This window comes from Streptomyces sp. NPDC002911 (genome assembly GCF_053591835.1).
In genome coordinates this window covers 1-46,564 of sequence record NZ_JBSFUO010000037.1, presented here as the reverse complement: position 1 = coordinate 46,564, position 46,564 = coordinate 1, and the positions used below count along the sequence as shown (strand labels likewise).

Below are 46,564 nucleotides of genomic sequence, written 5' to 3'. Positions count from 1 at the left end.
TCGGCTGGCAGGACATGCAGACCCTGCTCCGCGTCGTTCTGGAGTCAGCCGAGGAGCGGTTCCGCGTCTCCTCGACCGGGCGTGCCCGCGGGCTTCCCTCTGCGGACCGAGGCTAGTATGGTCGGACCATAAATCGGAGGAGGCCCCATGCGTATCGGACTCTTCGCCACCTGTCTGGGAGACACACTCTTCCCGGAGGCGGTGAAATCCACCGCGGTGCTGCTCGCCCGCCTTGGCCACGAGGTGGTCTTCCCGCCGGATCAGACCTGCTGCGGCCAAATGCACGTCAACACCGGCTACCAGCGCGAACCCGTCCCGCTGGTGCGCAACTTCGCCGAGCAGTTCGGGGACACGTCGATCGAAGCGGTCGTCATGCCGTCCGGGTCCTGCGCCGGTTCGGTGCGCCACCAGCACGAAATCGTCGCCGAGCGGTACGGGGACGCCGCGCTGCGCGCCGGGGTCGCCACGGTCAAGGCCAAGACGTACGAGCTCTCCGAGCTCCTCGTCGACGTCCTCGGTGTCACCCAGGTCGGCGCTTACTTCCCGCACCGGGTCACCTACCACCCCACCTGCCACTCCCTGCGCATGCTCCGGGTCGGTGAGAAGCCGCTGAAGCTCCTGCGCGCCGTCGAGGAGATCGACCTGGTCGAGCTTCCCGAGGCCGACTCCTGTTGCGGCTTCGGCGGCACCTTCGCCGTCAAGAACGCCGAGACCTCCACCGCGATGCTCGAGGACAAGATGCGCAACATCTGCGACACGAAGGCTGATGTGTGCTCCGCCGGGGATTCCTCCTGTCTCATGCACATCGGCGGCGGACTCTCCCGCGTCAAGTCCGGTACACGCACCCTGCATCTCGCGCAGATCCTCGGTTCCACCCGTACAGCGCCGTACGCCCTGATGGAGGCCGCCCGATGAGCACGTTCCTCGGAATGCCCGCCGCCCCGCCCCGTTCCCCGTACGGGACGGGGAACCTGCGTGGCGACCGGAAGTTTCCCGAGGCGGCCCACGACGAACTGCGCAACGACCAGCTACGCCGCAACCTCGGCAGGGCCACCCGCACCATCCGGACCAAGCGCCTCGACGTCACCGGCGAACTCCCGGACTGGGAGCAGCTGCGCGACGCCGGAGCGGCCATCAAGACCGACACCATGAACCGGCTTCCCGAACTCCTGGAACAGCTGGAGCAGAAGGTCACCGAGCGCGGCGGTACCGTCCACTGGGCGCGCGACGGCGTCGAGGCCAACGAGATCGTCACCCGGCTGATCAGGGCGACCGGCAGCAGTGACGTCATCAAGGTCAAGTCGATGGCCACTCAGGAGATCGGCCTCAACGAGCACCTCGAAGCGGCAGGCATCACGCCCTACGAGACCGATCTGGCCGAGCTCATCGTGCAGCTCGCCGACGACAAGCCCTCGCACATCCTGGTTCCCGCGATCCACCGCAACCGCGACGAGATCCGGCAGATCTTCCTCGACGAGATCCCCGGCGTCGACCCGGATCTCGACAACGTGCCCGCGCACCTCGCCGCCGCTGCCCGCGCCTATCTGCGCGAGAAGTTCATGACGACCAAGGTGGCCGTCTCCGGCGCCAACTTCGGTATCGCCGAGACCGGCACACTCACCGTGGTCGAGTCGGAGGGCAACGGCCGGATGTGCCTGACTCTGCCCGACACCCTCATCACCGTGATGGGCATCGAGAAGGTCCTGCCGCGCTATCAGGACCTGGAAGTCTTCCTCCAACTGCTGCCCCGCTCCTCGACAGGCGAGCGCATGAACCCGTACACCTCGATGTGGACCGGCGTGACGCCGGGCGACGGGCCGCAGGACTTCCACCTGATCCTCCTCGACAACGGCCGCACCGCGGCGCTCGCCGACACGATCGGCCGCGAGGCGCTCAACTGCATCCGCTGCTCGGCCTGCCTCAACGTCTGTCCCGTGTACGAACGCGCCGGCGGCCATGCCTACGGATCGACGTACCCTGGTCCGATCGGCGCGGTCCTCACCCCGCAGCTCGCCGGGATGCACGCGGCGAAGAACGACCCCAACAGCTCGCTGCCGTACGCCTCCAGCCTCTGCGGCGCCTGCTTCGACGCCTGCCCCGTGAAGATCGACATCCCCTCGATGCTCGTCGAACTGCGCCACCAGCACACCGAACAGGCCGGAACCACGGCGGAGAAGCTCGCCATGAAGGCCGCCGCCGGTGTGATGAACAAGCCGAAGCTCTTCACCGCGGCGCAGAAGGCCGCCTCCCTCGCCAGGGTCGTCGGCGGACGGGACGGCACGATCTCGCGTCTGCCCGCCCCCCTCAGCGGCTGGAGCGACAGCCGCGACACCGCCGCCCCGCCCAGGCAGTCCTTCCGCTCCTGGCTGGCTTCGGCCGAAGGCGCGGAGGCGATGCGGGCAGCGGCCGACGAGGGCGCCCGGAGCGCGACCGAGGCCCCCGAGGAGGACCAGTGACCACCACTCCCACCGCACGCGAGACGGTGCTCGGCCGGATCAGGGACGCTCTGGCCCTCGCACCCACCCCCGACACCGCGATCCCCCGTGCCTACCGCACCGGCCGCGCACTCCCGGACGGCGACCGTCTCGCGCTCCTGACCGACCGGCTCGTCGACTACAAGGCGCAGGTCCATCCCTGCACGGGGGACCGCACGGCCGAGGTGATCGCGGAGATCCTGCACGAGCGCGGCGCCCGGCGCATCGGTGTCCCGGACGGGCTCGACGAGCGGTGGCTCGGTGCGTACGAAGGTGAGGTCCAGCGGGACTCCGCGGACATTCCCGCACCGAGCCTCGACGCGCTGGACGGCGTGGTGACGGCCTCCGCCGTCAGCTGCGCCGAGACCGGCACGATCTTCCTGGACGGATCACCCGACCAGGGCCGGCGTGCCCTGTCCCTCGTTCCCGACCTCCATGTCTGCGTCGTCGACCTGTCGTCGGTCGTGGCAGGCGTCCCGGAGGCGGTGGCCCGGCTGGTACGGGAAAGGCCGACGACCCTGATCAGCGGTCCGTCGGCGACGTCCGACATCGAACTGGAGCGGGTGGAAGGCGTCCACGGCCCCCGCACCCTCGCGGTGGTGATCCGCACCGACGCCTGAAGCGCGCCGCAGGAGAGACGCGGCCCACCGAGCACCCAGCCCTGGCCGGAACCGAAGCGCTCCTCGAGAGCCTCTCCTCCCTGGCCGCAGCGGGTGCGGCCGAGGCACTCAGGGCAGACTCGCGCGGCCGGCAACCGTTCTCGAGGCGCACTTCGATGACGAGGAACAGCACTCCCTTCCCGCCCTCAGCGGGCATCAGAGCTCATGGACGACCTCCAGCGGCGCGAAGCCGATACGGGTCGTCGCACCGTCATCGGCCCAGCGCACCGCGACCGTCTCCCCGTTCACATCCACCCCGCTCACCGCCGCGGCGAGCGGGCCGGCTTCAAGCTCCCCGCTCAGCGAAGCCAGCGCTACCAGCACCTCGGTCCCCTCCACGTCGGCACCCAGACGGGGCAGCACCGCCCACCGTGTGAACGCCGTGCCGTGCGGGGCCCGTACCTCCTCCGGCTCCTCCCAGCCGTGCAGCCCGTGCAACGCGGAACGCAGAGTGCCACCGGGGTCCGTCGCCCAGCCCGTCTGCTCCGCCCGCGCACCGGCCGGGGCGCCCAGGATCCGGTGCACCCGCAGCTCGTGACGCCCTCGGACGACGGTCACGCTCTCCACACGCAGGCCCGGCCAGGTCGGTGGGCCCTCCGGGAAGACCGGTGTGTGCCAGGACGCCGCCCAGCCCCAGCCGTCGCCGTGACCCGTACCCAGGGGGTGGATGCGGACCCGGCTGCTGCGCGAGCCCGACACCCGTACCGAGAGGTGGTTGTCAGCGGCGTTCGTGGACGCCGTCGGGCCGGTGGCCGTCGAATATGCGAGGCGTGCGTAGAGCGGGTCCGACAGGCCCGCCGTCTCGCCCTCGTGCGGCCGGACATGGTCGCTGCCGTGATTGTGCAGCCGCACGACGCCGTCCGCCCGCGTCGACTGCACCAGCAGCCCCGGCGACGGCAGCGACAGCACCCGGTCCGGGCCCTCGCTCGGGGCGGCCTCCTCGTCCGCCGTCCACAGCGGGTGCTCCGCCGGGGCGAGCAGCGCGACGAAGGCCTTCGACGCCCAGTACGGCGACGACGGCCCGGAGTACACCTGGAGTGTCGCGTCGTGCGGACCGTGCCAGCCGAGGCTCAGCAGACCGTCGTCCCCGGCCGCCCCGCGCTCCAGGAAGTACCGCAGCGACCCGCTGATCAGCCGCCGCGAGACGCCCGGCGCAAGTGGGGTGTAACTGGACACCGCGCCCATCCCGACCGCCGCGCCCGCGGCGAAGCGGTAGGTGAGGGAGCGCCCGAAGTGCAGCGGAGCGCCGTCCCCACCGAACATCAGCGAGAAGCTCTCCAGATGCTCGCTCAGCCGTGCGCCGTAGTGTGCGGAAAGCTCCGCGTCGCCCGACAGATACGCGTCCAGCACGGGATACAGGTGCAAGGCCCAGCCGTTGTAGTGGTCGAAGGCGCGCCCGTCCCCGTCGGCGTACCAGCCCTCGCCGCGGTACCAGACCTCCAGCAGGTCGAGTGCCCGCTGCCGGGCCCGGGCCGTCTCCGCGTCGCCCCGCCCCACCGACTCCAGGAAACCCGCTACGGAGAAAGGGAAGAGATACCAGTTGTTGGGTGCCGGGGAGTGCCGCAGGGCGCCGCGCAGCCACTCCTCGGCGCGGTCCTGAGCCGCCGCGTCCAGCCGGTCCCACAGCCAGGGGCGGGTCAGTCGCAGCCCGATCGCCACCGAGGCCGACTCCACCATCGGCTGGCCGAACACGGTGTGGTCCAGGATCAGCGGCCAGGACTCGGCGTCGTCCCGCCCGGCCGTGCGGGTACCGGTGGTGAGCCCGTCGGCATACCGCTCCAGCCAGTTGTGAGGGTCCTTCCCCTCCGCGCCGGCGACCCGGAACGCGGCGGTGAGGAACGTACGGGCATATCCCTCCAGGCCGTCGGACCGGACCCCGGAGCGGGAGGGCCGGCCCGGCAGGTCGAGGAAGGCACGGCCGGGGGTCGCCCACTTCCAGGCGGCGCCCAGCAGGCCGTCCGCCGTGGCTTCCCAGTGGGCCCGGGTGTAGCCGGTGTACGGGCTCGATGTGTGGTCGTCAGGGGGGAGTTGAAAGGGAGTGGAGGTCATGCGAGGAAGGCCAGCCTTTCGCGTCGTACGGGATGGGCGAAACCGCCGCCGGCGGCCCAGCGGGCGACCTCGCCGACCGCCAGATCGGCCAGCCGCCGCAGCTCGTTGCCCTGGGACCCCGCGAGATGGGGGGTGATGGTCGCGTTGTCGCACCCCCACAGGGGGTGGTCCGCCGGCAGCGGATCGGGATCGGTGACGTCGAGCACCGCCCGGATCCGGTCCGCCCGGAGTGCGTCGGTGAGGGCGTCCTGGTCGACGACCGCCCCCCGGGCGGTGTTGATGAGGACGGCGTCGGGCCGCATCGAGGCGAGGAGCCCGCGGCTGACCAGCCCCGTGGTGGCGGGCAGCAGCGGTGTGTGGACGCTGACCACGTCGCTCTCCGCGAAGAGTCCCGCCAGGGTGACGGGGACGGCACCGAGGGCGGCGGCCTCCTCGTCCGTGACGTACGGGTCGTGGAGCAGCACGCGCAGGTCGTAGGGCCGCAGCAGCTCGATCACCCGGCGGCCGACCAGGGAGGCGGACAGAATGCCCACCGTGCGGCGGTAGTTGCCGACATCGTCCGGTGCGGCGAGCCAGGCGTCGCGCGTGCGGGAGGCCCGGAAGTCCCGGGCCCGTTCCAGGACCCGTTTGCCGGACAGCAGGATCATAGCGACGGTGTACTCCGCGACCGGCAGGGCGTTGGCCGCCGCGGCCGACGACACCTCGATGCCCCTGTCCCAGCAGGCCTCGGTGACATGGCCGCGCACGCTGCCCGCCGTGTGCACGACGGCCCGCAGCGCGGGTGCGGCGGCCAGGACACCCGCGTGGAGCGGCGGGCAGCCCCAGCCGGTGATCAGGACCTCGGTGTCCGCGAGTACGGTCCGGGCCGCCTCGGTCGTGAAGTCGTCGATCGCGGGCCCGGGCGCGAGGGTGCACACGTCGGCCAGCGCTGCCAGGGAGCCGGGGGTGAGCACCGCGGCTGCGGCGTCCGCTCCCATGGCATGCGCGGCGCGCGGACGGCGGTGTGCGGGGGGAGTGCTGGGCATGGTTCTCCTGGTCGGTGGTCCGGCGGAGTGGCGGCTACTTGACGGCGCCCGCCGTCAGCCCCGACCGCCAGAAGCGCTGGAGCAGGGCGAAGGCGAGGATCAGGGGCAGCACCGCGAGCAGCGAGCCCATGATGACGACGGGGTAGTACTCGGGCGATACGGACGAGGAACTGTTCCAGGAGTACAGGCCGAGGCTGACCGGATACAGGTCATGGTCGGAGAGCATCACCATGGGCAGGAAGAAGTTGTTCCAGATGGCTGTGAGCTGGAAGAGGAAGACGGTGACCAGCCCCGGGCCCAGCATGCGCAGCGCCACCCGGAAGTAGGCGGCCAGTTCGCCCGCGCCGTCCATCCGCGCGGCCTCGAGCACTTCGTCGGGCACGTACCCCTGGCTGAAGATCCGGCCGAGGTACACCCCGAACGGGTTGAACAGGACGGGGATGAAAACCGCCCAGAAGGTGTTCACCAGGCCGGTGCCGGAGGCCATCAGGTAGAGCGGCAGGGCGAGCACCGTCTGCGGCACCATGACGGCGGCCAGCACCAGGCCGAACAGCTTCTCCTTGTGGGCGAAGCGGTACTTGTCGAAGGCGTAGCCGCACGCGATGCTGATCAGCGCCCCGAGGGCCGCGCCGAGTACCGCGTACAGCAGGCTGTTGCCGTACCAGCGCCCGTACAGCCCGCCGTCCATGGCGAAGAGGTCCTTCATGTTCTGGACGAAGGAGAAGTCGCTCAGCGACAGGATGTTGCTGCTGAACAGGGCGTCCCTGTCCTTCGTCGCGGCGAGCACCAGCCACAGCACCGGCAGCAGGGTGTACAGCACCGAGATGAAGACCACCAGATTGACGACGGAGCGCCCGAGGAGCCGGGGGCGCAGGGGTGAGGCGGGGCGGGATGCGGTCGACGTACTCATCGGGAGCCCTCCTCGGCAGCGTTGGCGCGGTTGGTCCAGCGGGTGACACCGTAGGAGAGGGCGATCGTGCACAGGAGCAGAACCACCGAGGCGGCTGCCGCAAGACCGTAGTTGTTGCGGGTGAAGGCGGCGTCGTAGATGTACATGCTGGGGGAGAAGCGCGAGTTGATCATCGGGGTCGACTGGCTGAGCAGCATCGGCTCGGTGAAGAGCTGCAGCGCGAAGATGAGGGTGAACATCGCCACCATCACGATCGACGAGCGCACCAGCGGTGCCTTGACCTGCAGCGCCGTCCGGACGGGGCCCGCGCCGTCGACGACCGACGCCTCGATCACCTCGCGGGGGACCGCCTGCAGGGCGGCGTAGAACACGACCATGTTGTAGCCGAGGTTGCTCCACAGTGCGATGTTCACGATGGACGGGAGCACCGTGTGCACCCCGAGGAAGTCGATGGTGATGTCGGCCCTGCCGAGCAGGTCGATGACAGGGCTGATGCCGGGGGTGTAGAGATACAGCCAGATCAGGGCCGCGATGATGCCCGGCACGGCGTGCGGCAGGAACAGGGCGAGCTGGACGGTGCCCCGCAGGCGGACCACGCCGGAGTCGAGCAGCAGCGCCAGTGCGAGGGCACCGATCACCATCAGCGGGATGTAGACCAGGCAGTAAAGGGCGACGACGCCGAGACCGCCGAGGAAGGTCGGGTCCGTCAGTACGGCGGTGTAGTTGCGGAGCCCCGCGAAGACCGTGCGCTCCGGGCCGAAACCGAGTCCGGGCTGGTCGTCGCTGAAGAAGCTCAGATGGACGGCGGTGGCGACCGGGATCAGGAAGACGGTCGCCAGGAGGACGAAGAACGGCGTCATCAGGACGCCGCAGGCGCCGAGTTCACGCCGTCGGGTGGTCCTGCGGGCCGTGGGCGCGGGGGCGGCGTCGGCCTGGTTTCTGGGTGACGGCCGCGCGGGGGCGTCCGCCGGGACGGATACGGGGGTGGCGCTGGTCATGGGTGTCACCTGCCTCTCTGCTGCTGGGAACGGCGGTCGCCGGTCAGGTGGAGTGCTGAGTGGTGGAGAGGCCGAGCGCCTTGAGGTCGGGCATCGTGCCCTCCTGTGCCGCCCGGACCGCGCCGAGGATGGAGCCCCGGCCTCCGCTCGCCCGTGCCAGCCCGTCCTTCATGAGCTTGCCGGTGGCCGTCATCCGCGGGCCCCAGACCCAGCCGGGCCGGATCTTCAGGGCCTCCTGCTCGAAGAGGCTGTAGATGTCCTGGCCGCCGTAGTAGGCGCGGTCGAAGGCCTTGCGGCCCACCTCGACCAGCCCGGGTGCGGCGGGGTACTGGCTGCTCGCGCCGCTGGAGAGCCGGGCCCGCAGGGCGTCCGGGTGCGAGACCTGCCACTCGATGAACTCCATCGCGGCCTCCGGGTGCGCACTGTCCTTGGTGACCGCGAAGGTCGAACCTCCATGGGTCCCGACACCGGGGTCGGCCGGGTCCCACTGGGGGAGCGGCGCGAGCGCCCACCGGCCTTTCTGGCCCGGACGGGCTTTCATCTGGGCACCGGCGTCCCACGCACCGCTGAGCCGGCTGAGGACCAGGCCGTTCTCGATCTGCATGTCGCTGTGCCGGCTCTCCACCGCGTTCATGAAGACCAGGTCCTCGTCGGTCAGCCGCTGCCAGAAAGCGGACACGCGACGGGTCGGTGCGTCGGCCAGCGAGACGTTCCAGGCGCCGCCCGCCGTGCCGAACCACTGAGCGCCCGCCTGCCAGGCGAACGCGGCGAGATGCGTGTCGCCGTCCGTCGGGAAGAGCGCCATCCGGCGGTCATCGCTCTTGCGTCGTACGGTCCTTGCCGCGTCCTCGAAGTCCGACCAGGTACGCGGAACGGTCAGGCCGTACCGCTCGAAGAGGTCGGCGCGGTAGTGCAGCGTCATCGGCTCTATGTCGAGCGGGACGCTGAAAACCCGCTTCTCGAAAGTCGTCAGCCCCAGCGCCTGTGGCAGCAGTTTGGCACGCAGGCCGTCGCTCACCAGGCCCGTGATGTCGCGGCAGACTCCGTCGATGGCGAAGCCCGGGACCTGGGGATACTCGAGGGTCGCGACGTCAGGGGCGTTGCCGGCCCGTGCCGCGTTGCTGAGCTTGGCGTAACCGCCCTGAGTCCCCGAAGGAACCTGCTGGTAATCGACCTGAATGGTGGCGTGCCCGCGGTTGAACGCATCCACGACCTCCTGACTGCCCCGGAGGGCGGACCAGAAGGTGATGCGTGTCTTCCCGCTGTTCACGGTTTTGCCGGTACTGCTCGTACCGCCCGATCGTGTGTCTCCGCCACCGCCTCCGCAGGCGCTGAGCGCGCCTGTCAGAGGCAGTGCGGCGATCGTGGCGAGCACGGATCGACGGCTCTGTCGACCAGGCATGTGCGCCTCCCGCGGCTCCTGATTCGAGACACGGGGAATACTGATCGCCTGATCGATATCGGTCAATAGACCGATCAAAAGAAGCTAGAAGTGTTCAAACGATCAGTCAGCCGGACGGGGTACCACCTGGGTCGATCCGCGCACTTCGATGCGGGGCAGAAGCTCCACCCTGCGCACCGGACCGGTGGCACCGGCCGGTTGCGCCAGCCGGTGCAGAAGGAGCTCGGCCGCCGCCCGTCCGATCTCGGCCCTGGGTGGGGCGACCGCGGTGAGAGAGGTGCTGCCCAGGGCCGCCAGGAGATCGTCGTACGCCACCACCGAGCAGTCCCGCGGTACCCGGATCCCCTTCTCCGTCAGCCGCTGGACCAGCATCAGGGCCTCCTCGTCGCCGTGCAGGACGGCACCGGTCGTACCGCGTTCCCGCAGCAGCGCCGCCAGATCCGGGACCGTCTCGAGCCTGCCGGGCCCCTCGGGCCCCGCGCTGGGGGAGCTGAGCACCACCGACCAGTCCTCCACCTCGGGCCGGGCGGCGGCTATCTCGCTGAAGGCGGCCCGGATGGAACGCGCGGTCGGGCTGTCGTTCCTGGCCGCCAGCACGAGCCGGCGGTGGCCCAGCGAGACCAGGTGGTCCACCGCCAGGTGGATCCCGTACCAGTGGTCGGAGCACACCGTGTCCATGGCGTGCAGCGCACTGCCGGGCCGGGGCCGCCGCTCCATCAGGACGGTCGGCACCTCCACCTCGGCCAGCCAGCCGTAGTCCGCCTCCTCCCCGGCGACGCTGCGCCACCGCGGGGCGATCAGCAGACCGCGCACGCCGGCGGCCAGAGCCCGTTCCACCTGCGGCCGTTCGGCTCCTGCCAGCTGCGGCGCGATGTGCAGGGTGATCCGGACCCCGGCCTCCTCCAGGGCGGTCCTGGCGCCGTGCAGGGTCTCGTAGAGGTATGAATGCCGTTCCGGGACGACCAGGGCGATCGCGGCCCCGTCCCCGTCCCCGGCCGGATCGCCGCCCCGGGCGGCCGGCACGGCAGTCCGCGCGGTGTCGCCCATCGCGCGGACCACCCCGTGCCCGCGCCGCAGCATCCCCGTTCTGGCCAGCTCCTCCACGTCCCGCCTGAGCGTGACCGCCGAGACGTCCAGTTCGGCGGCGAGCGAGCTCACCTTGACGGCTCCCCGCGCCTGCACCACCGCGAGAATGCGCTTCCGCCTCAGCTCAACCGGCTCCCGCATGCTGGCCCCCTTGCCTACCGCTGTGCGATGTTCGTTTGAACGTTTTCATGAGCGATCGCAGCATAGCGACGGACCCGTACTCCGCATGGCCAGGACGTCGATCCGCCGAAAGGGAGATGTGTCTACCATCTGAACGGAATGGACACCATCACACTCTGGCAACTGGCCGCGCTCGCGGCGGCATCCACGCTCGTCGGCATCTCGAAGACGGCGGTCAGCGGTGCCAATACGATCAGCCTCGCGGTCTTCGCGGCCGTCCTCCCGGCCCGCGAATCGACCGGTGTGCTGCTCCCGATCCTGATCGCCGGCGACATCATCGCCGTCCTGGTCTATCGCCGCCACGCCCACTGGCCGACCCTGCTACGGCTCTTCCCCGCCGTCGCCGTGGGTGTGATGGCAGGCACCTTCTTCATGATGTGGGCCGACGACGACGCCGTACGAACCTCGATCGGCGCGATTCTGCTCTTCATGGCCGGCGTCACCCTCTGGCGCCGAAGGGAACGGCCCCAGTCGGCTCCGAAAGGGGAGGGCGCGGACGGCCCCTCGCGGGGCGGGCGCCTGAAGGCCCGTTGGTACGGGGCACTCGGCGGGTTCACCACCATGGTCGCCAACGCGGGCGGCCCCGTGATGTCGCTCTATCTGCTGTCGGCGGGATTCCGCAAGCTGGGCTTCCTCGGGACGTCGGCGTGGTTCTTCCTGATCGTCAACACCTCCAAGGTGCCCTTCAGCGTAGGACTCGGCCTCATCGACGCGCAGTCGCTGCTGCTGGACGCCGCCCTGGTTCTGTTCGTCATCCCGGGCGCCTACCTGGGCCGCGCCTGCGTCGGCCGGATCAACCAGAAGCTCTTCGACCGGATTGTGATCGGAGCCACCGTCCTGGGCGGTCTCCAGCTGTTGCTGCACTGAAGACCGCCCGGGGGAGGTGCCGTCAGACGATGCCCTCGGCGATCTCCGCCTCCTCGCGGGCGTTCCCGTACGCGGACGGAGTGCTGTACGTACGGCGCGCGACGAACCACCACACCGTGGCAAGGACCAGAACGGCGACCAGTGCGATCGACGCGTAGTTCATCGAGTCGATCGTCACCGGAGACGACTGGGGCAGCAGGAAGAGCACGGTCACGATGACGACCCAGACCACGGCGATCCAGCCGATCGGCTTCGACCAGCGGCCCAGATGCCAGGGGCCGCGCTCGAAACGGTCACCGGCGCGCAGCTTCAAGTAGATCGGGATGGCGTACGCCGGAGTGATCCCGATGACGTTGATCGCCGTCACCGCGCCGTACGCGGTCGCGGAGTAGAGCGACGGCACGGCGAGCAGGGCGGCGACACAGACCGCCAGCCACACGGCGGGCACCGGGGTCTGGGTGCGCGCGCTCACCTTGCGCCACAGTGCGGAGCCCGGCAGCGCGTTGTCGCGGCTGAAGGCGAAGACCATCCGGCTCGCGGCGGCGACCTCGGCGTTGCCGCAGAACAGCTGCGCCGCGATGACGATCAGCAGCATGGCGGTGGCACCCGCCGTGCCCAGCGCGTCGATCAGGATCTGGGCGGGCGGGACCCCGGTGGCGCTGTTCTGCGTACCCGCGTAGTCCTGGATGGCGAAGGTCAGTCCGGCCAGCAGGACGAAACCCGCGATCCAGGAAACCCAGATCGCCCGGACGATGCCCTTGGCAGCCGTCACCGACGCGTTGGACGTCTCCTCGGACAGATGGGCGGAGGCGTCGTAGCCGCTGAAGGTGTACTGCGCCAGGAGCAGTCCGATCGCCGCCACATAGAGTGGATTCTCCCAGCCCGTGTCGTTGACGAACTCAGTGAAGACGAACGACGGCGACTGGTGGTTCGCGGGCACGATGGCCAGCACCGTGACGATCACGGCGACACCGGCCAGATGCCACCAGACACTGATCGAGTTGAGCACACTGACCAGGCGCACGCCGAAGAGGTTCAGCACGGCGTGCAGCAGCAGAATGCAGAGAAAGATCACCATGGTGGATCCGGGAGTGGGATCGAACCCCCACTGCAGATTGAGCAGGGCGCCCGTGAACAGCGCAGCGCCGTAGTCGATGCCGGCGATCGCGCCCAGTAGGCCGAGGAGATTCAACCACCCTGTGTACCAGCCCCATTTACGGCCGCCGAGCCGGTCGGCCATGTAGTAGAGGGCCCCCGACGTCGGATACGCGCTGGTGACTTCGGCCAGGGCCATTCCCACGCAGAGCACGAACAGGCCGACACCGGCCCAGCCCCAGAGCATCACGGACGGGCCGCCGGTCGACATGCCGAAGCCGTACAGCGTCATGCACCCGGAGAGGATCGAGATGACGGAGAAACTGATCGCGAAGTTACCGAAGCCGCCCATGCGGCGGGCGAGCACCGGCTGATAGCCGAGCTCGCGCAGCCGCTGCTCTTCGTCCTTCTGCGGCGCGGGCTCCGTGCCCGACGGGGTCGACGCGGATATGGGCATGGAGATGACCTCCAGGTGGGGGAGGGGCGGGAGGGTAGTACGCGGGGACGCGGAGCGGGGGCCGGCCGGTCAGCCGTGCGGTGGTTCCCTGCCGGGCTCGTGCTCGGCGGTCAGGCAGCGGCTCCGGGCCCGCAGGAACACGTCCTTGGCGCCGGCCGGACCCCGCCCGGTACGGGTGCGGTGGGCCCAGGGGAGCGACGTGTAGTACGGGCCCATCGCCCGGAACACCGGTGCGGCGTCGGCGAACCGGAGCGAGCCCCACAACGCGTGGGCCAGATGGTTGAGATCGAGCAGGGACCGGGCCGCCGGGGCCGCCGCGGTGAACCAGACGCGCAGGGCGCGCAGGGCGTCGCGCTCACCGTCCTCGGTGACCCAGTGCAGTTCCAGTGCCTGCTCGTTGCCGTGCTCGCGGCGGTAGCGCTCCACCCGGACGTACAGCGGCAGCACATGGAGCGCGGAGCCCTCCGGAGCGGAAGAAGCCGCCCACTGGACGAAGTTGACCACCTCGGAGAGCGTGCCGTTCGCCTGCCTCGCATAGACGAACTGCAGCATCCGGTGATAGGCCTCGCGGTTGAACGGGTCGCGCTTGTCCGCCTCCGCCAGCAGCCCCCACGGCCCGGGGAACAGCATCGGGCCGGGCGGCGGCAGACGGTGCTCCTCAAGACGCTGTCCCTCGTCGAGCTGGGAGAGCGCGAGGAGACAGACCCAGGGCACCGGGTCGGCGGGCGAGGCGTGCGCGGCCGAGCGGCACCCCTCCCACGCCTCCTGCCACAGCTTCTGGGCGCCCGGGTGGCTCTCCCGGTGGGCACGGACGGCCCGTTCCACGGTCACCCGGGCGCGCATCACCGTGGCCGCCACACTCCGCGGCTCCTCGGAGAGCCAGGCGTCCACCGTGTCGGAGCCCGCCGCCACGGCAGCGAGGACCTGGGTCCGCTGGGTCCACAGCGCCCAGTCCGGTGTGCTCTCCAGCAGATCCCGCATGGCGAGCCAACGGCCGGTACGCAGATCCTGCAGCGCCACACGTAACGCGTGATCGTGTCCCGCGGGGTGGTAGACCGGCCGGAACTCACCGGTGGCCATGTACGCGCCCCGCCCCTGAACACGCGTGAAGGGCGGGGCGGAAAGCCGGGCACAGTTGCACGGCGCAGGTTTTTCTCGACATGAATCCTCAAGGAGTGTGGGGGGTTCGGCCGTTCGGTCGTGAACCACCGGTGGTCATCGTCCGGTTGTCCACTGGGCGGTGAGTGTAGAGCGCCGCACGCCCACATTCCGGCTACTTTGCGGATCTTATTCAAGTAGCTCTTTACAACGGATGTCGACCTCTTCCGAGCGCTCCGGACGGGATGTCCTGAAGAGGGTTGACGCGGGGCACGGTCTGCACGACTGTGGGCCCAGGGGCCAGATGATCACGATTCCGCCCGGGTCCGGGCGGTCCGCACGGCTGGAGCGTCGATTGACAGGACCAGTACTCGCCATCGACCAGGGGACGTCCGGGACCAAGGCGCTGGTGATCTGTCCCGACCGGGGGGTGATCGGTTCGGGCTCGGCGCCCGTGCGCCCGCGGTACGGCGCCGGAGGCCTCGTGGAGGCCGATCCCGCCGAGCTGATCGGGTCGGTCCTCGACGCCGGCCGGGAGGCGGTGGCGGACGCCGCCGAACCCGTGGCGGCCGTCGGCCTGGCCAACCAGGGCGAGACGGTGCTGGCCTGGGACCCCGCGACCGGCCGGCCACTGACCGACGCCGTGGTCTGGCAGGACCGGCGCGCGGAAGGGATCTGTGACGGTCTCGCCGCGCACGGGGAAGAGCTGAAGCGGCTCACCGGGCTGCCCCTCGATCCGTACTTCGCGGCCCCCAAGATGGCGTGGATGCGCCGTGAGCTGACCCGGGACGGGGTCGTGACCACCAGTGACTCCTGGCTGGTCCACCAGCTGACCGGAGCCTTCGTCACAGACGCCGCCACCGCGGGACGCACCCAGCTGCTCGACCTCCACGACGTCGGCTGGTCGCCCGCCGCACTGGAGATCTTCGGCCTGTCCGACGAGCGGCTGCCCACCGTCGTCGACTGCGCCGGACCGGTCGGCACCACCACCGGGTTCGGCGGCGAAGTCCCCCTGACCGGCCTCCTCGTCGACCAGCAGGCAGCCTTGCTGGCGCAGGGCGCTCTGGAACCGGGCCAGGCCAAATGCACCTACGGCACCGGCGCGTTCCTCCTCGCCCAGACCGGCCGCCGGCCCAGCACCGGCTCCACCGGCCTGGTCAGCTGTGTCGCCTGGCGCCTCGGCGGGCAGACGGACTACTGCCTCGACGGCCAGGTCTACACAGCCGCCTCGGCCGTACGCTGGCTCACCGACCTCGGGGTGATCTCCGGGGCGGCCGACCTCGACGCGGTGGGCGCCTCGGTCCACGGCACCGGCGGAGTCACCTTCGTGCCCGCGCTCGCCGGCCTCGCCGCTCCCTGGTGGCGCAGCGACCTGCGCGGCTCCCTGACCGGCCTCGGCCTCGACACCACCGCGGGCCACCTGGTCCGTGCCCTCTGCGAGGGCATCGCCGCGCAGGTCGTCGCCCTGGCCGACGCCGTCGCGTCCGACCAGGGCGCCCCGCTGACCGCTCTGCGGGTCGACGGCGGTCTGACCCGCTCCTCCCTGCTCATGCAGACCCAGGCGGACCTGCTGCAACGGCCGGTCGAAGTGTCGGCGTTGACCGATGTGACCGCGCTCGGTGCCGGCATGGTGGCCAGGCTCGGCCTCGAACCGCAGCTGCCGCCGAGCGGGGCGGCCCCTGAGTGGCGGCCCTCCGCCGTGTACGAACCACGGATCGGCCCCGAGGAGGCGTCGGAGCGCCTCGCGCGCTTCCGTGCGGCGGTGGACAGCCTGCTCGAGCACGCGTGACCGTCACCACGACCGGCCCCCTGTTCTCGGAGAAGGGCGCGGACGGCACGTAGGGCGTCACCGTCGTCGGCGCCGGCGGCGTGGGCACGGCCATCGCCCGCGAACCGGCCCGCTACCACCTGCGCACCGCGCTGATCGACGCCGTCGACGACATCGGCGACGGCACGTCGAAGGCCGACTCCGCGATTCTGCACACCGGATTCGACGCCGTCCCCGGTTCGCTGGAGGCCAGCCTCGTACGCGGGGCAGGAACTCCTCCTTGCCTACGCCGCCGAGACCGGCGACCCGGTCGAGAGGGCCGGCGGGACCGGCTCAGGGGATGAGCAGCCAGTCCGCGCCGACGGCCGCCACCAGTCCGGCGCCCAGCAGCCAGCTGCCGAGCCGGGTGCGGCCGTTCCTGCTGAGCTCGATCACCACACCGCAGAGGATGAGCGCGAGTCCGTAGACCCCGACGACCAGGACCGACGAGCGGCTCGCTATCCGCAGGGCCAGGACGACGGCCATCGCCGCCATGCCCAGCGAGGAGAGCACGATCCGCAGCTGTCGCGCCTGACGTGGCGTGAGTCTCCGCTCCCGCACTGCGGAATCGGGTAGCGCCGGTACCGCCGCAGGGCCGTCGCCGGGTTCCTGCTCCTGCTCCTGGTGCCGATCCTGGTCTGAAGTGCTCATGACGCCGGATCGTAACGGCTGCGCACCGCGACGCTCACCGGACCGGGGGATCACCCGGCGGTCAGGGATCAGGCGATGGACGCCGACACGATGGCGGACACCGCCAGGTTGCATGCCGCCGTCACCCACACCGCCGGGTGCGGCTCCCGCTCCACCAGCGTGGCCCCCAGCTTGCCGGGCGTGACCAGGTCCACGACGAGGAAGGCCACAGCCATCATGATCAGACCGAGCAGCCCGAACGCGGCCGTCGAGGCGAGTCCCTTGCCGAAGTCCTCGTACGTCGTCCAGATCGACGTGAACACGATGCCGCCGATGCCCAGCAGCGCCGAACTCAGGACCAGCGCGGCGTTGCGATTGCGCTCCTCCCATATCTGGCGCCCGAGCTTGCCCGGCGTCAGGGCGTCGATGAGGAATATGCCGAGAACGAGCAGTACGACGCCGAGGGCCCCGTATGCGGTGGCACGGCCGAGGCCGTTGATGATGTCGGTCATCGGGGCGTCCGTCTCCTGAGCGAGTTGTCGAAGAATTGGAGCGTGAGCGTGACGGGCGCGATCAACACGCCATCAAGAAGGAGCAAAACCTATCGCACGTACGTGCCTACTTCCCGGGCCGGTCCCCTCGCAGCAACCACGGTGCCTCGGCCGCCGCGTCCACGACGCCGGCGCCTTCGTTCCCGGCCCCCGCTCCCTCGCGTCCCGCAGGCTCCACGCGACCGGCCAACTCCGTTGCCCAGCTGATCAGTCCGCCCACCCCGATCCCGTGCGGATCCGATGCCAGGAACCCCTCGACGGCGGCGGCGCCCCGCCTCAACAGTCGTGCCCCGCCTGCGGTGTTGCCCCGGGCGGCATGGGTCAGTCCCACCGCCATCTGGGCGAGGCCCCGCCAGAGCTCGCGCTCCGCGTCCGGTCCCGACTTCCAGGCGTCCTCGAACACCTCATGGGCATGGAACGGCATGCCCGCGTCCAGCAGACGCTGGGCCTCGCGCACCGTCCCGTCGGGGGAGCGGACCACCCCCTCGGGCTGCCGCTCCACTCCCGGAGTCCCGTACGGCAGGGGGCGCCCCAGCCCGTCCCGGGGGCGCGCATTGCGCGCCCGCCCTTCCTCGTCACGGTCCCTGCGCGATTCGTCCACCCTCCGATTGTGCCTCGCACCTGCGGAGAACCGCGGTAACCCTGTCCTTGGGCACCCGCGCGCGGATAGGCTCGGTGCTCTCCGCAACCACCCTGGGAAGGGGAGGCATGAAGCCGTCCCGGCCGTTGTACGAGCGAGAAACGGAACTCGCAGCCGCACGAAAGGCGTTGGACGCCTTGTGCGGCGGGCAAGCGGCGGGCGGGCTGCTGGTCTTCAGCGGCGAAGCCGGCATCGGCAAGACCGCCCTGCTCGCAGAGATCCAGGCCATGGCCGCCGACCGCTGCACCATCTGGTCCGCACGCGGCGGCGAGACGGTCACCTCGGTGCCGTTCCACGTCGTACGCCAGCTGCTCCAGCCCGCGCTGGACCGGTTACCCGCCGACGAGGCCCGTGCCCTGTTCGGCGACTGGTTCGAGATCGCCGCACCCGCTCTGGGCCTCACGAGCCCCGTCGGCCCGCAGGCCGACCCGCAAGGTGTCAGGGACGGCCTCGACTACGTCGTGTCCCGGCTCGCTTCCCGCCTCAGCCACCGGCCGCTGCTCCTGATAGTGGACGACGCACACTGGGCGGACGGTGAATCCCTCGCCTGGCTCGCCGGTTTCACCGCGCGGCTGTCCGAACTGCCCCTGCTGGTCGTCCAGGCGCACCGCCCCCAGGAGCTCGCCGACCGTAACGCCGACTGGGCCGTCGCCCGCGCCCCGGATCGCGGCGCCACCGCGGTCCACCCGGCGCTGATCAGGGTGGCACTGCGCGCACTCACCCCCGACGCCACGGCAGACCTGGTGCGCGCCGGCCTGGGCGACCACGCGGACGATCCCTTCTGCCGCGAGGTCTGGGCCGTCACCGGAGGCAATCCGTACGAAGCGGTCGAACTCGTCGCCAAGGCGCAGGACCGTGAACTGGCACCGGTCGAGGAATCCGCCGGTCTGCTGCGCGAGCTCGGCGCGTCGGCCCGGGGCAGCGGGCTCGTCGCCCGCCTCGAACGCCTGGGCACCAATGCCAACCGCTTCGCCTGGGCGGCAGCCGTGCTGGGCACCGAGATCTCCCAGGATCTCGCCGCGACGCTGGCCGGCATGAGCTCGGCGGAGGCCGCCGACTGCACGGCCCGGCTGCGGGACGCCCGTATCGTCAGCGGCTTCGACCCGCTGGAATTCGTCCATCCGCTCATCGCCACCGCCGTCTACCGCTCCATCCCGCCGGCGACCCGCACCGCCATGCACGGCCGTGCGGCCTGGGCGATCACCCAGGCCGGACTCGGGGTCGCGGCGGCCTCCCGCCATCTGCTCGAAGTCCACCCGGACGACGACCAGGAGCTGGTCGCGCAGCTGCGCGAGGCAGCACGGCAACACCTCGCGGTCGGTGCGCCGGAGGCCGCCAGACGTTGCCTCGAACGCGCCCTGGAGGAGCCGCCGCGGCCCCGCCACCGAGCGGTTCTGCTGTACGAGCTGGGCTGCGCCACGCTGCTCTCCTCACCGGCCACCACGGTGCAGCACCTGCGCGCCGCGCTCGACACGCCGGGGCTCGCCGAGACACTCCGGATCGACGCCACCTTCCGGCTCGCCGCCGCCCTGTCCCACAACAACCAGCTCAAGGACGCGGCGCTCTCGCTCGCGGCCGAGGCCTCCCGCACGGCACCCGGACCCGGCCTGATGCGTCTCCAGGCCGCGCACTTCCTGTGGGAGGGCATGCAGGCCACGGAGGACGACGGCCCCGCACGGTCGGCCCGCCTCGCCCGCAACGCAAATCACCTCAAGGGCCGCGACAACGCCGAGCGCGCCCTCCTCACCCTGCGGGCCTTCGACGCCATGCTCCGTGGCGAGAACGCCCAACTCGTCACCGGCTTCTGCGAACGCGCACTCGTCGACGGAAGGCCGGCGCGTGGGCTGGGCTGGACCGACTCCGAATGGGGCTTCGAACTCCCCGCGATGGTAGGCATCACCTACGCGTTCACCGACCAGCTCGACCGGGCCGAGGCACTCTTCGGTGAGGCTGTGCGCGCCTTCGAGATCTCCGGCTGGAGCGGCGCGCACCTCGCGTTCTCCCACACCCTCCTGGGCCTCGTGCACCGCAGGCGCGGCCGTCTCGCCGAGGCGGAGGGCTTCCTGCGCGAAGGGCTGCGCCTCGCCGACCGGGCCGGCAGCGGACTGCCCGTCCACTGGGACGCCACCTGCCTCCTCGTCGACACCCTCCTCGCCCGAGGCCGGACGGCGGAGGCCCGGCTGGTCGCCGACCGCTACGGCTTCGGCCCGCCCTACCCCAGCGCGATGGTCCTGCCGGACGCCCCGTGCGTACGCGGACGTCTGCTGCTGGCCGAAGGGCGCACCAAGGAGGCCGTGGCCGAACTGGAATCCGCGGGGGCGGCTCTGGAGCCACGAGGCCGGTTCAACGGCGTCTGGGCGCCCTGGGCCGGGGACCTCGCCCGCGCTCTCGCCGACACCGACCCGGTCCGCGCCGCCGGGCTGGCCGCCCGGGCGCGCGTCCACGCGGAACGCTTCGGCACGGACACGGCGATCGGTGAGGCCCTGCGCTGCGTAGCCCTCTTCGCACCCGAGGAGGAGGCCACCCACCTGCTGGCCGAGGCCGTGCGCCACCTCGAAGCATCCTCGTCCGCTTACGAGCACGCCATGGCCCGCTTCGAGTACGGCACCGCGATCCGTTCCCAGCAGGAGGTCGCCCGCGCCCAGAAGCTGGCCACCGCCTGCGGCGCGGAGGGACTGGTGACCCGCGCCCAGCAGGAACGGGCGTCGATCCGGTCCTCGGAGTGAGGTAATGTTTGTTCTGCGCAGCCCCCCGGGAACACCGGGGAGGAACGCATCGGGACGTGGCGCAGCTTGGTAGCGCACTTGACTGGGGGTCAAGGGGTCGCAGGTTCAAATCCTGTCGTCCCGACTGGAGACAGTCGCAGGTCAGGGCCGGTTTCGGAGCAATCCGAAACCGGCCCTTGGCCATTCTTGGGTACCGGCGCCCTTGACCGTCATCAGCGGGTGGGGACGATCGGGCTCGGCGGTAGGCGGGCGCTTCGGCGGCCGGTGCGCCGCGGTGACCTGGACCCACTGCATGCCGACACAGTGAAGCTGCGTATGCCGGCTCGCGCCATACACGTCCACCCTGGGCACCGTCACGGGCCTGCACATACACGTACAGGTACCAGGGCGTCAGGATGATGCCGTCGTTCCAGTTGATCTCCTCGCCGAAGTGGTCGGTGTATCCCCAGTCGTACACAGGCGCCTTGAGGGCACGTCGCCGATGTTGTCGCCCTCCTTCGACTGGCCCTCTGTCAGGTGCCGTGCAGGGTGCGCGGGAAGGCGCCGTATCGGGCGGAGTCAGCGAACAGCTCCCGGCGCGCCCTCGGTGGCGGCCAGGGAGGCGAGCAGGCGAAGTCCTTCTTCGCTGGGCGAGCCGGGTTCGGCGGTGTAGATGGTCATGCTGAGTCCGGGTTCTGCGGCCATCTCCAGCACCTCGTAGGCGAGAGTGAGGTCACCGACCGCTGGGTGGTGGAACCGCTTGGTGCCGGTCCCGTGGCGGCGGACGTTGTGGGCGCCCCAGCGGGTGCGGAAGGCCTCGCTGCGGGTGGACAGCTCCCCGACAAGGTCGTGCAGATCCTTGTCGTGGGGGTCGCGGCCGGCCTCACGGCGCAGGATGGCCACCGCCATGTCCCCGAACAGCTCCCAGTCGGGGTAGACACGGCGGGAGGCCGGGTCGAGGAAGTTGAAGCGGGCCAGATTGCCCTGGTTGCGGGAGTCGGCGAAGAGGTCGGTGTAGAAGGCACGGGCGAGCGGGTTGGCGGCGAGGATGTCCGTCCGGCCGTTGCACACGACCGCGGGCCCCGCTGTGATCGCGTCCAGCGTCCACTGCAGGCTCCGGTGGGGGCTCCACTGCCTGGCGGTCCGGCGCGGGGGACGTGCGAGGGTGCTGGAGCCGTCGGCCGCCTGAGCCAGGTGGAGAAGGTGGGCGCGCTCCGCGTCGTCCAGCTGCAGGGCGCGGGCGACGGATTCGAGCACGGCAGGGGAGACGCCGGCGAGGCTGCCCCGCTCCAGCTTCGCGTAGTACTCCACGCTCACGTCGGCCAGTGCCGCGACCTCGCTCCGGCGCAGCCCGGGCACACGCCGCCGGGACCCGGCGGGCAGCCCGGCCTGCTCCGGGGAGATCTTCGCTCGCCGCGAGGTCAGGAACTCGCGGACCTCCTCGTGGTTGTCCATATTCCCGACCGTACGGCCTGTGTGACGCGGGAGGGATGTACTGCTGGTACACCCCTCGCTGGTAACTCGCTCACCCCACGGAAACGCGGTTCCCTGGAGAACGTGGCATTTCCCGGCTGCGGCGCCTCGGCGTGGCCCCCGGCAACTGCCCGCCCGGGACTCGGCCCGGTGGCCGCGATGCCGCCCCCGTGCGCCCGGTACGCGACCGTACGGGCACCAGCGGCCCGCCCCTCCAGTACGTAAGGAACCCCTCATGCGCGGCGCAGTGATCCATGCCCCCGGCGATGTTCGCTTCGGGACCCTGGACGACCCGAAGATCCTCCACCCGACCGACGCGATCATCCGTACCGCCGTCTCCTGTGTGTGCGGCTCCGACCTGTGGCCCTACCGTGGCCTGGAGCCGATCGGTGATCCGCACCCCATGGGGCACGAGTACGTCGGCTTCGTCGAGGAAGTCGGCAGCGAGGTCACCTCGGTCAAGCCGGGCCAGTTCGTGGTCGGCTCGTTCGCGACCTCGGACAACACCTGCGCGAACTGCCGAAACGGCTTCCAGTCCAACTGCCTGCACCGGGAGTTCATGAGCACCTGCCAGGCCGACTACATACGCATCCCCAACGCCCAGGGCACGCTGGTCGCCACCGACGAGGTGCCGGACGAGGAGCTGTGGCCCAGCCTGCTGGCCGTCTCCGACGTCATGGGTACCGGCTGGTGGGCAGCCGACGCCGCCGAGGTGAAGCCCGGCTCGACCGCCGTGGTGGTCGGCGACGGCGCGGTCGGCCTGTCCGCCGTGATCGCGGCCAAGGAGATGGGCGCGGAGCGGATCATCGCCATGAGCCGCCACGAGTCCCGCCGGAAGCTGGCCCGCGAGTTCGGCGCCACCGACATCGTCACCGAGCGCGGCGACGAGGGCATCGCCCGGATCAAGGACCTCACCGACGGGATCGGCGCCGATGCGGTGCTGGAGTGCGTCGGCACCGCACAGGCGATGCAGCAGGCCCTGTACTCGGCGCGGCCCGGCGGCAACGTCGGATTCGTCGGCGTCCCCCACGAGGTCGCCATCGATGGCCAGGAACTCTTCTTCTCCCACGTGGGCCTGCGCGGCGGCCCCGCCCCCGTGCGCCGCTACCTTCCCGATCTCATCGACCGTGTCCTGTCGGGCCGGATCAACCCGGGCCAGGTCTTCGACCTCACCCTCCCCCTGGACCAGGTCGCCGAAGGCTACAAGGCCATGGACGAGCGCCGCGCCATCAAGGCACTCCTCAGGCCCTGACCGCGCGCCTCCCGCCCGGTGCAGAGCGCCACCACCCCGCGACAATCACAGACGAGGAACAACCGTGCAGATCACCCGAAGCTCGATCAACACCGTCAAGGGCCCGGCCGACTGGTTCACCGGCGACGTCTACATCGATCCCGTCGCCGCCGCACCAGCGCCGTCCCGGGTCACCGCCGCCCTGGTGCACTTCATGCCCGGCGCGCGCACCCACTGGCACCGCCACCCGCTGGGCCAGACCGTCTTCGTCACCGAAGGGGTCGGCCTGTGCCAGCGCCGGGGCGGGCCTGTCGAGGTCATCCGCCCCGGCGACCGCGTCCTGTTCGAGGCCGACGAGGAGCACTGGCACGGCGCCGCGCCCAACCGGCTGATGGTCCACCTGGCGATCAACGAAGGTGATGACGACCACGATGTCGTCCACTGGCTGACTCCCGTCACCGACGAGGAGTACACCGCCGCCCCGCCCGTCAACTGACCCCGATCCCCGATCCGACTGTCTCCGCTGAGCAAGAAACGCTGTCCGACGTGGTACGCATCACCGCCGTGAAACCGTCAAGTGGCAGCAACGAGGCTGCGGCTTCCTGCACGGAGGCCACCGCCTCGCGGCAGGTCAGGCACCGCCGCGAAGGGGGCCTGGCAGTACCCGGAACGAGCGCGCCTCCCCCACCGGCCTGACCTGCGGTTTCCTCGCGGAGCGGACGGGCGGCTTCTGCCACACGGAGACGTGTGATCTGCTGGAGGCGGTGAAAGGCGTTTCGTTCCAGTCGGCCCAGCGCTCGGACAGTTCCAGGCCGGCGAGCTTGGCCATCAGGTCGAGCTCGGACGGCCAGACATACCGATGAGGTGAAAGGAACGTGGAACCTCGGCCGTCCGCGACGGTGTAGTGGTGCGAGACCAGATGTTGGTTGACCAGGTCATACGTGTCGAATCCGACGTGCTGGTCGCCGATGTGGAACGGTCGGGCGGTCTCGCCGGGCGGCAGACGCTGCAGTTCGGGGACGAACACCTCGATCACAAAACGGCCGTCCGGCTCGAGGTGTCTCGCGGCGTTACGGAAGCACGCGACCTGTTCGTCCTGGGAGAGCAGGCAGGTGATGGCGTTGTAGACGAGGTAGACCAGGCTGAACGTCCCCGATGCCTGAGAGGCCGTCATGTCTCCGACGGTCACGGCCACATCATCGCCCCGGGGCTTCTTACCGAGCTCCCGGGCCATAGGCTCCGACTTCTCGATTCCGGCCACTCGCACGCCTCGCGCGCTCAGCGGAAGTGCGACGCGGCCGGTTCCCACCGCGAACTCCAGGGCTTGGCCACGCCCCGCACGGCGCTCGAGGAAGTCAACCGTGGGATCCAGGACTTCGGACACGTACATGTGCTCCGACGACTCGTCGTAGCTCTGTGCTACCTGCTCGTTCCACACGTCAGCATCCATGGTGCCGAAGAATGACACGCTGCCAGGCACACCAGCCACTGAGTTTCCGCTGTCGCGAACGCCTCCCCGGTCTCACGGGGAACCGGCTGTAGCTGCATCGGAAGCCCCGGTCGCATGCATCGGAGTTCGGGGCCGTCCGGAGGATTCCGAAACGGCCCCGATGGTTACCGGGATCCGGCGCGCCCCCCTATTCCTGGCCGCGCAGTCGTGCTTCCGCGCGGCCGTCGATGACCCGGGTCTCGAAGGCCGGCTGTGCCGCGGTCGCCGGCCCCCGGACGTTCCAGCCGTCGGACAGACGGAAGACACTGCCGTGCCACGGGCAGCGCACGCAGCCGTCGGTGACCTCACCCCCGGACAGCGGGCCGCCCAGGTGACTGCACATGTCGGCGAGCGCGTGCACCTGCTCGCCGCTCTCGCGTACGACCACGACGGGCACGTCGTCGATGTACCGGCGGACGGCCTCGCCGATGGGAAGTTCGACGACGGCGCCGATCTCGTGCCACCCGGGCTTCACCAGGTCCTGCACCGCTTCGGCGTGGTTGGCTCCCGAGGCCTGCCGGTACGCCAGGTGACCGCCGATGGCCCCGCCGATTCCCACGACCGAGAGCCCCGCGAACCCCAGTGTCTTACCGAGACAGGTACGCCCGCGCGCGCGGGCCGTGAACGACCCGGCGTACAACGCCACGGCGGTGATGTTCGCCGCCGCGTGTACGAAGCCGACGCGACGGTGGCGGTGCTGCAGCTCGGCCCAGTCGACCCAGCCCGCCACGGCGGCCGGGCCGGCGGTGCCGAGGCCGACGCCGATGAGGACGCAGGACGCCCGGCGCTGCCCGGGCAGGAAGTCGAGTACCGCCGCGGAGAGCCAGCTGCCGATCGGGACCTGCACCAGCAGGGGATGCACGGGATGGCCCAGCCAGCGGCCGTGCAGCAGGTCGCGCAAGGGTCCCAGCGGGGCGGCCTGGACCGTGTCCCGGACCCGGTCGATGACACCGTCGAGCGCGGTGGTGTGCTCCAGACGGTGCATGGCCCGGAGGATCCTGCCAGGGCCCAGAGGCGACGGCAGCAGGCGCTTCGCCGCTTGCGAGGCCGTGCCGCCGTCGGAGGTGTGACTACCTACTTCAGACATTTCGCTCATATGGGGCGGGTATCCATTGTGGGCGCCGGGAAACAGCTGCACGCCGTTGTCATTCGATTGCCCACCCGACGCCCCCCGGCGAGTGCAGTGCACGACCGCCCGCCGTCCCGCCCGCCACTGCTCCGGTCAGGGTTGTACCGCGAGGGTCTTGTCGATCTCCCGTACGAACGGCTCCAGGTCGCCGGGGTTGCGTGAGGTGATCAGTGTCCAGCCACCGGAACCGTCCGTCACGACCGCTTCGTCGGTCCACTCGCCTCCCGCGTTGCGGATGTCGGTCCGCAACGACGCGTAGGAGGTCAGCCGCTTGTCCGTGACCACGCCCGCTTCGACCAGCGCCCACGGGCCGTGGCAGATGGCTGCGACAGGCCGGCCGGAGTCCGTGAACGCTCGGATGATGCCGGTGGTCGCGTCCTGGAGGCGGAGCGTGTCGGCGTTCAGGGTGCCGCCCGGGATGAGCAGCAGGTCGTAGTTTCCGGGGTCGGCGTCGGTCAGGGTGAGGTCGGGCCGGACCGTCTTTCCCGGATCCTTGTCACCGACCAGCGTCACGATGTCGTCCATCGACACAGCCGCGACGTCGACCTGTGCGCCCGCACCACGAAGGTGGTCGAGTGGCACCACGAGCTCGTCCTGCTCCACGCCGTAGTTGGTGACCACGGCCAGTACCTTCCGCTGCTTCATGTTGGTGTCGGTCATCGCTTGTCACCTTTCCTCCGAGCGGTCCACCGGACTGTGGCCCGCGATCGTGACGTCCCTCCCCGTTGACGGACGGGGGACCGGGATCAGGGCGTTCAGGCTTCGTCGTCCTCCTGGATGTGCACCGCTGCCTCTTCGGCGGAGGCCGCGCCTGCGTCGATGCCGACGTCACGGCCCAGCACCCTGTTGTTGCGCTCGGGCCCGGTCGCTTCGTCAGCAGTGGCGACGCGGCCGGCCCGCTCGTCCCCGGCGTCGCCCTCCTCGGGACCGTTGTCCTCCGGCCCGTCATCGGCCCTGTCCGCCACCAGGCGAGGGTCGTCCTCGGGCACCTCCTGAGCGAGACGCCGGTCGAGGGACTCGCCCTCTTTCTGCTCCTCGCCGGTCGTGCCGTACTTCGACACGCCCAGGGGTTTCTCCGGCGGGGAGTACCCCGTGTCCAGCATGTCGTCGAGGTCGGGCTCGTCGATCACGTTCTCCGGGTCGAGGTCGCCCGCGGGCCGGTTGCCCGCGTCCGAACCGTCCGGCTGGTAGACGTCGTCACCGCGTCCTTCTTCCGGCATCGGGCCGCTCCTTCCCTTGAGGTCTTCCTGGTACGCCGCATCCGCCATCGCCGGTACGAGGGGCATGCGGCGTCGCCGCTCTCCTGCCCGCGCGTGCTCATCTCAGTGATGCGGCTTTCCCGGGTGGCTGCTCCGCCCGGTCCCCCGGGTGCGCGCGGTTCGACTGCCAGGCGGGTCGGAAGGGCTGGCCGGAGCTCTGGCAGGCACACCCCGTCGGCCCTGGCAGCTTATGACCGATTCCCCGCCGCGGCGACCGGGACGAGCCAGGGGTGGGAACGTCTGTTCTAATAGCGCGTTACGCTTTTCCCATGTCCATTCATCTCCAGGGTTCGCTCTTCGACCAGGCCGACGGTCCGCGCCTCGGCCGCCTCACCGGGCTGCGACGGACGGTCCTCGGTGCAGGGGCGTGGATCGACCTGCTGCCCGGTTGGCTGAGCGGCGGCGACGAGCTGTTCACCGAGCTCGCGGCCGGGGTTCCCTGGCGGGCCGAGCGACGGCAGATGTACGACCGGACGGTCGACGTGCCCCGGCTGCTCGCCTTCTACCGCTCGGCCGACCCCCTGCCGGGCCCTGTGCTCGACGAGGCCCGCGACGCGCTGTCCACGCATTACGCAGACGAACTCGGCGAGCCCTTCACCACGGCCGGGCTCTGCTACTACCGCGACGGACGCGACAGCGTCGCTTGGCACGGCGACCTGAACGGCCGCAGCTCGCACGAGGACACGATGGTGGCGATCCTCTCCCTCGGCGCCCCCCGCGATCTGCTCCTGCGCCCATGCGGGGGCGGCGACACTGTGCGCCACCCGCTGGGCCACGGCGACCTCATCGTCATGGGCGGCTCCTGCCAGCGCACCTGGCAGCACGCGATTCCCAAGACGGCCCACGCCCGCGGACCGCGGATCAGCATCCAGTTCCGCCCCCGCGGAGTGCGCTGAAACGAGCGCGAGCGAGGCGGGAGCCGTCCTCGAGGAAGCGCCTCGCATGCAGGACGCGGGCCCGGGCAGGCGCTGTGGTGTCCAGGAACACTTCCTACCGGAGGGACACCCCCATGCGGGACACCCCCATGCCCCGAGGGCAGCGCAAGAACATCTTCGTCGTCGGCCTCGACGACGCGAACCTGCCGATGCTGGAGGCGGTACCCGACGCCGGTTCCTACCGGTTCCACCGCCTGCTGACCGTCGAGGAACTGCAGGAGGGCGAGGTGTCCGTGCCCGCTTTGATGGACCGTGCCCGCGCCGTACTCGACGCCCACGACGGCAGCATCGACGCGATCGTCGGTTACTGGGACTTCCCGGTGAGCACCTTGGTCTCCATGCTCGGCAAGGAGTACGGCGTCCGCACGACCGGCCTCGAATCCGTCGTCAAGTGCGAACACAAGTACTGGAGCCGGCTCGAACAGCAGAAGGCCATCGACGCGTACCCGCGCTTCGGCCGGGTCGACCTGGACGCGGACGACCCGAAGCCCCCCGAGGGCGTGAGCTTCCCCATGTGGCTCAAGCCGGCCCTCGCCTACTCCTCCGAGCTGGCCTACGGCGTCTCGGACATGACGGAGTTCCGGGCGGCCGTCGACGAGATCCGGGCCGGCATCGGCCGGGTCGGCAGGCCCTTCGAGTCCGTACTCGGTCTGCTGGAACTCCCCCCGGAGATGCAGGGCGTAGGAGGCCAGGTCTGCCTGGCGGAGGAGGCGATGACGGGCATCCAGGTGGCCGTCGAGGGGTACGTCCACCAGGGCAAGGCCCAGGTCTACGGCGTGCTGGACTCGATCAACTACCCGTCGTCGCCCTGCTTTCTGCGCCATCAGTACCCCAGCACCCTTCCGGCCCCGGTGATCCGCAAGCTGCACGAGGTCAGTGAGAGGACCATGCGGCAGATCGGCATGGAATCGGCGACCTTCAGCATCGAGTATTTCTACGACCCGAAGACGGGTGACATCAGCCTCCTGGAGATCAACCCCCGGCATTCGCAGTCCCACGCCGAGCTCTTCGACTACGTCGACGGCGCGCCCAACCACCACCGGATGATCAGTCTCGCCCTGGGCCACGACCCGGCGATGCCCGGCGGGCTGGGGCCGTACGCGATGGCCGCCAAGTGGTACTACCGCTGGTTCGGCGACGGGAAGGTGCACGAGGTCCCCACTCCGGAGCGGATCGCCGCCATCGAACGCGAGATACCCGGCGTACGGATCGATGTCGTGCCCGAGGAGGGACAGAAGCTCTCCTCGGTCTCCGGCCAGGACAGCTACAGCTACGAGGTGGCGCACATATTCACCGGAGGCGACGACGAGGAGGATCTGCGCCGCAAGTTCGACCGGTGCGTGGCCGCTCTCGGACTCACCTTCGATGAGACGGAGCCGGGAGGCCACGGCACGAAAACCGGGTGACCCGTCAGGCCCAGCACCACGAAAGGAGGTTGCTCAGGCATGCGCTACGTCGACCGACTGCCCTGCGCGATCCAGGAAGAGAAGCACGTCACCATCCCCATGACGGACGGGGTCAGGCTCTCCGCACGAATCTGGCGTCCCACCGCCTCGGACGTGGAGCCCGTGCCCGCGGTACTGGAGTACATCCCGTACCGCAAGAACGACCTCACCTCCACCCGCGACGCCATCTCCCACCCCTACGTCGCCGGACACGGCTATGCGTGTGTACGCGTCGACCTGCGGGGGACCGGTGAGTCGGAAGGCGTACTGCAGGACGAGTACCTCGAACAGGAGCAGAGCGACGCCGAGGCCGTACTGGCCTGGATCGCCGAGCAGCCCTGGTGCGACGGGAACACCGGGATGACGGGCATCTCGTGGGGAGCCTTCGCCGCCCTCCAGACAGCCGCCCGCAGGCCGCAGAGCCTGCGCGCCATCTGCATCGCCTCGTTCACCGACGACAGGTACGCCGACGACATGCACTACCTCGGCGGCGCGATGCTGTCCGACAACCTGGCCGAGGCCGGGACCATGTTCGCCTACGCCACCTGTCCGCCCGACCCGGCCGTGGTCGGTGAGCGCTGGCGTGAGATGTGGCGGGAACGGCTGGACGCGGCAAAACCCTGGGTCCTGGAGTGGCTGCGCCACCAGCAGCGCGACGACTACTGGCGCCACGCCAGCCTGAGCGAGGACTACGCGGCCCTGCGCTGCCCCGTACTCGCCTCCAGCGGCTGGGCGGACGGGTACTCCAACGCGGTCACCCGGCTGCTGAGCCATGTCGACGTGCCCCGCAAGGGACTGATCGGCCCGTGGTCGCACAAGCTTCCGCACCTCGGCGAGCCGGGGCCGGCCATCGGATACCTCCAGGAAGTGGTGCGCTGGTGGGACCACTGGCTGAAGGGCATCGACAACGGCGTCATGGACGGCCCGATGCTCCGGGCCTGGATGCAGGAGAGCGTTCCGCCCTCCACCTCGTACGAGGAACGGCCCGGCCGCTGGGTCGGCGCACCGTCCTGGCCGTCCCCGGACGTCGACGAAACCGTCCACGTCCTGCGCGGCGGAACCCTCGCGGCACCGGACGGCCACCGCACGGCACAGGAGGACCGGGTCCACACGGTGCAGTCCCCGCTGTCCGTCGGCCAGTTCGCCGGTAAGTGGGCCTCGTACAACGCCCCGCCTGACCTGCCCTACGACCAGCGTGAGGAGGACGGAGGCTCGCTCGTCTTCCAGACCGAGCCGCTGCCCCAGCGCGTCGAGATCCTCGGTGCTCCCGTCGTCGATGTCGAAGTGGCAGCGGACGCGCCGGTGGCCCAGCTGAACGTCAGGCTGTCCGACGTGGCGCCGGACGGTCGCTCCACCCGGGTGACCTACGGCGTACTCAACCTCACCCACCGTGACAGCGAGGAGTCTCCGCAGGCCTTGGAACCGGGCAGGCGGTACCAGGTGCGCGTACCGCTCCACAGCGTCGCGCAGGCGTTCCCTCCCGGACACCGCATCCGGCTGTCGCTGTCCACCTCGTACTGGCCGCTCGTCTGGCCGGCCCCGGAACCGGCGCTGCTCAGCGTGTACGAGAACGGCAGCTCCCTCACCCTGCCGGCCCGCCCCACCGACGTACCGGAGGACAAGGCTCTGCGCCCCTTCGGTGAGCCCGAGGGCTGCGCACCGCCGGTGGTCACACGCTTGGGCGAGCCGGAACAGGCGTGGACCGTGACCAGGGACCTGGTGGACTACCGGTCGGTGCTCGACATCGTGAAGGACCGCGGACGCCAGCGGTATGAGGACACCGGCATCGAGGCCGGGCTCCGCGCCTGCGAGAAGTACAGCTGGACCGGCGAGGACTTCGGGTCGGTACGCGGCGAGTCCGCCTGGGAGATGGGCTTCAGCCGACCCGACTGGGACGTCCGGGTCGAGACGCGCACCGTGCTGAGCTCGGACAAGGACACCTTCCACGTGGACGCCACGCTCGACGGATACGAGGACGGCCGCCGGGTCTTCTCCCGTACCTGGAACGAACAGATCCCCAGGAAGAACGTCTGACCCGACCCACCCGCGGACGCTGCCGAAGGAGTGACGGCGCTGCGCTTGCCGTGGCAGGGAGACCCTGCCACGGCAAGTATGCACGTGTGCCCGGGCGGCTCGCCGCGCCGAACCCACCGGCACGTCGGTCCGGCGATGAGCCACATCTCAGGAGGACAGGTAGTGACGGAGAACCAGGAGAACGAGCCGATTCCAGGTGCGCCCGGCACCATGCCCCCGTCGGTGGAGGAGCCGACCGCCCCCCGTGAGCCGCTGCCCCCCAAGGACGACCAGGCCGGCCCCGAGACGGTGAGCCCGACCGGTCAGCCCACCGGAGCGGACCAGGCACGCAATGCTCAGAGCGGTGCCTACCTGACCACGGCACAGGGCGCCCGGCTGTACGACACCGACCACTCCCTGAAGGCCGGCCCCCGTGGCCCGGTCCTGCTCCAGGACCACCACCTGCGGGAGAAGATCACCCACTTCGACCACGAGCGCATCCCGGAGCGTGTCGTGCACGCCCGTGGCGCCGCCGCCCATGGGGTGTTCCGCGGATACGGGAGCGCGGCGAAGATCTCCAAGGCCGCTTTCCTGGCCAAGGACGTGGAGACCCCCGTCTTCGTCCGGTTTTCCACCGTGCTCGGCTCACGCGGATCGGCCGACACCGTGCGCGACACCCGCGGCTTCGCCACCAAGTTCTACACCGAGGAAGGCGTCTTCGACCTCGTCGGGAACAACATCCCGGTCTTCTTCATCCAGGACGCCATCAAGTTCCCCGATGTCATCCACGCCGGCAAGCCGCACCCGGACCGGGAGATTCCGCAGGCACAGAGCGCCCACGACACATTCTGGGACTTCGTGACCCTGCACTCCGAGGCGACGCACCACACGCTGTGGAACATGTCCGACCGCGGTATCCCGCGCTCCTTCCGCACGATGGAGGGCTTCGGCGTCCACACCTTCCGGCTCGTCGACGCCGAAGGCGCCTCGACCCTGGTCAAGTTCCACTGGAAGCCCAAGCTGGGCGTCCACTCCCAGGTCTGGGAGGAAGCCCAGATCGCGGGCGGCGTGGACCCGGACTTCCATCGCAGGGACCTCGCCGACGCCATCGAGGCCAGCGCGTTCCCCCAGTGGGAGCTTGGTGTGCAGACGTTTCCGGACACCCCCGAGCAGATGTTCCAGGGCATCGACCTGCTGGACCCCACGAAGATCGTTCCGGAGGAGCTCGCGCCGGTGCAGCCGATCGGTCTGATGACGCTCGACGCCAATCCGTCGAACTTCTTCGCCGAGACGGAACAGGTCGCCTTCCACGTCGGCAACATGGTGCCGGGTATCGACCTCACCAACGACCCGCTGCTCCAGGGTCGGCTGTTCAGTTACGTCGACACCCAGCTCACTCGGCTCGGCGGTCCCAACTTCCCGCAGCTGCCCATCAACCGGACGCACGCCCCGGTCAACGACATGCTGCGGGACGGCATGCACCAGACCGCGGTCCACCGAGGCGTCGCGCCGTACCGGCCCAACTCCCTCGACGGCGGCTGCCCGTTCCTCGCGGGCGCCGACACCGGTGCGTTCGTCGAGGTGCCCGCCGAGATCGCCGCGAGCCGCAAGGTTCGCGAGGCCCCCGAGTCGTTCGACGACCACTTCAGCCAGCCCCGCCTCTTCTGGCTCAGCATGACTCCCGTGGAGCGCGAGCACATCATCGCCGCCTACACCTTCGAGCTGGCCAAATGCTACGAGCAGGCGATCAAGGAGCGTGCCCTCAAGGTGCTCGCCAGGATCGATGCGCAGCTGTGCGAGCAGGTCGCCGCCGGCCTGGGTCTGCCCGCCCCTGAGCCCGACGGACCGCTCGCGAACCCGGACCCGAGCCCGGCCCTGTCCCAGGTCGGCGGTGTCTGGCCGCTGGACGGCCGAGTCATCGGCATCGTGGCCGACGAGGACGGCGACCTCGACGGTGTCCGGGCGGTACGCGACGCCGTGCAGGGCGCCGGCATGGTGCCGCTGGTCGTCGCTCCCGCCGGGGGTGTCCTCGACGCGGACGGCGACCCGGTCACCGTCCAGCGGACCTACGCCACCGCCCGATCCATCGAGTTCGACGCAGTTCTGCTCGCCGGTCCCCCCGGCGCGGGCGCCGACGCGCTCGGTGCGCGGGACGCCAAGGCGGGCGCGGCCGGAACCGCCACCGACCCCCGTGTGCTTCTGCTGCTGAACGAGACGTACCGGCATGCCAAGGCGATCGGGACGTGGGCTGGCGGTGGCGGTGTCCTCGCCTCCGCGGGCGTGCCCCAGGACGCGCCGGGCGTGGTGAATGCGGGCACGGGCAGCGAGGCGCTGGAAGAGGTCAAGCAGCTCCTGGGTAAGCACCGGGTCTGGGACCGCTTCCCGTCCACGGTGTGACACCACGCACCACGAGACGGCCGGAAGACGGCGCCCGGGGAACGGGCGCCGCCTTCCGCGGTGTCAGGGAACCGGGGGCGCCCGTCCGCCGGGCACTGCGGATGACCAGGGGCCTTCCGCATACGGGCATCCTTGGCCGCCGCCGGGAATACACAGTTGACCCCTGATCGAGCCCAGCACGGCGTGGCGGAAGCCTGTGGGCGACATGGGCTGACAGCCCGTACGACGACGCCCGGCGCACGACCCGGCGGAGCGGGACGGGTCGTGCGCCGGGCGGAGCGGAACACCTGCGCCGGTTGCGGCACCTGGAAGCATCCCAGTTCTCCGGTCGTATCTCCCCACCCGCGGGATGGGCTCAGCTCGCAGGGTGTCTCCAACTCCCGCAGATGTTTTCAGCTCCCGGCGTGTGCCCGCCCACCCACTCTGCGGGAATCCGGCCCTCACGGCTCAGCATCTGTGTCGCCAGTGCCCGCAGGGCCGCCGCGAAGATCGCCGGATTGCGCAGGAACTCCATGTGGATGCCGGGGAACTCCACCCACGGCACACCGATCCGGCGGGCGATCTCGGCGGAGGGCCGCGCGTAGTACGCACCCCGGTCGGCGGCGCCTGCGCCCAGCACGATCGGGAAGGGCGCGGTCCTGAGCGCGGCCCCGTCGGGACGGAAGTCGGCGAAGCCGGGCCACTCCGTGCCGAACAGGTGGTCCTGGTTCCCCAGGAAACGCTTCCAGAGGTCGTCGGGCCAGCGGTACGTCCCCTCGCCGCGCGTTGTCTCCGCAAACCGGCGACCCGCCACCGGGGCGCCGCCCTCGACGTACAGTGCGGCCACGTCGCCGAAGAAACCGCGGTCGGGGTCGCCGTCGGGCAGGACGTTCACGGCCGGCGGCTCGTGCGCGATCAGGCCGGTCAGCACCTGGGGGTGCAGCGCGGCCAGCGTGAGGCCAATGATCGCGCCTCCGCTGTTGCCGAACACGAGAGCATGTCCGCGCGCCACCGAATCGATCAGTCGGCGAGCGTCGGCTGCCTGCTGAGCGAGGTCCATCGGCTCGGCGGACCGGCCGGTACTGCGGGAGTTGCCTCGCCGGTCGTAGGTGATCACGGTGAACGCGTCGGCCAGCTGCTCGGCGACGCCGGAGTAGTACCCGGCGTCCCCCCCGGCCCCGCTGATCATCAGCAGGGCGGGACCGCTGCCGCGCACTTCGTGGTAGAGGCGCGCTCCGTCGGCCTCGAACACGTCACTGTGCATGGCAGGACACCGTCCCAAGGTAGAGCGTCGTTCGCGTTGTGGGAGGCTGCCAGGTCATCGAACAGCCTGGACCTCATGCGGCAGTGACCCGCCCCGCCGTGTCATGACCGGGCAAGCCGAGGGATGAGGAGTTCGGCGTTGCCACGGTTGACGGCATGGAGCTGCTCCGGTTCCCAGTGAGGGTATTCGTCCAGCCCGGTGTCGAAGCCGACGCCCCATTGCTCGGGAAGCATGGGGAAGTCGCTGCCGTACAGGACGTGTCCGGGCGCGGCGAAGGCGAGCAGTGAGGGCAGGGCGGCCGGGCCGGCGGTGACGGCGGTGTCGAAGTAGAAGCGTCGAAGGTCGTGCAGCAGGCCCTCGGGGGTGGAGCCGGGGTGGAGCCGGGCTGCGACTGCGAAGCGGTGGGCGGCATACGGCAGGAAGCCGCCGGCGTGGGGGAGAATCATCCTGATCCGGGGGTACCGCCCGGGCACACCCTTCAGAGCCATGTGGAGGGCCGTGCGGGCCGTGTCGTACGGGAAGTCCACCAGAGGGCCGGGCAGGCCGGGGATCGGCGCGACGGGTGGCGCAGTGGGGTGGACGAGGACGACAGCGGCACGGGCGTCCAGCTCCGCCCACAACGGCTCGAACGCCGGGTCGCCGAGGTAACGGCCGTGCACGTTGGACAGGACCATCAGTCCGTCGGCGTGCAACTCGTCCAGTGCGTGGGCGGCCTCGGCGAGCGCGGCGTCGACGTCGGGCAGGGGGAGGACGGCGAGGTGACCGAAACGATCGGGCCGTTCCTTGACGACTTCGGCGGTGTATTCGTTCAAGCTCCGGGCTCCGGCGCGGGCTCCGGCGGGGTCGTCCGGTGCCGCGACCGGGGCGGGAAACGACAGGAGGCCAGTGGCGATCGACCTGCGGTCCATCATCGCGATCGCGCTCTGAACGTCCCACGCGGGAGCGGGCCAGCCGAGGGCCACAGCTCGCTCGGCCATCGCACGGCTGAAGTCCGGTGGGATCAGGTGTTGATGCACGTCGATGCGCGTGGGGTCCGACATGTCTGTCCGAGCCTCCTCGGGTACGGGGGAGCGAGGCTGCGGCGGGACAGCCCGTATCCATGAGGTACCCCCTGGGGAAGGGCGGCGGGGGAGGACGGATCGGGCCGGCCCCGAACAGCGGGTGCGGCCGACCGGAAATCACCCGAGCGGGCGAGCCCGGGTTTGCCGTGGCGACCCGTTCGGTCACGGAATCGACCGACGCGTGCAGTCGGCCTCACCACCTCGGCAAGGCGGCCGCATGACACCTGAGCGCGAGGTGATTCCGAGGCTGGATGCTCCGGCCGGGGGCTCCTCACCGAGGGCGTCGGCGACATCGTGGCGGGTCAGTTCACGGGTGAGCGCCACGGTGTGCAGATCTCCTTCAGAAGCGCGTCCGCCGAGAGGACGACCGCGCAGCGGCCCGCCGCCCAGCGCAGCGCCATGTCATGGTCCTCGCGCGAGAAGTCCGCCACGGCGTCGGCGACCACGAAGGCCTGGAGGTCGCGCATCCACGCGTCACAGGCACTCATGAGCACCCCGATGTGCGCGTACACACCGGTGATCACCAGTTGGTCGCGGCCGGACTCACGGAGCAGAGGCTCGAGTTCGGTGCGCACGAAAGCGCTGTACTTCCATTTGGTCAGGACGGTGTCGCCCTCCGCGGGCGCGACGGCGCCGGGAATCGCCAGCGCCTCGGGGTCGTCGGCAGCGCCGGGCCCCCAGAAGTCGAGCTGAAGACCGCGTTCCTGGGCCGTCTGACCGCCGCGCTGCACCGAGTAGACGACCGGCACACCGAGGCGGCGGCACTTCTCGGTGAGGCGGGCCGTGTTGTCGAGCATGCCGGTGAGCGGCTGCTCACCGGGCGGGAACGCGCCGAGGAAGTGGTTCTGCAGGTCGTGGACCAGAAGGACGGCCCGCGCGGGGTCGACGGTCCAGCCCACCCGGTTCGCGGGCAGTTCGGCTTCGGTCGGCAGGGCGTAGGAAGCGATGGCGGGAAGAGCCATGGGGTGGGACCTTTCAGTGCCGCTGTGGGCGGAACTCGGTGCTGATCTCAGTGCTGTGCGGTTTCGGCTCGGCCGGGGACCGCGTCGGAGCGCAGTCCCTTCTTGCTGACCTTGCCGATTCCGGTCTGCGGGAAAGCTTCGACGAATTCGACGAGGTCGGGAATCTTGTACGCGGCGACACCGCGTTCACGCACAAGGCGCTTGATCGCCACCGGTTTCAACGGCTCGGCGTCCTCGCGCAGGATGACGTAGGCCAGAGTGCGTTCCCCCAGGTACTCGTCGGCCACACCCACGACGGACACGTCGTGCACCGACGGATGGCCGAGGATGATGTTCTCGATCTCCTCCGGGGCGACCTTCTCGCCACCCCGGTTGATCTGGTCCTTGGCGCGCCCCTCGACGATCAAATGGCCCGTCGGGGTGCGGCGCACGATGTCACCGGTGCGGTAGAAGCCGTCCTCGGTGAAGGCCCTCTTGTTGTGCTCGGGTGCGCGCCAGTAGCCGCGGATCGTGTACGGGCCACGGGTCAGCAGATGCCCGAAGCTTCCCTCGGGTACGTCCTCGTCCGCGTCGTCGACGACCCGGACCTCGTCGTCCTCGGAGATCGGCCGGCCCTGGGTGGTGACCACGGTCTCGTGGTCGTCGTCCAGACGCGTGTAGTTGACGAGTCCCTCGGCCATGCCGAAGACCTGCATGAGCCGGCACCCCAGCGCGGGTTCCAGCCGGCGGGCCGCCACCTCGCTGTACTTGGCGCCGCCGACGAGGATCAGATCCAGGCTCGACAGATCGTGCTCGGTGCCGGGGGCGGCCTGCGTCCACACCAGCGCGAGGGGCGGCACCAATCCGGTCATCGTGACGCGTTCCCGTTCCACGAGCGGGAAGGCCGTCGCCGGGTCGGGCGTGGGGCACAACACCACGGTCCCCCCGGCGTACAGAGCTCCGAGCCAGCCCGGCGAGCTCATCGGGAAGTTGTGCGCGGCGGGGAGCACGACGAGGAAGCGGCTGTCACCGTCGACCCCGCAGATCTCGTTGGAGCCGCGCAGCGAGTAGATGTAGTCGTCGTGCGTACGTGGGATGAGCTTGGGAACACCCGTCGTGCCACCCGACAGCTGGAGGAACGCCAGATCGTGCGGCTCCGGCTCGTATCCGGACCCGGTGGGTGTGCGCGGAACTCCGGAGAGAGCGGTGTGTTCGCCCGGAGAGCCGACGACGAAGACGTGCTTCAGGGTCGGCGTGCGCTCCTTGACCTTGGACGCGAGCGCGAGGTGGTCGAAGCCGGCGTGCCGGTCCGGGATCACGTAGGCGACGGCCTCGGCGAACGAGCAGAAGTACTCGATCTCCGTGTCCCGGTGAGCGGGCAGCGCGTAGACGGGCAGCGCGCCGATACGGAAGAGCGCGAAGACGACTTCGATGAACTCGGCGATGTTCGGGAGCTGTACGACGACCCGGTCGCCCGGGGAGATCCCACGGGCCGCGAACCCCGCGGCCAGGCGGGAGGCCCGCTCGTCCAGTTCTCGGTACGTCCACGCGCGGCGTTCGGGGGCCGGATCGACGACGGCGACGCGGTCAGGGTGTGCGGCGGCGCGCTCGCGCAGCACACCGCCGAACGTCTCCCCGCGCCAGTGGCCCGCCGCGCGGTAGCGTGCGGCGAACTCGGCCGGCCAGGTGGGGGCTTCGGATGCCTGAAGGATGGTCACAGGGAGGCTCCTACAGCGCTCAGGAAGGTCCGGAACTTGGCCCCGGTCTCCGCCGTCTCGGCGGCCGGCGTGGACTCCGCGACCACGCCGGCACCGGCAAACAGCCGCAGGGTGCGGCCCTCGGCCTCGGCGCAGCGGATGGTCACGACCCAGTCGCCGTCGCCGTCCGCGTTCTGCCAGCCGACCATGCCGGTGTACGCGCCGCGTTCGAAGGGCTCGCACTCCGCGATGACCTGGCGGGCCACATCGGTCGGCGTGCCGCAGACCGCCGGAGTGGGATGCAGGACGGACGCCAGGTCAAGGGCGGTGGAGGAGGGGTCGCGCAGTTCCCCGGTGAGCGTCGTCGACAGGTGCCACATGGCTGCGGTCCTCACGAGGGTGGGACGTTCGGGCACGTCCAGGCGCACACAGAACGGCGCGAGCGACTGACGGATCGCGTCGACCACGACCGCGTGCTCGTGGAGGTCCTTCGGTGAATCCAGGAGCGCGGCGGCCCTGCGGACGTCCTCCGCCAGGTCGCTGCTGCGCGGTGCGGAGCCCGCCAGCGGATTGGCGACCAGCCGGGTGCCCCGGCGGGCCACGAGGAGCTCGGGGCTCGCTCCCACGAGCGTGCGGCCCGGGCCGCTGGGCACGGCGAAGGTGTAGCCGTCCGGGTCGCGGCGTGCCAGTCGGCTCAGCATGGCGGGCAGATCGAGGTCACGCGCCGAGGTCAGTTCGAGTGTGCGGGCGAGGACGACCTTGTCGAACTCACCGGCTCGCATCCGCTCGACGGCGGCGGCGACAGCCGCCGAGTACGCGGCAGCGGCAGGCACCTCACGTATCTGCCAGTCCTCGCCCTGACCGGCGTCCCGGCCGTGCACTGCGATCAGCGGGTCCGCGCGCAGGGCGGTCGCCCACCGGACGGTCTCCGGGACGGCCAGGACCGCCACGCCGTCAGGCGCGAACGGCACGGTGCCCATCACGACCGGGGCAGGGCTCTCCGTGCGCCGGGCGACGTCCAGGGCCTCCTGCACCCGCTCGGTCAGCGGCCGTGAGCCGTGCGGCACCTCGGCCGTGGTCCCGGAGCCGAGCAGAGTGTGCCGGGGTGTGGCGAGAAAGCGGTCCGTGCCGGGCCGGTACGCCTCCAGGAGGGCGGTCGCCGCGCCGGGTGAGTTGCGTGGGGGAGGGGCGGTAGGGACGCGCAGAGATGCAGACATGGGTGGTCTCCAGTGGGGAAGGCTCGAGCGTCGGCAGCATGTCGGGCGGGGCGATGAGGCGGAGCGAAACGCCGGGCGGGCCGGCTCTCAGGCCCGCAGGGTGGCTCCGCCGTCGACGTACAGGTCGTGCATGGTGATGTGCCGGGCGCGGTCGGACACCAGGAAGGCCACCGCGTCGGCGATGTCGGAGGGGTCCGCTATCCGGCCGAGCGGGATACCGGTGCGGTACGTCGTCGAGTCGCCCTCGATGACGCGGCGGGCGGCGGCCTCCTCGTCCCCCGCCGTCCACATGCCCCGCTGCATGTCCGTCAGGGTCGAGCCGGGGGAGACGGTGTTGCACCGCACCCCCTGGGGCGCCACCTCGAGGCCGAGGCACTTGGTGAACATCACGGACGCGGCCTTGGAAGCGGCATACGCCGCCATGTTCGTACGGGGGATGCCCGCGGCGTTGGAGGCCACGGTGACGATGCTGCCCGAGCCCCGCTCGGTCATCCGGCGGGAGACGGACCGTGACACATGGAACACCCCATGGGTATTGACGGCGAACGTGGCCTGCCACTCCTCGTCCGACAGCTCGGCGACGGTCGAACCACGAAGGATGCCCGCCACGTTGACCGCGATGTCCAGCGGGCCGAGCGTGCCCTCGGCGTCGGCGACGAGGTCTTCGACGGCCTCGGGGTCCGTGACGTCGAGCGTGTGCGCGGTGACCTGACCGTCGTACGTCTTCTCCAGTGCGGCGATGCCCTCCGCGGCCAGATCGGTGGCGAGGACGCGGGCACCGCGGCCGACGAGGGCGTGTACGACCGCCTCACCTATGCCGCGGCCCGCGCCGGTCACCAGGGCGATCCGGCCGCCGAGTTCCTGCTCGGAGCTCACTTGACCATCGCCTTGCGGAAGTCGTCGAGCACCTGAACGGCTGCCTGTGCGCCACTGAGGCCGGTCCGCTCGGTCCCGGCGATGACCGTCGCGTGTTCGTCACGCACGGCGCCCACCACGGGGATGCTCTTCGCCTGGTCCGCCAGGTACCGGGGGGCGCCCTGCCGGCCGCGGCCCACGGCCGGGCCCACCGGCTCGACGCCTGGCGCGAGGGATGCGTCCAGGTCCATCGCGCCGCGCTTCGGGCCGGCGGGAATCTCCACCTCCGTCCCGGCCGCGTCCGTCACCAGGGCCGTCGTCGCGGCGCCCGCATCAGCGGATTCGGCTTCGTCCTCGGATCCGCAGGCGCTCAGAGCGAGAGCGCACAGGGTGAGCAGGGTTGCCGACACGACAGGACGTGCGATTCTGCCGGACGAGGAGGGCGAGTACGGCGCCATGGCCAGGGATCTCCGTTTGCATTCGGACGAATCCCGTTCGGGCAGAGCGCTCTTCGAAGCTTGCAACGAAGAGAAGTGGTGCACATGGCGCCACTTCAGGGCATAAGGGTGCCCGGGCCCGCCAGAACCGGACGAGTTCACTTAGGTTAGGCTACCCTTATGACGATGGCGCAAGGGGGTCGGTCGAGATCAGCCGGATCCCGCCCATCCGAAAGCCCCCGTCCCGAGGGTGCTCAACCCTTCGAGTTTTCGCGGGACTTCTGGTTCTCCTTGTCACTCTTGAGCCGCTCTCCCTTGTCGTCGGCACCGGTGAAGCCCTGTGGGGGGCGCCTGGGGCTTCCTCCTCGGCGATCCCGCCGAGCTGGACGCGGCGGGGGTGCGCGGGGGCGAGCTCGCCGAAAAAAAGAATCCGTCCTCGCACTCGGTGGTGGACGCCGCCACGGCTGTTCATGCCACGTCACCGTCGATTAAATTGTTGACAATATGCCTGACGAGAAAGTTTCGGGCATCATCACTGTTGTCGCGGCGTGTGTTCACGCGGCGGTGGGATGTCTCGACGATGTACGGAAGGCGGAGGGGTGGCGTCGAATCAGGTCACTGGCCGGACGGGCCGGAGCACGGTCTCCAGTGGTATCCGGGAGGCGCTCGCGGCGGGCGACATGGTGCCCGGACAGCGCTTGGTCGAGCAGGAGCTCTCCGAGGTCTTCCGGGCGACGCGGAGCTCGGTGCGCGAGGCGTTGCAGGATCTGGCCGCCGAGGGCCTGGTGGAGCTGATTCCCCGGCGCGGGGCGCGGGTACGGGTGATCTCCGTCGAGGAGGCGATCCAGATCACCGAGTGCCGGGCCCTGCTGGAGGGCCTGTGCGCGAGGCGGGCGGCGGAGCACGCCTCGGACGAGGTGCGCCAGGAGCTGAAGGGCATCGGCTCGGCCATGAGCCGGGCCGTGGCGGACGGCGACCCGGACGCGTATTCGGTGCTGAACCGCAGGCTGCACGAGTGCATCGGTGAGGTCAGCGACCAGAAGGTGGCACAGGCGCTGCTCGAGCGGATGAACGGCCAGATGGTGCGCTATCAGTTCCGCCTCGCGCTGCGCCCGGGGCGTCCGGCGCAGTCGCTGCCGCAGCACCTGGCGATCATCGACGCGGTGGTCGCGGGCGACCCGGACGCGGCGGAGGCTGCCGCGCGGGCGCACGTCGAGAGCGTCATCACGGCGCTGAGGGAGACCCCCGCGCCGGTGAGGCTCCGCTGACGGGCGCGGCTGAGCCCGCGTCGGCCCGGCGGTACAGGGCGTGCGTCCCCATGATGAACGTCCAGGTGCGCCGCGCGTGGGCGCGCATGCGTCTCCCGCCCGTTTCCGATCCCGGGCGGTAGGGTGTTCCGGTCAGGCGAGGAGCTTGGCCTTGGCCTTCTCGTACTCCTCCTGGCTGAGGTGACCGCTCTCCTTGAGGCCGGCCAGTTTCGCCAGGTCGGACACGTGGCCGCCGCCGGATCCCGAATCTCCTTCGGATCGTGCGGCCTGCTGTACGTACGTGCGGAAGGCCGCTTCCCGGTCCTCGGCCTGTTCCGTCTCGCGTCGCCCCATGCTCCGGCCGCGGGCGATCAGGTAGACGAACACGCCCACGTAGGGCAGCACGATGACGAAGACCATCCAGGCCGCCTTGGTCCAGCCACTCAGTGAATGGTCCCGGAGGATGTCCGTGATCACTTTGAAGAGCAGGAAGAACCACAACACCCACAGGAACACGTACATCATGGTCAGGAAGAGGTTCAGGAGCGGATAGTCATCCATGGGCCTACTCCGATCGCGCGGATGGTCCCCTATTCATACGTCCGTCCCAGTCACTCCGCATTTCTGGCGGGTTCACGCGGTGAGCAGGTCCAGAAACGCCGCGAGCTTGCCCCTGGTCCGCTCGATCTGCTGCTCGACGGTCAGCGACTCCTCGAAGCGCCCGCCGGGGGCGGGGGTCTTCTTGCCGCGTACGTACAGCGAGCAGTCGAGGTCGGTACACAGATAGATACCCACCGAATTGCCGTCCCTGCCCGCCTGCCCCCGCTTCCGGGCGGTCATCAGCGACACCCCGCCGCCCGGGTGCGTGGTCAGGCAGGCCGAGCACATACTGCGGTGCAGGAAGCCCCGCTGCTGGGAGGGGAAGCGGAGTGTGATGCCGATGACCTCGCCATGCAGCTCCGTGACGATGTAGCTGCGGTCCGGAGCCGAGAGGTCGCGCCAGCCCAGGAAGTCCAGATCGTCCCAGCGGCGTTCCTCCAGGTCGTGGGGCAGCGGCAGGCGCTTCGCCTCCCCCTTGGAACAGTTGACGAACGACGCGCGGATGTCCTGCTCATTGACGGTTCTCATGATGCCGACGCTAACTCTGCCTATGAGGCCTAGGCAAATGGTTAATGGAGCTAGGTCAAATTCTGGGGCGGGGCGATCCGCAGGCGGTGGGCCGCCGGGTGTTCGATGCCGAGATCCGGGCGCCAGGCGGCCAGGATCTGGGCCGACGGGTCGAACAGGGGGCTCGGCAGCTCCTCGGGAGCGATCCACCGCCACGCGCTGATGAGATGTGGTTCGGTGACCTCGGGGACCGCGGACTCCACCGTGACCAGCGCGGCCATGCTGATCCGGTTGATGCCGCCCACCACGTCGTGGACCATCGCGAAGACGGTCACGGCGTCAACGGGCACCTGTAGCCCCGTCTCCTCGTGCAGCTCGCGGGCGGCGGCCGCCGCGACCGACTCGTGCGTCGGGTCGACCTTCCCGCCGGGCAGCTCCCAGGTGCCGTCATGGTGCCTGCCGAGCAGGACCCTGCCCTCCCCGTCATGCACGACGACACCCACCCCGAAGGCGGCCTGGGCGAGCGGCGGGCGGGCGTTCCGGGGCGGGGTGTTCACGGAGTCGGTGGTCATGTGCTGCTCTGCTCCCGGCTGGTCGATACGGGTTCCCTCGGTCTCCGATCCTGACACGGCGGTCACGCCACCAGATTGAGGGTGGTTTCCGAGATGCCGAGCCGAATGGACTGACCCCACGTCAACTCCAGGGCGTCGGACTCCATTCCGTCGCCGAACACCACCATCCTGTCCGACTCGACCGTGAGCCTGAGGCCGTCCCGGCGTCCCAGTTCGCCCGCGACCATCGAGGTGCCTGTGGCCGGTGACGGCCAGGCCTCGCGCACGAACCAGACCAGCCGCGGATCGGACGGGGCCGGCAGTCGCAGAGCGCTGCCGCGCTCGAGCCAGAGCGAGCGTAGCCATCCGGTGGAGCCCGTGCCCGTGCCGACCAGAACGCCCGAGGAGGCCTGGGACTCGCCGGCCGACGGGGCGCACGCGGGGCCGATGCGGTAGCGGGTGGTCTGATGGCCGGGCGGTCCGACGTAGATCTCGTTGAGGGCGAGCAGCCGCTGCGTGTCGTCGGCGACGGCCTCGGCCATGGTGAGGGCGTCCACCCGCCCGCCGGGTGACGTGGCGGCCCGGCACAGCGCCGCCGTGTCACCGGCCCGGTGGCGTACGAGGACCCCGGGATTGCGGCCCGGGTCGGTGTCGATGCCCACCACCGGCTGCCCGGACAGGTACTTCGCGGCGTTGGCGACCAGTCCGTCCTGCCCGACCACGACGACCACGTCCTCGGGGCCGAACAGGAAACGGTCGAGATCCGCCCGCTCCACCCGGGACCGGCGCCACCGCAACGGCACGGCGGCGGCCACCTCGGTGAGTGCTTGCTCGTCGCGCCGGTGGCGCTCGGCCACCTCCTCGATGGACCGGCCGCGGCCGGCGAGCACGAACGCGGCCTGCCCGTGCGTGCCGTGCCGCGCCAGGAGCTCCTCGTACTCGGTCGTTCGGTGTACCAGCACCGCGCGCGGGGCCAGGCTCACGCCCGCGCCTCCGGCTCCGGCCTGGCGAGTCGTCCGAGCAGGCCCGTCAGTACATCGGGGGAGAGGGTGAGGCTGTCGATGCGCGGCAGGTTCTCGGCCAGCCGCGTCGCGGCCAGGGCGTGCAGCGTGCCGGGATCGACATCCGCGTGAGCCCGCAGCCAGGCCGCCTGCGACTCGGCGCGCGCCGCACCGACGTCGCGGGCGGCCTCCGCCTCCGCGCGGGCCAGTCGAACGGTGCGGGCGGCCTCGGCGGCCGTCCGCACACCGTCGGCCGCCGACTTCTCCTCGGCCTCCCGGCGGGCGTTGGTGCCGCGCTGGTCGACCAGCTGCTCCTCGCGGCGGGCGAGCTCGATCTTGCTGGCGAGCTCGTTCTCGGCGATGGTGCGTTCGCGCTCGACCGCGACCGCCCGGCGCTCGTACACCGACCGGTCGGCCTCCTGCTGGATCTGCTCACGGGCCGGGGTGCGCAGGGCGCGCTCGACCTCTGCCTCGGGGCGGATCGCGACGACGCGTACGGCGACCACGTCGATGCCGGTGGCGGGCAGCCGGGGCTCGGCCACGAGCCCCGTGGCGACCCGTTCCCGTACGGCGGCCACGCCGTCCACGAGGGCGGCGGCGAGCGGAGTGCGGGCCAGCACGTCCAGGGTGTGCTGCTGCGCGGTCTCGGTGAGCAGGGTGGCGATCTGTTCCAGAGGCGCGCCACGCCATACTCCGGTGTCGGGGTCCACCGAGAAGTCGAGCCGGGCGGCGGCCTCGGCCGGGTCGCTGATCCGGTAGGTGACCGTGGCCTGCACGGTGACGTCCTGGAAGTCGGCCGTCCGGGCGTGGAAGGCCATCGCCAGCTCCCGGTCGTCGACCGGGACCTCGGAGAGCGCCGCCGAGAGCGAGCGGTACCAGAAGCTCAGTCCGGGGCCGTCGTGGGCGAGCCTGCCGCGTGTGTGGTGGCGGATGTGGGTGGTGGGCGCGGAGCGCAGGTGGCGCCAGCCGAAGCGCCGGGTGATGTCGGCCATGTCGGACCCCCTCTTTCTCGTCATCAAGACGATAATGGGCCTCGCCATATATCGTCAAGAGGACGAGAAGGGGGTGGGGAGAGAGTGTGGCCGGCCGGTGGTCTCCTCGGAGACCACCCCCCCCGCCGCGGGGGGGCCGGGGCCCCCGCCCCCCCACGCCGCGCCGGGGGGGCCAGAAAAAACACCGGGGGCGACCCCCCCCCAGAAAAAG

The 46,564-nt window shown here is 70.5% G+C and carries 40 protein-coding genes, 1 tRNA gene and 2 pseudogenes; 15 read left to right on the top strand and 28 right to left on the bottom strand.

Features of this window, described 5'->3' with window-relative positions; genetic code table 11:
- Positions 1–147 precede the first annotated feature (147 nt).
- Genes ACWD04_RS30965 through ACWD04_RS30955 form a run of 3 tightly spaced genes read left to right on the top strand, consistent with a single transcriptional unit; the run spans position 148 to position 3,094 of the window.
- Complete coding sequence (locus ACWD04_RS30965; protein ID WP_451137059.1) at positions 148–915, top strand: (Fe-S)-binding protein; 768 nt, start codon at positions 148–150, stop codon at positions 913–915.
- Complete coding sequence (locus tag ACWD04_RS30960) at positions 912–2,456, top strand: lactate utilization protein B (RefSeq protein WP_451137058.1); 1,545 nt, start codon at positions 912–914, stop codon at positions 2,454–2,456. Before ACWD04_RS30965 ends, ACWD04_RS30960 begins: the two co-directional genes overlap by 4 nt.
- Positions 2,453–3,094 (top strand): LutC/YkgG family protein, encoded by a 642-nt coding sequence (locus ACWD04_RS30955; RefSeq protein WP_451137057.1) that lies wholly within the window; start codon positions 2,453–2,455, stop codon positions 3,092–3,094. Before ACWD04_RS30960 ends, ACWD04_RS30955 begins: the two co-directional genes overlap by 4 nt.
- Before the next feature lie 195 nt (positions 3,095–3,289).
- Here the strand turns inward: ACWD04_RS30955 and ACWD04_RS30950 are convergent, their stop codons facing one another.
- The 6 genes from ACWD04_RS30950 to ACWD04_RS30925 all read right to left on the bottom strand — a co-directional run bounded on the left by ACWD04_RS30950 (position 3,290) and on the right by ACWD04_RS30925 (position 10,744).
- Positions 3,290–5,182 carry a DUF2264 domain-containing protein gene (locus tag ACWD04_RS30950; RefSeq protein WP_451137056.1) on the bottom strand — a complete coding sequence of 631 codons (1,893 nt, stop codon included), beginning with the start codon at positions 5,180–5,182 and terminating at the stop codon, positions 3,290–3,292.
- On the bottom strand, positions 5,179–6,207 hold the full coding sequence (locus ACWD04_RS30945) for a hydroxyacid dehydrogenase (protein WP_451137055.1): 1,029 nt from the start codon (positions 6,205–6,207) through the stop codon (positions 5,179–5,181). Before ACWD04_RS30945 ends, ACWD04_RS30950 begins: the two co-directional genes overlap by 4 nt.
- 34 nt (positions 6,208–6,241) lie before the next feature.
- Complete coding sequence (locus tag ACWD04_RS30940; protein WP_451137054.1) at positions 6,242–7,117, bottom strand: carbohydrate ABC transporter permease; 876 nt, start codon at positions 7,115–7,117, stop codon at positions 6,242–6,244.
- Positions 7,114–8,115: a carbohydrate ABC transporter permease gene (locus ACWD04_RS30935; RefSeq protein ID WP_451137053.1), complete on the bottom strand. Its 1,002-nt coding sequence runs from the start codon at positions 8,113–8,115 to the stop codon at positions 7,114–7,116. The genes ACWD04_RS30940 and ACWD04_RS30935 overlap by 4 nt, the downstream gene beginning before the upstream one ends.
- A gap of 43 nt (positions 8,116–8,158) precedes the next feature.
- A complete protein-coding gene (locus ACWD04_RS30930) occupies positions 8,159–9,517 on the bottom strand; it encodes an ABC transporter substrate-binding protein (protein WP_451137052.1) in 1,359 nt (452 codons plus the stop codon).
- A gap of 102 nt (positions 9,518–9,619) precedes the next feature.
- Positions 9,620–10,744, bottom strand: coding sequence for a substrate-binding domain-containing protein (locus tag ACWD04_RS30925; RefSeq protein ID WP_451137051.1), 1,125 nt, complete (start codon positions 10,742–10,744; stop codon positions 9,620–9,622).
- 138 nt (positions 10,745–10,882) lie between these two features.
- Here ACWD04_RS30925 and ACWD04_RS30920 point away from each other — a divergent pair, with 138 nt between their 5' ends.
- Entirely contained in the window at positions 10,883–11,650 is a 768-nt protein-coding gene (locus ACWD04_RS30920) for a sulfite exporter TauE/SafE family protein (RefSeq protein ID WP_451137050.1), read from the top strand.
- 22 nt (positions 11,651–11,672) lie between these two features.
- Here the strand turns inward: ACWD04_RS30920 and ACWD04_RS30915 are convergent, their stop codons facing one another.
- On the bottom strand, positions 11,673–13,202 hold the full coding sequence (locus ACWD04_RS30915; RefSeq protein ID WP_451137049.1) for an amino acid permease: 1,530 nt from the start codon (positions 13,200–13,202) through the stop codon (positions 11,673–11,675).
- A 69-nt stretch (positions 13,203–13,271) separates the two neighbouring features.
- Entirely contained in the window at positions 13,272–14,282 is a 1,011-nt protein-coding gene (locus ACWD04_RS30910; protein WP_451137048.1) for a hypothetical protein, read from the bottom strand.
- Positions 14,283–14,655: 373 nt separating this feature from the next.
- Here ACWD04_RS30910 and ACWD04_RS30905 point away from each other — a divergent pair, with 373 nt between their 5' ends.
- Both ACWD04_RS30905 and ACWD04_RS30900 read left to right on the top strand, forming a co-directional pair.
- On the top strand, positions 14,656–16,089 hold the full coding sequence (locus ACWD04_RS30905) for an FGGY family carbohydrate kinase (protein ID WP_451137047.1): 1,434 nt from the start codon (positions 14,656–14,658) through the stop codon (positions 16,087–16,089).
- Positions 16,086–16,392 (top strand): annotated as a pseudogene (locus tag ACWD04_RS30900) (FAD-dependent oxidoreductase); the annotation flags it as partial. The gene ACWD04_RS30905 and the pseudogene ACWD04_RS30900, both read left to right, overlap by 4 nt.
- Positions 16,393–16,401: 9 nt before the next feature.
- Here the strand turns inward: ACWD04_RS30900 and ACWD04_RS30895 are convergent.
- The 3 genes and pseudogenes from ACWD04_RS30895 to ACWD04_RS30885 all read right to left on the bottom strand — a co-directional run.
- Positions 16,402–16,662, bottom strand: a pseudogene (locus ACWD04_RS30895) (hypothetical protein); the annotation flags it as partial.
- Positions 16,663–16,826: 164 nt separating this feature from the next.
- Positions 16,827–17,249 carry a DUF350 domain-containing protein gene (locus ACWD04_RS30890; RefSeq protein ID WP_031100772.1) on the bottom strand — a complete coding sequence of 141 codons (423 nt, stop codon included), beginning with the start codon at positions 17,247–17,249 and terminating at the stop codon, positions 16,827–16,829.
- 106 nt (positions 17,250–17,355) lie between these two features.
- Positions 17,356–17,889 carry a DUF309 domain-containing protein gene (locus tag ACWD04_RS30885; protein ID WP_451137046.1) on the bottom strand — a complete coding sequence of 178 codons (534 nt, stop codon included), beginning with the start codon at positions 17,887–17,889 and terminating at the stop codon, positions 17,356–17,358.
- A gap of 107 nt (positions 17,890–17,996) precedes the next feature.
- Between ACWD04_RS30885 and ACWD04_RS30880 the strand changes: the two genes are divergently transcribed.
- Positions 17,997–20,654: an ATP-binding protein gene (locus ACWD04_RS30880; protein ID WP_451137045.1), complete on the top strand. Its 2,658-nt coding sequence runs from the start codon at positions 17,997–17,999 to the stop codon at positions 20,652–20,654.
- Positions 20,655–20,704: 50 nt separating this feature from the next.
- A tRNA-Pro gene (locus tag ACWD04_RS30875) sits at positions 20,705–20,778 on the top strand.
- Positions 20,779–21,212: 434 nt separating this feature from the next.
- On the opposite strand, the gene ACWD04_RS30870 is transcribed toward ACWD04_RS30875, so the two are convergent.
- Complete coding sequence (locus ACWD04_RS30870; RefSeq protein WP_451137044.1) at positions 21,213–22,088, bottom strand: helix-turn-helix transcriptional regulator; 876 nt, start codon at positions 22,086–22,088, stop codon at positions 21,213–21,215.
- 253 nt (positions 22,089–22,341) lie between these two features.
- On the opposite strand from ACWD04_RS30870, the gene ACWD04_RS30865 reads away from it, so the two are divergent.
- Both ACWD04_RS30865 and ACWD04_RS30860 read left to right on the top strand, forming a co-directional pair.
- Positions 22,342–23,358, top strand: a complete 1,017-nt coding sequence (locus ACWD04_RS30865; protein ID WP_451137043.1) for a zinc-dependent alcohol dehydrogenase family protein — start codon at positions 22,342–22,344, stop codon at positions 23,356–23,358.
- A 64-nt stretch (positions 23,359–23,422) separates the two neighbouring features.
- Positions 23,423–23,833: a (R)-mandelonitrile lyase gene (locus ACWD04_RS30860; RefSeq protein WP_451137042.1), complete on the top strand. Its 411-nt coding sequence runs from the start codon at positions 23,423–23,425 to the stop codon at positions 23,831–23,833.
- Positions 23,834–23,968: 135 nt separating this feature from the next.
- Here ACWD04_RS30860 and ACWD04_RS30855 read toward each other — a convergent pair whose 3' ends face one another.
- The 4 genes from ACWD04_RS30855 to ACWD04_RS30840 all read right to left on the bottom strand — a co-directional run bounded on the left by ACWD04_RS30855 (position 23,969) and on the right by ACWD04_RS30840 (position 27,175).
- A complete protein-coding gene (locus ACWD04_RS30855) occupies positions 23,969–24,787 on the bottom strand; it encodes a class I SAM-dependent DNA methyltransferase (RefSeq protein WP_451137041.1) in 819 nt (272 codons plus the stop codon).
- 187 nt (positions 24,788–24,974) lie between these two features.
- On the bottom strand, positions 24,975–25,811 hold the full coding sequence (locus tag ACWD04_RS30850) for a Rieske 2Fe-2S domain-containing protein (protein WP_451137040.1): 837 nt from the start codon (positions 25,809–25,811) through the stop codon (positions 24,975–24,977).
- A 237-nt stretch (positions 25,812–26,048) separates the two neighbouring features.
- On the bottom strand, positions 26,049–26,615 hold the full coding sequence (locus tag ACWD04_RS30845) for a type 1 glutamine amidotransferase domain-containing protein (protein ID WP_451137039.1): 567 nt from the start codon (positions 26,613–26,615) through the stop codon (positions 26,049–26,051).
- A gap of 95 nt (positions 26,616–26,710) precedes the next feature.
- Complete coding sequence (locus tag ACWD04_RS30840) at positions 26,711–27,175, bottom strand: DUF5709 domain-containing protein (RefSeq protein ID WP_451137061.1); 465 nt, start codon at positions 27,173–27,175, stop codon at positions 26,711–26,713.
- Positions 27,176–27,483: 308 nt separating this feature from the next.
- On the opposite strand from ACWD04_RS30840, the gene ACWD04_RS30835 reads away from it, so the two are divergent.
- From ACWD04_RS30835 to ACWD04_RS30820, 4 genes are all read left to right on the top strand, one after another.
- Positions 27,484–28,110, top strand: coding sequence for an alpha-ketoglutarate-dependent dioxygenase AlkB (locus tag ACWD04_RS30835; RefSeq protein WP_451137038.1), 627 nt, complete (start codon positions 27,484–27,486; stop codon positions 28,108–28,110).
- Positions 28,111–28,238: 128 nt separating this feature from the next.
- Complete coding sequence (locus ACWD04_RS30830) at positions 28,239–29,555, top strand: ATP-grasp domain-containing protein (RefSeq protein WP_451137060.1); 1,317 nt, start codon at positions 28,239–28,241, stop codon at positions 29,553–29,555.
- 39 nt (positions 29,556–29,594) lie between these two features.
- Positions 29,595–31,628 (top strand): CocE/NonD family hydrolase, encoded by a 2,034-nt coding sequence (locus ACWD04_RS30825; protein WP_451137037.1) that lies wholly within the window; start codon positions 29,595–29,597, stop codon positions 31,626–31,628.
- Between the two features lie 135 nt (positions 31,629–31,763).
- Complete coding sequence (locus ACWD04_RS30820; protein ID WP_451137036.1) at positions 31,764–34,004, top strand: catalase; 2,241 nt, start codon at positions 31,764–31,766, stop codon at positions 34,002–34,004.
- A 355-nt stretch (positions 34,005–34,359) separates the two neighbouring features.
- Here the strand turns inward: ACWD04_RS30820 and ACWD04_RS30815 are convergent, their stop codons facing one another.
- From ACWD04_RS30815 to ACWD04_RS30785, 7 genes are all read right to left on the bottom strand, one after another.
- A complete protein-coding gene (locus tag ACWD04_RS30815) occupies positions 34,360–35,247 on the bottom strand; it encodes an alpha/beta fold hydrolase (protein ID WP_451137035.1) in 888 nt (295 codons plus the stop codon).
- Between the two features lie 101 nt (positions 35,248–35,348).
- Positions 35,349–36,287 carry an amidohydrolase family protein gene (locus ACWD04_RS30810; protein ID WP_451137034.1) on the bottom strand — a complete coding sequence of 313 codons (939 nt, stop codon included), beginning with the start codon at positions 36,285–36,287 and terminating at the stop codon, positions 35,349–35,351.
- 323 nt (positions 36,288–36,610) lie between these two features.
- Positions 36,611–37,270 carry an isochorismatase family protein gene (locus ACWD04_RS30805; RefSeq protein ID WP_451137033.1) on the bottom strand — a complete coding sequence of 220 codons (660 nt, stop codon included), beginning with the start codon at positions 37,268–37,270 and terminating at the stop codon, positions 36,611–36,613.
- Positions 37,271–37,317: 47 nt separating this feature from the next.
- Positions 37,318–38,967, bottom strand: coding sequence for a (2,3-dihydroxybenzoyl)adenylate synthase (locus ACWD04_RS30800; RefSeq protein ID WP_451137032.1), 1,650 nt, complete (start codon positions 38,965–38,967; stop codon positions 37,318–37,320).
- Complete coding sequence (locus tag ACWD04_RS30795) at positions 38,964–40,163, bottom strand: isochorismate synthase (protein ID WP_451137031.1); 1,200 nt, start codon at positions 40,161–40,163, stop codon at positions 38,964–38,966. The genes ACWD04_RS30800 and ACWD04_RS30795 overlap by 4 nt, the downstream gene beginning before the upstream one ends.
- An 87-nt stretch (positions 40,164–40,250) precedes the next feature.
- Positions 40,251–41,039 carry a 2,3-dihydro-2,3-dihydroxybenzoate dehydrogenase gene (locus ACWD04_RS30790; protein WP_451137030.1) on the bottom strand — a complete coding sequence of 263 codons (789 nt, stop codon included), beginning with the start codon at positions 41,037–41,039 and terminating at the stop codon, positions 40,251–40,253.
- A complete protein-coding gene (locus tag ACWD04_RS30785) occupies positions 41,036–41,428 on the bottom strand; it encodes a hypothetical protein (protein ID WP_451137029.1) in 393 nt (130 codons plus the stop codon). Before ACWD04_RS30785 ends, ACWD04_RS30790 begins: the two co-directional genes overlap by 4 nt.
- 626 nt (positions 41,429–42,054) lie before the next feature.
- On the opposite strand from ACWD04_RS30785, the gene ACWD04_RS30780 reads away from it, so the two are divergent.
- On the top strand, positions 42,055–42,723 hold the full coding sequence (locus ACWD04_RS30780) for a GntR family transcriptional regulator (protein ID WP_451137028.1): 669 nt from the start codon (positions 42,055–42,057) through the stop codon (positions 42,721–42,723).
- Positions 42,724–42,855: 132 nt separating this feature from the next.
- Here ACWD04_RS30780 and ACWD04_RS30775 read toward each other — a convergent pair whose 3' ends face one another.
- The 5 genes from ACWD04_RS30775 to ACWD04_RS30755 form a co-directional block, all read right to left on the bottom strand.
- Entirely contained in the window at positions 42,856–43,263 is a 408-nt protein-coding gene (locus ACWD04_RS30775) for a PLDc N-terminal domain-containing protein (RefSeq protein WP_451137027.1), read from the bottom strand.
- Positions 43,264–43,335: 72 nt separating this feature from the next.
- Complete coding sequence (locus ACWD04_RS30770; RefSeq protein ID WP_451137026.1) at positions 43,336–43,830, bottom strand: FBP domain-containing protein; 495 nt, start codon at positions 43,828–43,830, stop codon at positions 43,336–43,338.
- Between the two features lie 50 nt (positions 43,831–43,880).
- The gene (locus tag ACWD04_RS30765; protein WP_451137025.1) at positions 43,881–44,381 is read right to left on the bottom strand and encodes a nucleotide triphosphate diphosphatase NUDT15; all 501 of its coding nucleotides are present in this window, start codon (positions 44,379–44,381) and stop codon (positions 43,881–43,883) included.
- A 62-nt stretch (positions 44,382–44,443) separates the two neighbouring features.
- Positions 44,444–45,343, bottom strand: coding sequence for a hypothetical protein (locus ACWD04_RS30760; protein ID WP_451137024.1), 900 nt, complete (start codon positions 45,341–45,343; stop codon positions 44,444–44,446).
- Positions 45,340–46,353 (bottom strand): SPFH domain-containing protein, encoded by a 1,014-nt coding sequence (locus ACWD04_RS30755; RefSeq protein WP_451137023.1) that lies wholly within the window; start codon positions 46,351–46,353, stop codon positions 45,340–45,342. The genes ACWD04_RS30760 and ACWD04_RS30755 overlap by 4 nt, the downstream gene beginning before the upstream one ends.
- Positions 46,354–46,564 lie beyond the last annotated feature (211 nt).

What these genes read in the sequence shown, in the direction of transcription:
- ACWD04_RS30825 (WP_451137037.1), top strand. Translation starts at nt 29,595, where the DNA reads ATGCGCTACGTCGACCGACTGCCCTGCGCGATCCAGGAAGAGAAGCAC.
- ACWD04_RS30925 (WP_451137051.1), bottom strand. Translation starts at nt 10,744, where the DNA reads ATGCGGGAGCCGGTTGAGCTGAGGCGGAAGCGCATTCTCGCGGTGGTG.
- ACWD04_RS30810 (WP_451137034.1), bottom strand. Translation starts at nt 36,287, where the DNA reads ATGTCGGACCCCACGCGCATCGACGTGCATCAACACCTGATCCCACCG.
- ACWD04_RS30865 (WP_451137043.1), top strand. Translation starts at nt 22,342, where the DNA reads ATGCGCGGCGCAGTGATCCATGCCCCCGGCGATGTTCGCTTCGGGACC.
- ACWD04_RS30945 (WP_451137055.1), bottom strand. Translation starts at nt 6,207, where the DNA reads ATGCCCAGCACTCCCCCCGCACACCGCCGTCCGCGCGCCGCGCATGCC.
- ACWD04_RS30815 (WP_451137035.1), bottom strand. Translation starts at nt 35,247, where the DNA reads ATGCACAGTGACGTGTTCGAGGCCGACGGAGCGCGCCTCTACCACGAA.
- ACWD04_RS30915 (WP_451137049.1), bottom strand. Translation starts at nt 13,202, where the DNA reads ATGCCCATATCCGCGTCGACCCCGTCGGGCACGGAGCCCGCGCCGCAG.
- ACWD04_RS30835 (WP_451137038.1), top strand. Translation starts at nt 27,484, where the DNA reads ATGTCCATTCATCTCCAGGGTTCGCTCTTCGACCAGGCCGACGGTCCG.
- ACWD04_RS30805 (WP_451137033.1), bottom strand. Translation starts at nt 37,270, where the DNA reads ATGGCTCTTCCCGCCATCGCTTCCTACGCCCTGCCGACCGAAGCCGAA.
- ACWD04_RS30830 (WP_451137060.1), top strand. Translation starts at nt 28,239, where the DNA reads ATGCCCCGAGGGCAGCGCAAGAACATCTTCGTCGTCGGCCTCGACGAC.
- ACWD04_RS30910 (WP_451137048.1), bottom strand. Translation starts at nt 14,282, where the DNA reads ATGGCCACCGGTGAGTTCCGGCCGGTCTACCACCCCGCGGGACACGAT.
- ACWD04_RS30960 (WP_451137058.1), top strand. Translation starts at nt 912, where the DNA reads ATGAGCACGTTCCTCGGAATGCCCGCCGCCCCGCCCCGTTCCCCGTAC.
- ACWD04_RS30765 (WP_451137025.1), bottom strand. Translation starts at nt 44,381, where the DNA reads ATGACCACCGACTCCGTGAACACCCCGCCCCGGAACGCCCGCCCGCCG.
- ACWD04_RS30940 (WP_451137054.1), bottom strand. Translation starts at nt 7,117, where the DNA reads ATGAGTACGTCGACCGCATCCCGCCCCGCCTCACCCCTGCGCCCCCGG.
- ACWD04_RS30855 (WP_451137041.1), bottom strand. Translation starts at nt 24,787, where the DNA reads ATGGATGCTGACGTGTGGAACGAGCAGGTAGCACAGAGCTACGACGAG.
- ACWD04_RS30935 (WP_451137053.1), bottom strand. Translation starts at nt 8,115, where the DNA reads ATGACCAGCGCCACCCCCGTATCCGTCCCGGCGGACGCCCCCGCGCGG.
- ACWD04_RS30840 (WP_451137061.1), bottom strand. Translation starts at nt 27,175, where the DNA reads ATGCCGGAAGAAGGACGCGGTGACGACGTCTACCAGCCGGACGGTTCG.
- ACWD04_RS30775 (WP_451137027.1), bottom strand. Translation starts at nt 43,263, where the DNA reads ATGGATGACTATCCGCTCCTGAACCTCTTCCTGACCATGATGTACGTG.
- ACWD04_RS30880 (WP_451137045.1), top strand. Translation starts at nt 17,997, where the DNA reads ATGAAGCCGTCCCGGCCGTTGTACGAGCGAGAAACGGAACTCGCAGCC.
- ACWD04_RS30950 (WP_451137056.1), bottom strand. Translation starts at nt 5,182, where the DNA reads ATGACCTCCACTCCCTTTCAACTCCCCCCTGACGACCACACATCGAGC.
- ACWD04_RS30965 (WP_451137059.1), top strand. Translation starts at nt 148, where the DNA reads ATGCGTATCGGACTCTTCGCCACCTGTCTGGGAGACACACTCTTCCCG.
- ACWD04_RS30850 (WP_451137040.1), bottom strand. Translation starts at nt 25,811, where the DNA reads ATGCACCGTCTGGAGCACACCACCGCGCTCGACGGTGTCATCGACCGG.
- ACWD04_RS30795 (WP_451137031.1), bottom strand. Translation starts at nt 40,163, where the DNA reads ATGTCTGCATCTCTGCGCGTCCCTACCGCCCCTCCCCCACGCAACTCA.
- ACWD04_RS30930 (WP_451137052.1), bottom strand. Translation starts at nt 9,517, where the DNA reads ATGCCTGGTCGACAGAGCCGTCGATCCGTGCTCGCCACGATCGCCGCA.
- ACWD04_RS30845 (WP_451137039.1), bottom strand. Translation starts at nt 26,615, where the DNA reads ATGACCGACACCAACATGAAGCAGCGGAAGGTACTGGCCGTGGTCACC.
- ACWD04_RS30920 (WP_451137050.1), top strand. Translation starts at nt 10,883, where the DNA reads ATGGACACCATCACACTCTGGCAACTGGCCGCGCTCGCGGCGGCATCC.
- ACWD04_RS30890 (WP_031100772.1), bottom strand. Translation starts at nt 17,249, where the DNA reads ATGACCGACATCATCAACGGCCTCGGCCGTGCCACCGCATACGGGGCC.
- ACWD04_RS30820 (WP_451137036.1), top strand. Translation starts at nt 31,764, where the DNA reads ATGAGCCACATCTCAGGAGGACAGGTAGTGACGGAGAACCAGGAGAAC.
- ACWD04_RS30755 (WP_451137023.1), bottom strand. Translation starts at nt 46,353, where the DNA reads ATGGCCGACATCACCCGGCGCTTCGGCTGGCGCCACCTGCGCTCCGCG.
- ACWD04_RS30770 (WP_451137026.1), bottom strand. Translation starts at nt 43,830, where the DNA reads ATGAGAACCGTCAATGAGCAGGACATCCGCGCGTCGTTCGTCAACTGT.
- ACWD04_RS30870 (WP_451137044.1), bottom strand. Translation starts at nt 22,088, where the DNA reads ATGGACAACCACGAGGAGGTCCGCGAGTTCCTGACCTCGCGGCGAGCG.